Here is a 57,671-nt window from a genome sequence, read left to right on the forward strand (position 1 = left end):
CCAAGGTTATTCGACGCACCGGTAAGAATGGCTCCTTCGCGAAGGAACATTGCCCGCTCAAAAAAGAGCAGAAACAGAACAAAAAAGAATGCGTAATAAAGAAATGGAAGCAGTCTCTGGAAGCTTTTCCCTTGCAACCGCTCTGCTGCTTTGATGCGGTCGCGCGCGAATGACCGGAGATCGCTCTCGTTCAAAAATAATAGCAGCGGAAGCAGCATTCCCATGGTAAGAAGTGCCGCAGAAACAGTAGTCAACCCAAATACCAGGCCGATGATCGCCCCGGCGGTACCGTATATCGCAGAACCTATTACACAGCCCGCCGCAAGCCGCCAGAGTAACGGTTCTTCGTCAGCCAGGCGATAAGTGATCGCCATTCCTCCGGCAGTAATGATAGAGATGAGGAAAAACGAAAGAATCATTGTTCACCAAAAAACTATACCCAATAAAGTTAACCCACTTTTTGTTTTCGCTCCAGATAGGAAGCCGATCGATGGTATGCCGTCTTATCAGATCTCGATAGACCAGGGTGCATCTTTGACCGAAGATGGCTTTGGAAAACGTCTTTAAGCGTAGAAGCAAATTACCGCCCAACCGGGTGGGGACATCCTTTTTAGCATTGGGATAGATTTTAGTTGTGGAACAATCGTCCCTAAGGCCTTTATACATAAATCGTTACAGAAAGGAGAAAATGCTATGAATGGGATCGAGACACTTGTATCGATCATCAAGGTAGAAGGCGAAGTAATGCTGACGACGGAAAGTCGGGTTGGGTAAAGGCGATCCAAGGAATGGTTTTTCCCCCGGACGCTGAGATCACCATTAAATCCGGCTCGAGCGGTTCAGATCAATTGATCAATCGACGCGGCGAAGTTCGCGGCGGCAGGCCATAAAAATTGTTTAGTTTAGACAAATGGCGGGCTTTGGTCCGCCATTTTTGTTTTATTGTGCTGAAAGATATGGCTCTGCTATCATCACGACAGATTGGAATGAATTGAACACCAGATGCAGCACGATGCACGGCAATAGATTACCGGTCCAAACCCTCACCAAAGTCAGCAAAAGACTTAATAATGTGAGCACGCTCATTACAGCATAATCCGGCGTTGCATTCTGACTATATTGAGCTACGTGAACAAGCGAGAATAAAAGCGTTACCGCAACCACCGCGATCACGACGCCAAATGCCCTCTGAAATGCTGAATAAAGTACCCCGCGATATACGACCTCTTCGACAAGCGGAGCCGACAGGATCGCAATAACTGCCACGACGTACTTTATGTACCAAGACGACCTGAGCATTCTATCGAGGTCGTTCTCAACGTCGCCGAAAATTTGCACAGCACCGAGCGCGATAAGGTAGAACAAAACCGAGAGAGCGACAGCATGCCATACCTTGAAACCGCCCCACTCCCAGCCAAGCATCTCGCGAAATGAAAATCGCCGGAACCTAGTCACTACAAGCCAAGCCAGAACAAATGTAAAAATATGTGCCGGGATGACCGAGACAAAAGTTAGCAGGACCGCGATCGGGTCCGTTTTGGAAAACTCCAGGATGGCGTTTGGGTCGTTGAGCGGAACCTTACTCGCGAAAACGTACGGAGCGAGGAAAAGATTCTGAAATACAACGATAAACAGGATGCTGGCAACCCACACGCCAAAGGCAGCCCAGCCACCCCAAGGAGGGTTGTTTGGTGAATAGGCTGCTTCGGTATTTCGGTTAGCAGTAACGGAACTTTCTAGGTTATGTGCGTCTTCCACGTAAAAAGTCTAATCAAACAAAAGCCAGCCGCCAAGTATCGCAGATCCTCTCTTGTAATTGATGAAAAAGGTGGATAAACTGAAAGCCCGTGGAGAGACACGGGGAAAATCCACCAAAAAACGTAGTCGCGATCATACCTGCCCGGTATGCATCTACCCGTTTGCCCGGCAAAATGCTGCTTGAAATTGTGGGCAAACCTTTGATCGTGCATACGGCGGATCGTGCCCGGGAGGCCGGATCGGTTTCGCGCGTGATCGTTGCCACCGACGACGAACGTATTCTTAAAGCGGCTGAGGATGCTGGACACGAAGCGCTTTTGACCCGGGCCGACCATTTATCAGGCAGTGATCGTGTTGCAGAGGTTGCGGAAGCTTTACCCGAATTTTCGGTCATCGTAAACGTACAGGGCGATGAACCGGTGATCTCGCCGGAAACGATCGATCAGGCGGTTCGAGCTTTGATCGACGAACCATCGGCGGAGATGGCGACGACCTTCGAAAAGATCGGTAACATTGAGGAGCTTTTGGATCCAAACATCGTGAAGATCGCGGTCGGGGAAAATGGCAATGCGGTTTACTTCTCACGCTCGCCGATACCGTTTCCACGAGAGACAGCAATGCGGCACGGCGGTGATCTAGTGAATGCCGTGCAGCACGAGCCGGAACTATTAAGATCGTTTCATAAACACACAGGTCTTTACGTTTATCGCCGAGAGTTTCTTTTGAGGTTCACGAAAATGCGGACGACGCGATTGGAAAGATCTGAAATGCTCGAACAACTTCGCGCTTTGGAAAATGGTGCGCGAATAAAAGCCGTTGAATCGATCTCACGGTCGATTGGCGTCGATACGGAAGCTGATCTAAAACTTGTCCGTGCGTTGCTTGAAGCTGAGCAAAAGGCACATGAAATAGTAGCTTAATCAGAAGATACAAGAATATGACCAAGTATATTTTCGTAACGGGCGGTGTGGTTTCCAGCCTTGGTAAAGGTTTGGCGGCGAGTTCGCTGGGTTGCTTGCTAGAGGCACGCGGAATGAGCGTTCAGATGATGAAGCTTGATCCTTACATCAATGTCGATCCGGGTACGATGTCGCCATTTCAGCACGGAGAGGTTTTCGTTACGGATGACGGTGCGGAGACTGACCTCGACCTCGGCCATTACGAACGCTTTACTCACGCCAAACTTTCGCAGGCGAACAACTGGACCAGCGGCCGCATTTACCTTTCCGTGATCGAAAAGGAACGCCGCGGCGATTATCTCGGCAAGACCATCCAAGTAATTCCGCATATTACGGACGAGATCAAGGCGGCAGTTCGCACGGTCGCGGATATGCATAACCCGGATGTTTTGATCGTTGAGATCGGCGGCACGGTCGGCGACATCGAATCCTTACCTTTTATGGAAGCGATACGTCAGATGGGCAACGAAGTTGGCCGTGGAAACGCGATCTTTATACACGTGACGCTCGTGCCGTATATTGCCGCTGCGGGCGAACTGAAAACAAAACCGACGCAGCATAGCGTTCGCGAGCTTCGCGAGATCGGTATCGCTCCGGACATTCTGCTGTGCCGTGCTGACCGGCCGATATCGCCGGATATGCGACGGAAGATCGCCTTGTTTTGTAATGTGCAGGAAAATGCCGTGATCTCCGCTCTGGATGTTCCCACGATCTATGAAGTTCCGCTTGCGTTCCATGAACAAGGGCTTGATGAGCTGATCGTTCAGGACCTTGATCTGAGCGAGAAGTTCCCGAATTCTGATCTGAAACGTTGGCGTGACCTAGTTGCCACGATCAAAGATCCTTCCGCCGGAGCTGTCCGTATTGCTATCGTCGGCAAATATGTAGAATTGGAAGATTCATACAAATCGCTGCGCGAAGCCCTGACCCATGCCGGCGTCGCGAATGATCTGCGGGTGAATGTTACCTGGATCGAATCCGAAAATCTGATGAAGGAAAATTACGAGAGCGACCTTCAGGATTTCGACGCTATACTTGTTCCGGGAGGCTTTGGCAAACGCGGAATTTCCGGAATGCTTCGGGCAATAAAATATGCCAGGCGTTCGGGCACGCCATATTTTGGTATCTGCCTTGGAATGCAGACCGCCTGCATTGAATTTGCCCGCAACGAATGCGGTCTCCGCGATGCGGATTCGACCGAATTTAATGAAAACACTCCATTTCCCGTAATATTCAAGCTACGCGATCTTGTCGGAGTTGATGAACTCGGCGGCACGATGAGGCTCGGCGCGTGGGATTGCGACCTAAAGGAGGGGGCTCTTGCACGTGAAGTATATGTCGGTGCAGAACGCATTAGTGAACGTCACCGGCATCGTTTTGAGTTTAATCCTGAATATCGACAGGTGCTTGAGGGCCAAGGCATGGTTTTCAGCGGCATCTCGCCGGACGGGAAGTTCGTGGAGATAATTGAACTGCCGCGGGATGTCCATCCGTTCTTTATCGCCTGTCAGTTCCATCCTGAATACAGGTCAAAACCTCTTGATCCGCATCCTCTTTTTACATCCTTCATCAAGGCTGCATGGGAGAATCGGCTGAGAAGCGAAAATATTGAACACGACGTTTCAAGCGATAAGCCGTTGGATATATCAGAGCGAATTGAGATCGCGACTGAGAAATAATAAAAAAACAGCCGCTCAATTGAACGGCTGCTAAGGTTTATTCGAAGATGTAGGAAGTTAGGCCAGCGCCTGTACCTACCATTTGCCGGTCTTGCCTGAAGTTTTCACTTCAACTTCCTTCACCAAGCCTTTTCCTTGCTGAGTGCCGGATACGAATCTAAGATCAAAGATCGAATCAGACACGCTTATTCCAATGCTGGGTTCCGGGAAGTAGTAACGTGGATTATTAACTGACACCACATAGAACTCGCCCGATGGAATTCCTTCAAACCTGAAATAACCAAAGGTGTTGGTCATCGTGGTCCAGGATTGGCCATTTTCCGGGTTCACTATCGATACACTAACACGAGCGAGTCCCGTTGAAGCATCATCCTCAACACGGCCACCAATATCAACGGGGGCTGATGAGGGATTCAGCAGAGCTATACCAGTAGGATCGGAGTCCGAAGGCGTTTGATAACCCACCTGAGAGAAACAGTCACTCGTCGTACAATGGACCGAGTAGCCAGCAACCGTTGGCTGGGGGGTATTGTCGGTCGTATCCGTTCTCACTCCGCCGTCCGGCATTCCTGTACCGGTCGCGGTGGCCTGATTTAGGTGTTCACCATAATTGTTCACCACGGTTTTTACTCTGATAGTAATGCGGGCTCCGGGAGGTAGTGCCGCTCCGGGCTGAAGCATATTTGTAACGCCGATCCCGTTATATGAAGGATTTAAGGTTGCAACTGCTCCTCCTTCAAGGGTCATCGTAAGCGGTGATACAAATGTAAGATCCGGAGTTTCCAAAGGATCATTGATCTGGAAATTTACGACCGGAGCCTGCCCAGCATTGATATACTGAATGGTCCATTCAACAGTATCGCCCGGGGAGAGAGTAATAGGCCCGGTATTGGTATGCATCCTAACCGCTTTGTAACCGCGCACCACAGGAATACTCAAAGCACAGGCCGGACGTCTTGCAGGAATGAGTACTGCGTTCAAGATCATCCTCTGAGCGTTCCGACGAACAAGATTCGCATTGGCCGGAGTGGTGTCGCGATAGTAATCGTGCCCACCGAGCGTCATTACGTGTCCACCGCCGCCGGTTGTTGTTGGAATTTTTCCGATGGCTGCAATATCAGTATTCGTCCATCCGGAATTGTTATTGCGGACCGCAGAGGCCGCACCATTCCAATAGTTGCCGAAACCGCCTACAACGCTCCATTCTGAAACGGCACCGCCAACATCGCCCGGAAATGCCCCTACGAACTGATTGAACGGCATTGATGGATTAGGAAATATCTGGTTGGTGGAGTCAGTACCCGTAGGCCTGCTCGGGAATTGGCTGCTGGCTCCAAACAAGTCAAAACCATTGGCTGATAGAAATCTTGGGCTTTGGTTTTGCTCATAATGAGTTATTGATTCGCACTGGATCAGGAAATTCCCTCCGTTCTCAACGAATGATTTGAAAGCGTTATAAAACGGAGCTGAGGTTGCGTGGGCCTGAGTAGCCATCGTGTAGCAACTGTTCGTGCCGATATCGATGTCCTGAACAGGAGCAAAATAACCTTGAAGTTTGGCCTCGTTAAAAAGCACCGTGTGCGGATCTCCGCCCCAACCGCCGTTCACAGGGCCTACCGCAACCAGCGGCTTGTGCGTCAGGGTATAACGAATCGGAGCAGTGATCTGTGCATTCGTCTGATATACGCGGACATCGTCGGCGGTCCCTGAGATCTCATTGTTGAATGTAGTTATTATCGGGTTTGCCAGTGCCGCATATTCTTGTGTAATTATCAACGGACCTCCGGCGAAGTTTCTATCTGCCGGCCCTGTAAGACAATTTTGTCCCGAGATCCGGGTAACATTCGCAGTGAAATCAGTTGCATCTTTCGACGCCTTATTAGCGATAGCCCACTTTAGCGGGATATTGTTGTGAAGTAGACGTACAGCTAAACCGTAAGCCTTCAAGTTAAATGCGGGACCACTGCAGCCTGACCCTGCATTACCCTGCATCTCATTATCCATCGCTATGATCAGCGAGCCGGACGGGATCGTTTCGTTCGAAGATGTTCCGGTTTGGGATAGCGAATCTACCGGGATCAAAAGTAAAACTATCAATAACGACGCGCTCAACAGCGCTCCTATACTCCGTTGGGGGAATCTAGACATAATATTCTCCTACAAGCTCTTTACTCCAATAGCCGGTCAAAATTAGATTCCGGCCCCATTAAAAAATCCGACGAAGTTCGCACAAACGCGAATGTTCGGACAAAGAAAAACTAAAGTGTGAAAACTTTCTACCACAAAACAGTCTTAAAGTAAATACTTAAATTACCCTGTTACATTATTGTTCTCAAACGTGATAGACCACTTAAATTGGTTCCTCACTTTGATGAATTTCGGAAAAACGATTAACGCTCTAGTGCCCAAAAGCTCCTATAACCTAAGCTGCGCGTTCGCATCATTGATCGGCTGTTGAGCCTGCGTTTGAAGCAGATTGCCCACAAAGGGTAAGCCGCCGATCATCACATAGCACGCAATTGCCGACGAGACTAGCAAGGTCCACATCTTTCCACGAAATGACATATAATTACCTCTTTGATACTACGGGCGAAAATACGTACTGGTTGCATTTCCGCTTTTCAAAAATTATCCAACATCGAACTACGTGGCGCAACAAATAGATACAACTAATCCCCAGCAGATTGCAGAACGTTGTGCCTTTCCATTGTCTGGGCGGATCATTGCCATTGATCCGGGAATGAAACGGGTCGGTGTGGCTGTATCTGATGAATCGCAAACAATTGCGCGTCCGATCCGTCGCTTGGAGAGAACTTCCTGGAAAAACCTGCTTGCGGACATCAAGGACATCGTTCGCGAGTTTGATGCCGTGGCACTGGTGATTGGTTTGCCGCTCGCATCCGACGGAACTGAAAGCGAGATGTCTGCGGAGGCTCGTGATATGGCTAGAAAACTTGAACTCTCATTGGAGATCGCAGTTTTCCTGCAAGATGAGCGAGTTACAAGCTATGAAGCAAAAGCGAAGCTCTGGGAAAGAGGCATTTCTCTCCGCGAAACCCGTGATCGGGTTGACAGCGAAGCCGCAGCATTGATCCTCACCGATTTCCTCACGGCTGTTGAACAGGACAGACAGGGATAATGTTCCCCAACTCCTACGGAACCAACCGCAGTTCACTTTTTGCCGCCTTCTTTACACTCTCCGGAGAGAAAGGAAGGACCGCTGGCATCCCGGTCAACCAAGATTCGAATTGATCTTTGTAATAGGGAGAATTGGGAAGCCCACTTTGACCTAATGGGATCACAAGACGTGTGGCGTCCCAGTTCCCGGGCGATGCGATCAATCGCATAGACACTCCTGATCCGACATTTGGTGTCGATCCAGTGCCTGGTGTCGGCGCTGACGGCGTCGCGAATTGACCGCCGACAAGCGGCGCAGCCGCCAGCGGATGCTGGAAACGTGCAGGATTTACTTTCCCGAATGTCCATTGGCCGCGATCGTTTCCGTAAGACCTCGTAAATGCCGCCGCTGCTTCGGTGTCGCATGCCCTCAAAAGTGATGGGTAGTCATCATAACCTGCTGGGAGCCAGCGTTTCACATTTTCACCTATAATCCAATGCAAAAGCCGTTCACGTATGATGTTCGCGGGAACCGGACGATTCGCGGCAGCTATTTTGTTTGAAACGCAGGTTCGGATCTCATTAACAAGCAACGCGGCCTGGGATCCCGGCACCATTCGACCATCCCATTCCCTAAGTATCTTGATGGTATCTTCTGAAGCGGAGCCCAACCCAACGATCTCTTTAGCAAGCATCGAATGGGGAATACTGTAAGAATCCATCTGTGCGGCCGTTGTCGAATCCATCGTAGCCTTGGGATCGGCAGACAACAGATCTTGCAAACGACGAGCACGCCACGGCGGTGCGAAATCTCGAATAAGCTGCGGATACCTATACCCTGTGCCGGCTATCCGCTGATTAGCTGTCACTATAAAACCTGCGGGTGGATTATACAGATTCGGCAATTCATCAAAGGGTATCCATCCGATCCAGTCGCCGTCCGAGGTGGCTCCCTTGTAGGGTAGGCCGCCGTCCCCCTCCTTCCTGATCGGGATCTTTCCGGCTATGTGCCAACCGATATTCCCCTTTACATCGGCGTAAACAAAATTCTGCGTCGGCCCTCCGTAATTGCTGAGTGCTTTCTTGAACTCATTCCAATCCCGAACTCGATTTAGATTATAAAAAGCATCGAACTCTCGATTCTTGGGATCCAATGCCGTCCATTTGAGCGAAAGCACCTGTCCGCCGGTTTCGATTATTACCGGTCCATTTCTTGTTTCCTTTACCTCAAAGCTTTCGGCGACTGTATTCGGGCTTAGAAGATTTTCACGGACGCGGATCTCTTCCCGTCTGATGTTCGGCTCTGCCCACCCGGTCGGTGTCCTGTACTTACCCTCTGAATTGAACTCTTCGTGATACAGATCCTGCACATCGGGACCGACGTTCGTTGCACCCCACGCGATGTGCTCATTATGACCTAGAACAACGCCGGCAACACCGGGCAACGAAACACCCGCAACTCGATTGCCAGGCATCGCAAGTTGAACGATATACCAAATACCCGGAGCCGTCGGTGCAAGATGTGGATCATTGGCAAGGATCGGTTTTCCGTCTGCTGTTCGTTTTCCGGAAATAACCCAGTTGTTGCTTGCCGCAAGATCCTCAGCATAAAGCCCGATCGATCCAAGTGAGCTCTTTCTAACCCGCATCTGCTCGTCAGCAATCGCGAGAAGAGCATTCAATCGATCGGAGCGGTTATCGACGGATGGAGGGTAACCGGTGTTTAAAGAACCCTTTTCGACGTCTTTGCCAAAAAGGATGACGTCATAGCGGCTTATAGGATTTGTCAGGTCGGCAAGTTTTCCAGCATCAAAGCCAATCAGAGATTCCCGGATCAGGTCCGCACGAAAGGTCGTGCTCAATGCATCAGCGAGTATTTTACCAATAACGATAGAGTCTGCTGGCGTCCAATGGCGAGGCTTGACTTGCAATATCTTGAATTCCGGAGGCAAGGTTTCACTCGTAAGCGAATCGATGTAGGCGTTTACTCCGCGAGCATATTGCTCTAACGCTTCGCGAAGCGGCTTGTCCGTTTCTTTCAAAGTTTGCTCAGCAATACTTGAAAAACCGAATCGTCGCCAACGCTTGTCTTCATCCAGCCTGATCCTGCCGAAAAGTTCCGCCGTCTCGCCCCGCGCGACCCGCCGCATCATCTCCATTTGCCAAAGCCGATCGCTTGCCGTAACGTAGCCCTGTGCAAACATCAGGTCGGCCTCGCTCTTTGCTTCAATGTATGGCACCCAGCGTCCGTCACGAATTACCGTTACCGGTTCCTTTAATCCTAAAAGTTTTAATTCACTAACAGATGTCTGGGCACTCGTCGATATGAAAAAAAGACCGACAGACACAATAAAGACCGGCAAGATGAACAGTCGCTTCATGGCTTTGAAGATACAAAAAACTGCCAAAAACTCCAACTGCGGGAATTTGGGGATCGTTTAATGGAAGCTGGAGTCTGATATCTGGTCAATTGCGTGTTGGAGTATCGGTTTGATGACATCAAAGCATTCTGCAACGGCCTTCGGAGAGCCGGGAAAGTTGATAATAAGCGTGTTGCCACAAATTCCTGCGACACCGCGGGAAAGCATCGCCATGGGTGTCCTTTCCATCGAAGCTCTGCGGATAGCCTCAGCAATTCCTGAAGCTTGGCGTTCAATGACCGATAACGTCGCCTCCGGCGTATTGTCACGCGGTGAGAATCCGGTGCCACCGGTCGTTAGAACAAGGTTAACGTCGTCTCGGATCACGAATTCAGTCAGCGTTTGGCGAATGGAATCCAGATCATCCTTAACTATGCGTCGATCAACTATCTCCGCTCCGATTGAGACCAGCAATCCAACGAGAATTGTGCCGGAGACATCGTTATCCAAGTGACGCGTATCGCTTGCGGTCAACACTGCTGACCGTATGATGGTCTTAGATCTGGTCATTGATCAACCTACCGTCGTTTCGATCTTTTCTATAGCACGCTGGCGGTGGCTGTAAAGCACGCTAAGGAAAACACCGAGCACAACAAAAAACATACCGGCTAACGATGAGATATTCTGGACTTCACCAAATATGATCCAGCCGATCGTTACTGCATATATCAGGCCAGTGTAGTTCACTATAGCGACACCGGCAACGGCTTCTTTCTGCAAAGCATTCGTCAAAAATATCTGACCCAATTGAGAGAAAACCCCGATCAGAAAAAGCCATAGCCAGTCCCAGCCAGTCGGCATTTTGAAATCAAAGAATAGCGAAACAAAGCCCACAAGCACCCCTACAAGTTGAAAGTGGAGGACTATTGTCAGCGGGTGTTCCTTTCCTTTTAGGCTGCGGACCAGATTGTAAGCGACCCCCGAACCAAATGCCGAGATAATTCCTATCAGCAAAAAGAACCAGGATATTCTTGGGTCAAAACGTTCTATCAATAACACTCCCGAAAAGGCGATCGCATAGAACAGCCATTGGACAGGACGCACGCCCTCTTTCAAAACGAATATCGCGATTATTGTAGTAAAGATCGGTGAAAGGTATTGGATGGTCATCGCCGAAGCCAGCGGAATATTCTGAACAGTAATAAAGAACAATGCCAGGGCAAGCGTTCCAAATATCCCTCTTAACAGGAGGAATGTTCTATTCGATCCTTTCCAATCCGCACCGGCGTGGTAAAGCCCGATCAGGCAGAATATAGTTGCCAGCAGACAGCGAAAGAACACAACTTCCATCGCCGGAAGATGTGAGACCTGTTTTACAAAAACGTTTGCGAGCGAAAATGACAGCGTAGAGAGAAACATCGCTCTAACGCCTGCGGTAAGGAATGTGCGGTCTGCGTTCAAGATCGTTCGGCATCCTGAGAGCCACAGCCACAATCAACGTCGCAGCCGGGCTTGACCCTGAATTGATGCGATCGGCGCGCTAAACGCACACCAAAATAAAGTAGCGATCCGGCGACGATCAGAGAAACGGCGATGCTCTGCAGATCCATAGGCTATCCAAAACCTAACAGCTTCCCGCCTTGGTATGTTATCAGAGCACCGACGTATGCGAGAGCTGTCATATAAGCGACCATAAACAGCGGCCATTTCCAGGAATTCGTCTCCCGCCGTACGACTGCCATAGTTGACATACACTGCATCGCCAGTACAAAGAATACCATCAGGGTTATCGCCGTCAGAGGGGTAAACGCTGCAGAACCGTCATCACGTTTTGCATTCCGTATAGCGGAAAGCAATGTCTCTGAGCTCTCATCCGCATCCTTCCCAACGCTGTAGATTATGCTCAATGTAGAAACGACCACTTCACGCGCCGCAAAGCTTGCGATCAAGGCCACACCGATCTTCCAATCAAATCCGAGCGGTGCGATAACTGGCTCGATCGCGTGTCCGAGCATTCCAGCATAGCTATTTGCAAGCTGTTGAGATTCTGCGATCCGCCCGGCATTATCCGTGTCAGTTATTGCGGAGGGTTGAGCGGATCTTGGGAAGTATGCCAATGCCCACAGAATTATCGATATGGCAAGGATCACCGTTCCGGCACGTTTAACGAACAACCATGAGCGTTCCAGCATATTCTGGACTACGGTTCGGACGTTCGGCATCCGATAGGGCGGCATTTCCATAATGAAAGGCGGCGGCGGCGCCTTGAGAATAGTTCGCTTGAAGATGAATGCGGCCAATATTGCTACGACAATGCCCAAAAGATACATACCGAGCATTATCACCGCGCCCAGCGATAGGAACCCAAAAACGAGCTGAGAAGAAAAGAACGCTGCGATCATAAGCGTATAGATCGGCAGCCTTGCCGAACAGCTCATAAACGGTGCGATCAATATCGTAGCGAATCTATCACGCGTATTCTCGATCGTCCGCGTTGCCATTATTCCCGGGATCGCACAGGCAAAGCTGCTTATAAGCGGCAGGAAAGCCTTTCCATGAAGCCCGACGCGGCTCATTAATTTGTCCATTAGGAATGCCGCACGCGCCATATATCCGGAATCTTCAAGTATCGAAATGAAAAGAAAAAGCAAAAGTATCTGCGGAAGGAAGACAAGCACACCACCAACGCCGGCAATTATGCCATCTGCCAGGAGGTCGGCTAAAATACCCTCTGGCATCGATGATCTTACTGTATCTGCCAGTGCTCCGAAGCCCTGATCCATCAGGTCCATCGGAACCGCAGCCCACGAAAATATCGTCTGGAAGATCGCCAACAGGACGCCAAGCAAGATGATCAAACCAAAAAAACGATGGGTCAATACGGAAGAATGACATTTTCCTCGTTTCGGGCGGAAGTGATGCTAGGGTATTTCGCTCAAATGATCGTGGTCTTTCATGGTTCGTCGCGGATACCCCGTTGATCAAAGGCTCACCCGGAAGCGGCATTTTTTCGATCGCGATGCGTGATGCAAAAAACGGCGTTATTGTCGGCGGCAATTATCAAGAGCCGGAAAAAAGCGAAAACAACCTTGCCTTTACTTCTGACGGCGGAAGAACCTGGACTGCCGGAAACGGTTTAAACGGTTATCGCTCCGCTATTGCCTATATTGACCCACAAACTCTCATCGCGGTTGGTACAAATGGTACAGACATCTCTGCGGACGGCGGCAAAACGTGGAAACACGTTGGGAACGAGAATCTGAACGCCGTCGCTGTAAAAGGCCGCAACGCAGTTTGGGCTGTCGGCCCCAATGGATTGATCGTAAAGTTTCGTTCTTGACCCACAGCCTGCTCATCTAAAAAACAGGTCTGCTTATCGGTCATCAGATAGTCCTCTGATCTATCAGGTCTGACCATAAATAATCTTTCAGTGTAACGATCGACAGGCCTGCCAAGCTCCACATAAGAAATGCAAGCTATTTTCGTTAATTACTGTTTTTCAATGTCTCTCAGCAATGATCAAAACAAATAAAAATGAAGGAGGGGACACCTCTAATACGTGATATTTATTTTCAGGGTGCTGTAACAGAACTGTCGCTAAAACAACCTCTTATTCCTTTAACCGCGAGTTCAAGGTTCTCCATCGAGCTTGCATAAGATACACGCAGGAAACCGTCTGCTCCGAATCCGGCCCCGTCGGTAACGACTACGTAAGCCTCATTGAGAAGATGATCGGCGACATCTGCAGACGTTCGAAAGTCATCACCGAGCAACTCCCTCACATCAACAAAGGCATAGAATGCCCCTTCCGGCATGGCACATTTGAATCCACGAACTCGATTCAATTCAGGAATGAGCCATTCTTTTCGATCCCTGTATTCGGCGAGCATCTCTCCGACCGAGGTCATCATCTGTTCGCGTTCATTCAAGGCTCTTGCGCAGGCATATTGCACGAATGAGGCCGGATGAGTGGCAGAATGGCTTTGCAGTTTGACCATCTGTTTCGTCCATTCAGCATTTGCGATAGTGAATCCGATACGCCATCCGGTCATAGCAAATGTCTTCGAAAAGCTTCCTGCTATACAAACGTATTCCAGCAATTCCGGAGGCAAGACCGCTGATGTGAAAACCTGAGCTGGAGGATACGCAAAGAAGAGATAGCATTCATCGGTCAACACATAAACATCATTCTCTGCACACGTCTCGACGATCCGCCGCATTTCGTTCGCAGGGATGACACGTCCGGTAGGATTGTTCGGTGAATTTATTATCAGGAGTTTTGTCTTGTCGGTGATCGCATCTTTAACTAGGTCAGCGGTCAGGACGAAATCCGTTTCTTCAGTTTCGATGAATACATTATTTGCAGAGCAAAATGCCCCGATCTCAGGGAATGTGACCCAATAAGGCTTCGGGATCAGGACCTCATCGCCCGGATCAAGTATAGAGCAGGCAGCGTTGAATAATGCCTGCTTGCCGCCGCACGACGCGGCAACTGCCGATGCGGAAAACGATGAACCAAATCTTTCACTGAAAAACCCTGCGACCGCTTCCTGAAACGGCTTCATCCCCGCGCTCGAGGTGTATTTAGTAAGTCCTTTCTGTAAACCCTCGATAGCGAATTGCTTGATGAACTCCGGCGTATCAAAATCAGGTTCACCGACTGTCAGGTCAATTACCTGTTTGCCTGTGTCACGCAGTGCGGCAGCGGTCTGCGCTGCCTTCAGGGTGGACGACGCCTGCATCCGGGCAACGTTCTGGGAAACGGGGAAGCTTTTCATAGTTTATATTTTGTCATACTGGGCGAATGTCTGAAACCCGATGGAATCGGGAGCAGATCAGGTAAATGTTTCGGCAGCTCCACCAGCAAATTAGTAGGTTCTCAACATTTCCTTATAACTCTCAAAAGTCCTTCCGATCTCATCCATCGAATCGCCGCCGAATTTTTCGCGCATCGAATTGGCAAGCACCACGGCGAGCATCGCCTCTCCGATCACGCCTGCCGCTGGGACGGCGGTGATGTCGGAACGTTCGAATGCAGCCAGTGAAGGTTCTTTGGTATTTATATCTACTGACTCAAGGGCCTTTCGCAGAGTCGAGATAGGCTTCATATATCCACGAACTCTTATCTCCTCTCCGTTGGTTATGCCACCTTCCAGTCCTCCCGCACGATTGGTGCGACGAACAAAACCGGGATCGCCAGCATCAATCGCTGGAATTTGCACATCGTCTTTTGTCGGGTTTTCAACCAGAGATCCAAATAGATCTCATCGTGAACTTCAGATCCCGGCTTGGCGGCATTTGTGATACCAGAACCGACCTCGACAGCTTTGACGGCGTGGATCGACATTATAGCTCGAGCGATGCGACCATCCAGCTTCTCTTCCCAACTCGTATGTGAGCCGAGACCGACGGGAACACCCCGCGCTACTACTTCGAAAACCCCGCCAAGCGTATCTCCTTTCGCTTTCGCCGCATCGATCGCTTCGATCATTTTGGCCTCGATCGTAATGTCTGAGCAGCGAAGAGGCGATTCCTCTTTAATGGCAGCTATAGTGTCCCAGCTTGCTTCCAACGGCACATCAGGCACAGATCCGAGCTTTGCCACATGACTTTTGATCTCTACGCCGAACTCAGCAAGAAACTGTTTTGCGATCGCACCTGCAGCGACACGAGCCGCGGTCTCACGGGCAGAAGCACGTTCCAGAATGTCGCGCAGATCACGGGTTTGGAATTTCTGGCCGCCCGCCAGATCAGCGTGCCCGGGCCGTGGTCGGGTAACAACACGCCGCACCTGCGGAGCATCTGCATTTTCAACCACAACAGGATCAGACTCGGTAATTCCGGACTCAGATGGCGACATAATGTCTTGCCAATGAACGAAATCTTTGTTTTCTATCATAAGCGCGATAGGTGATCCAATGGCTCTGCCGTGGCGGACGCCGGAGAGGATCTGAACCGTATCCGATTCTATCTTCATTCGCCCGCCGCGTCCGTAACCCTGCTGTCGGCGCCAAAGTTCCCGATCGATCAAAACAGACTCTATTCGAAGACCAGCGGGCACTCCTTCTACTATTGCAATAAGTGCCGGTCCGTGAGATTCGCCTGCAGTTGTGAACTTAAAATGCATCAAAACGATTTTGCCACATAGGACATCGATAAGTTCAATCTGAAATAGAAGTAAGAAAATAATTAAGGTAGCCTACGCGACCTTCTTTTCTCCTGCCTCTTCGTTCAGTACGATGGGTGAGACACGTTTTCGAAGGACTATCAGTGCGATCGCGGTAAGTATCAGCACTCCGCCGAAGATGGTATGCGGCGGCATCGTTTCACCCAGAAAAATATTCCCGACCAATACTGCGATCAGCGGCGTTACAAGTGAGATCATCATTGCCTTTGTTGATTCTATTCGGGCAAGCAACCAATAATAGAGCCAAAATGCTGCGATCGTCCCGGCTATGGTCAAATATAATACTGAGAAAACAGCGCGTGCAGACCAATTGTGGACCAGCGGACCACCCTCGGCAATAAACACGTAGGTCAATAGGATAGGCAGGCCGCAAAGCATCTGTCCGGTCAACAAACTTGCGGGATGGATGCCTCCGCCTTTCGCCTTGACCAGAATAGAGGCCTGCGCAGCGGCGAATGAGCCTGCGACGATCGCAACTGAACCGGCAAACGCCAAAATACTCTCTACTCGAAGCTGATCGTAAAAGATCACTGCGACGCCGGCTATCCCGATCAGAACCGCCGCGATCTTTTGTTTCGTAATGCGTTCGTTCGGCAGAAAGATCCAAGCGAGCCCGAGGCCAAATACAGTGATCATCGCCTGAAGAACCGCCGCAAGACCCGACGTGATATATTGTTCAGCCCAGAAAACCGTGCTGTAATTCACAGAAAATTGGAGAATGCCGGTCAAAGCGATCAACCGCCATTCGGTTATGGAATTTGGCCACGGCAATCTTTGAAAGTAAATGATGGGCAATAAGATCGCCACAGCGAGGACAAAACGTGCAGATGCAAAGGTTATAGGCGGAAGATCATCAAGCCCGATCTTTATAAATATCCACGTTGTGCCCCAGATAACACAAAGGAGAAGCCAGACAAATACTTTCATATTGGCTTAGTTACCCGCCTCCACAGTTTGGCGGCGAGACTAAATTTCTCTCTAGCTTCGTTCAAAAAAGCTTAATGACGTTTCGCCCTGCTTTAGAATACGCCACCGTCGAAGATGGCCGATCGCGTCCGGCAGAGCATTCTTTGAATGGTGTTCCGCTATCAAGATCCCGCTCTTATTCAAAAGTCGGCTTTCCGGCAGGGCGAACTCCAGAAGTACGACCGTGTAATCAGTCTCATATGGCGGATCATAGAACACTATGTCCCATCCATAACGGTGCTCACGCCCGCAGAAATTTTCGGCGGAAAGTGCGTGAATCTCAGTTTTTTCCTCAGGAATATTGAGTGAGTCAAGGTTCTCTTCCACCAACGCACAGGCTTTGCGCGAGCGGTCAACGAATGTCGCATGCTCAGCACCCCGTGAAACGGCTTCGATGCCGATCGCCCCTGTACCGGCACAGAGATCGAGAAAGCGAGTAGTCTCATTAATTTGCGTAGCAAGGATATTGAAAAGCGTCTCACGCAGCCGATCAGATGTTGGACGTGTCCTTTTATCAGGAGGGCTTTTCAAAATTCTACCGCCATAGGTACCGCCAATTACGCGCATACTTCTATCCTATCCCAGCAAGACGATATTTTGCATCGCTGCGCACGCGTTCGATCAAAGACCGAGTCTCCTTTGAGTTTCGTTCACGAGAGAGCAGTCTTTCGGCTTCGGCCCGGGCGTCGATCAGTATCTCAATATCACGCACAATGTTCGCAAGCTTGAAGATCCGAATTCCAGATTGGCGTGTTCCAAGTATTTCACCTTCGCCGCGTAGCTCGAGGTCCTTTTCTGCTATCTTGAAGCCGTCATTGGTTTCTTCCATTATTCCAAGCCGTTCCTTAGCAATTGCTGTCTTTTTATCGCCGGTCAGCAATACACAGTAACTTTGTTCGGCACCGCGTCCGACCCGCCCACGAAGCTGATGAAGCTGAGAAAGCCCGAAACGCTCGGCGTGTTCGATAACCATTATCGACGCGTTCGGAACATCTACACCGACCTCGATCACAGTTGTGGAGACAAGAACATTGATCTCGCCCGCCGCAAATGCTTTCATTATGTTTTCTTTCTCATCGGCCTTCATGCGGCCGTGAAGCAGTCCGACACGATATCTTGGAAAGACCTTGTCGCGTAATTCTTCATACATCTCCGAGGCAGCCTTCAGATCGAGCTTTTCTGATTCTTCGACAAGTGGATAAACCACGTACGCTTGCCGCCCAAGTTTAAGTTCACGTTCGATGCCTTTGTAAACCCCTTTGCGTTTATCCTCACCTACCACGACTGTTTTTACAGGCGTTCGTCCTGGCGGAAGTTCGTCTATTATCGAAATATCCAGGTCACCATAGACGGTCATCGCTAGCGAACGCGGGATGGGGGTCGCGGTCATAACAAGGACGTCGGGATTTTTCCCAAGGCGTTTCAACGCAGCCCGCTGGAGCACCCCGAAACGATGCTGTTCGTCGATCACTGCTAGTCCGAGCTTATCGAATTCAACGGCGTCCTGGATCATCGCGTGTGTTCCAACAACGACCTGCACCTCACCATCTCTGATCTTTGAGTAAAGTTTACGTTTGGCCGCAGCACGGAGGCTTCCGGTGAGAAGACCTACGGTATAACCTGCTGGCTCAAAAAACTCTTTTGCCCGTTTGAAGTGCCCCTTATCGAAGCACTCAATGGGGTTCGGCCTGCTACGTCCGGTTATGTTCGGATCAACAATCTAGATCTTTACCGAAACCTTGATTCGCTGAAACAGTCGATCGGTTATGTTCCCCAGGAAGACATAATCCATCAAGAACTAAGCGTTTTTCGTACATTGTATTACGTCGCAAAGCTACGGCTTCCTTCTGATGTTTCAAGAAAAGAAATAGTGAGCATCATAGAAGAGGTGCTTGACGTAACGGGCCTTTCTGAACGGCGTAACGTGGCGGTTTCGGACCTTTCCGGTGGGCAGAGAAAGCGTGTTTCTATGGCTGTGGAATTGATCACAAAGCCATCGGTGATCTTTCTTGATGAGCCGACATCAGGTCTAGACCCGGCAACGGAAGATAAGATAATGAAGCTCTTCCGGCAGATCGCCGAGTCGGGCCGGACGGTAATAATGACGACCCATGCGATGGAGAACGTAGGGCTGTTTGACAAGATCGTCGTTCTGATGCGAGGCAAGCTAGTTTTTTTTGGAACGCCGAACGATGCCCTCAAGCACCTTGGTGCGTCAAGCTTTAAGCAACTTTATGACCGCTTAGAAACTCCTGTTTCAGACGGTCGTGTAAAAACAAATAGTGTATCGAGCGAGGTTATCGCCGAAGAATGGAAACAGAGATACTTAAAGACATCGCAGTACTCCGAATTAATAAAGAAACCGCTTAGTGAGATCCGCTCCTTTTCGTCATCGGGACGACGGTCGAGATCGCGCCTTGGGCTGTTTGGTTCTGTTCGCCAATTCTTCGATCTTTCGAGACGCTATTTCGAGGTGTTGCTTAGAGATAAACTGAATTTGGCGATACTGTTTCTGCAAGCACCCATAATTGCGTTGATGACCTTTCTCGTCATCGGCGCCAAGTCTCCCCGTGATTTTGTCTATTTTGTGCTGTCCCTAGTTTCAATATGGTTTGGAACCAGCGTTTCAGCAAGGGAGATCATCAGGGAAAGACCTGTGTATAGGCGGGAGAGAATGTTCAATTTGGGCATTATTCCCTATCTTGCCTCAAAATTTTTTGTGCTTGGTGTGATCGTTTTCATCCAATGCTTGATGTTTTTCGTCCCCTTGAAATTCTTTGACCTGATCGGGGCGATGCTAATGCCTGGAGAATTATTGGGAATTCCCCAGTTCTGGACAATGCTTCTCACCGCAAGTGTTGGGATGGCATTGGGGCTGTTGATCTCCGCTCTTTTCAAGACTCAAGAGATCGCGACAAGTTTGGTGCCGCTGATACTGATCCCTCAAATATTATTTTCAGGATTGGTCGGAGTTCCGCAAGGGATAAACAAGGTTATTGGATTGACGATGCCATCTGCATGGTCATTCGATACGATGAAGCGGTTCTCTACCCTTGAAACGCTCGAACCTGAAGGAGCTATGCCGGGAGATTCGACGAAAGGGCTAGGCCTTTATAAGTTCATTGAGAAAGAGAACGACGAAACGCTGAAAAAGGCTGAACGCGATCTTGCCGATTACAAGCAAATGAGCGGAGGAGCAAGTCCGGTTGACGAACAAGGCAATCCGACGCCGCTGGCTGAACGACTAAAAGTGCCGGAGATCAAGAGGATTCCTGACGACCTCAGCGGCTATGTAACGTTCATGCACCCATGGATGAATGAAGTTTTAAATCAGCTGGTGCTGATGTTAATGTTTTGGATACTGGTGTTTTTCACATTGATCGTGCTGAAGTTGAGGGATGCCAGATAAGATGTGGAGTTTAAATGAGATCTGTGATCAAAAAAATAGCTTTTTTTCTAGTCCTTGCGATTATGTTTACAGCCTTAACCGGTTGCAATACAAGCAACGGCACCAATGCTAATAGTGGCTCTTCGGAGTCTGGTCAGAATGGAAAGCCACAGCCAGACACGTCCGGAAAGCCAAAGCCACCGATGCTGATGTCTTCGATCGCAAATGCCGAACTAAGTCTCATTGACGGGACGACGACCAAGATCGCAGACCGGAAAGGGAATGTCCTAGTGCTGAATCTTTGGGGAATCTGGTGCGTCCCCTGCCGCAAGGAAATGCCACATTTACAGGAGCTTCAGGAAAAGTATCGTGATCAGGGTTTTCAGGTGCTCGGCCTGAACGTTGGCGATGATTGGGGGAAACCCGAAGATCCCGAAAAGATCAAGAAATTCGCATCTGAATTGAAACTCGATTACGAAATGGCCACAATCCCTGAATCGATAACGAAGGATTTCTACAAAATGGCTCAAAGTGAAGCGGTTCCGACAACCGTTGTAGTAGATCGTGAAACTCGAGTTAGGGGCATCTTCGTTGGTGGAAGCGATCGTGTGATAGCTCGGCTCAAGGATCTTGTTTCCAAAGTCATCGCAGGCGATGAATCTGAGGCCGTTTCGAAAGAGGGTGTCGGTGCAGGCAGCGTGAACAACGGCGGCCAGAAAATGGAATTAAAGGAAGTTGGGCCGGAGAATTAAAACAAGTTATTTGAAAGATATAACGCTTAGGAAGTGTCGGGAAGCTTTAAGAAAAGGCTTCCCGATTTTTATTCGAATCTATCAACTCTTTGGACGGAGGCTGGCACCTTTGGTTCGACCAGTATGGTTTTGAATTTTGCAAGTGAAACAAGACCGGGAGCGGCTCCCTTTGGCTTATTAACAAACTTTCTCTGCGTGTAGTTGACAGCCGCCTTCACCTGCTTTCGGCCCTGCGAATAAAATGCAGCAAGTTCCGCAGCTTCGATCAAAGTTCGATCAGATACAGTCTTCTTTCCAGAATCACGGATCACCACGTGCGACCCCGGATAATCTGCCGCATGCATCCATATATCTAGTGAACGGGCAACGCGAAATGTTAGAACGTCATTGTCTCGTGCCTTTTTCCCGACAATGATCTCAAAACCGTCTGATGAGATGAATGTTCGATAAGCATTCTCAAACCTTCCAGACTTTCGTTTTCCGGCGGAACCAATTTTCTTTTTGTGGGGTATTATTGCGGTCGTTTCTGAGCCATATTCTCTAATAGCATTCTCATCCCCTTCTTCAATGATCCGTTCGATCTCCGCCAATTCCGACCCCAGCTCACAGAGTTGGTTTTCCGTTTCTGTGATCTTTTCTATGATCTTTACTGACGCATTTCGGGCCCTGGCATATCGCTTAAAATACTTCTCCGCTGTTTTCGTGAGTGGATCGTCATTCTCAAAAGCAACCGCTAACGTTGGCAGATCTTCACTGAAATGGTCGGTAACTAGGAAATGTCCGTCGCCTTTTATCGCGGTGGAGATGTTTGCGAGGAGGAGATCGCCATATCGCTTCCATTGTTTAGGGTCACCGTGTTCTTCAAGATCAGCATTGAGATTCTTTAACAGCCGCTGTTTCTGTTTGATCTTCGCCCGCAATGCGGTGCGTATTCGGTTAGCCTGTTCTTGAAATTTCCGTTTGGCTGCAAGCTGTTCGTAGAACGAATCTAATTTTTCAGATACTGTCATTGCGACTGACCCGCCTTCGGGGGCGTCTATTATGTTAAGCCCACTCGCCAGCCCATGCGATTTTCGGTCTTCCCCTTTGATTCTTTTTGGCGGTGAGTATACTTCACCGATCGCTTGCCCGGATATCATTACCGGCCGAGCCGAGGTAAGTATCCGATCTTCACTATCCACGACAAAAAGATTTGAAGATGAGCCGGTTAGCTGGATTATGATCCGGCTGGCTGTTCCCAGTGCATCGCCAGATGACTTCTGAACCTCGAATGTGAGGATTCGATCATCAGGCAAAACGCTGATGCGACTGATCTCCGCACTATTCAGCGATCTTGTGAGAGCTGCCGTAAATGGCGTCGGTTCTGATATGTGTTTCTTTAGATCACGGAAACGGCGCTTTATCAGGTGAGTTCGCGGTGATCTGGGATCCACCGAAATAAGCAACCAAATATCTCCCGGAATAGAAAGGTCGAATAGAAATTGGTTTTGAGCGATTGAGAAGATAGAGCCAATACGCCTACCTTCGAGGTAATTCTGCAATTCCGGAAAAACTGCGTTTAATGCCTTTCGGTTCACGACATAGAGTGTAGTTTGCCAAAAAGCAAAAATCCAAAGCCTTGCAACACTGCTTTGGATCTTCGCTGGATAGATGCTTTCGTTTCAGGCCTCTCGAACTAAGAGAGTACCGGATACGATATCGTGAATAGCTCGTCGCTCATTGCTGAAAGGAATCGTAACGAACCCCAGACCACCAAGCGCTATGGAAAGAAGGTAAACTGCTGAATTAACGGCAGCTTGATGAACTGTAGGATAGGCATTTGCCTCGGCATCTATTAGTTCAAGCGAGAAAAGGCGCATACCGAAGGTTTTGCCCCAGAACGCAATTGAAGCCGTTAGATAAAGGAACATAAATATCCCAAGTGCTCCGATGACGGCCAAAACGCCGGATATACTTGCCCACGAACCCCCGCTCATCATAAACGGCGAAAGAATTATGAGAGTCGCGAAAATGCCGATTATAAGATCGAACAATCCCGAACCGAACCGCATCGAAAACGGAGCAAGATCATCAAATTCATCTTCGACATCCTGCTCATCCGCTAAGTCTCGTACTTCAGGATCACCTTCTTTTATGTAGTGCTCTAAATTTTCACGCTCATCAGTGAATAAAGGCTCTTGAAAATCGTCGGCATCGACTATAAGGCCAAGTTTTCGCGGCTCCTTTATAACACTTTCGAGTTTCGGGAGTTTGTTCGTATCATACGCTTTGTTTTCAGATCGTACTTTGGCGATCGCAATTTGATCTGAGCCATATGCAGATCTAGGGACTTGGTCATTTCGAAGAGACTGCGACTTTTTCGGTGTTACAACATCAAAGGGGAATTTCCGCTGTCGGGAAAGGTTTTCTCCGCGTGCTGACCGTTCAGAAGCCTTAGGGAGGAACTGCTGTCTGGAGCGTTCTATCCTCTCCATAGCCGAACGAAGTCGTGGATTGTCTGCTGAACCGTTGTTACCGACGCTCTCGATCTCCAGCTTCAAAGCTTTATGACCATTGGCCGCAGTGGCAGATGCGGGTTGGGCGAGGGTCTGCTTCTGCGATGGGTTCGCATGTCTTGTTACAGCGGAACCGCGCTGGCGAACGGCATTCTGCATCTGTAAACGCCAATCCGGCAATGCTGAATTCTTACTCTGAAACTCAACCAAGGTTGGACTAGTGTGTTTTCGCGAAAGCTCCGACGTCAATGTCTTGTTGCCAGTTACAGCAGCTTCGTTTGAGGTGGTCGCACCGGATAGGAATTCGGGCTGCGGCGGATTTGGTAATGATTTCTTGCGGTTCAGTTCGCCGGAATTGCTGGTGATCTTCGTTTCAAGCTCTTCACGAACAGAATCATTCATCATCGCACCGCATGTCAGACAAATTGATAGCGTGGGTGCGAGTTCGCGTTTACAGACGGGACACGTCATAAGCATTCTCTTTCGGTCAGATCTAGGTTGTTGAAATTTGAGCGCGAAGAAGCAAATCTGCCTGATAATATCAGATTCTACTTTAAGCAGTCAATACTAAAGCGCACACAGCACTAAGTTTAGAAGGTGATCGTGTTTTGGAAAAATATATGACCAGGTCTGTGGAAAATTAATCTTGGTTTTCTGATAAAAACAAAGCTTCGAGTGGCTTTCGCCCTGCAAAACCGGCATCGGTCTCATGCCACCAGCTGAAATGGTCGGGTTCCCCCAATTGCCAGCAAAGCAAGACTATTCGGCCGCCAGCCAACATCGGTGCATCGATCAGGCCTCTGCGTATATTCTTTATCTGAATACCCGACCCGATGATCTCTGAACTAAGCTTTGCAATTTCGAAAAGCGAGGTAACGTAATGTGAGCCTCCCGCCATAATGGCTCGTTACATTGCCAAAAATGTTGTTGCTGCAGGACTTGCAACCAAGTGCACTATTCAGCTTGCGTATGCGATCGGCGTTGCAGAACCGGTTTCCGTTTTGGTTGATACTCACGGCACCGGACGGATAGACGATGAACGGATATCGGACATAATCCGAGAGAATTTTACGCTGACGCCAAAAGCCATCATTGAAACACTTGATCTTCGCAGGCCTATCTATAAACAGACGGCACGCTTTGGACACTTTGGTCGTGCTAATGATGAGTTCTCGTGGGAAAAGACCGATAAAGCAGAGGCATTAAGGACTGCAGCAGAAAAAGGAGTTGCAGCTGCATAGATATACTTCTAAGGCGATCGGTCAGTTCCCTTCTGGCCCCGCCTTTTTCGTATTTATTTAAGGAAAATTACTATGACAACACCGGGCACATCAATGCAATACGATATAAAAGACATCAACCTAGCCTCGCAGGGGAAACAGCGTATCGAGTGGGCCGACAGAGAAATGCCAGTCCTCCGGCTCATTCGTGAGCGGTTCGAACAGGAAAAGCCTCTGGAAGGCGTCAAGCTCGTCGCTTGTGCACACATAACTACCGAGACCGCCAATCTTGCCAGAACGCTTCAGGCAGGCGGGGCCGATGCAACCCTTATTGCGTCTAATCCACTTTCAACACAGGATGACGTTGCTGCTTCTCTCGTGGCAGATTGGGGCATTCCAGTAATGGCGATAAAAGGTGAGTCTACAGAGACTTACGTTCGTCATGTTAAAGCAGCACTTGAAACAAATCCAAATCTTATAATCGATGATGGATCTGATGTTGTCGCGACCATGATCAAGGAAAAGCCGGAGCTTGTCAAGAACTTGATCGGGACAACAGAAGAGACCACCACTGGGATCGTTCGCTTAAAAGCAATGGTCAAGGCGGGCGTGCTGAACTTCCCGTCCATAGCGGTTAACGACGCACAAACCAAGCACTTTTTCGACAATCGTTATGGTACTGGTCAGTCAACGCTCGACGGAGTTATCCGCGCGACCAATATCCTGCTAGCAGGCAAAACGGTCGTTGTTGTGGGCTATGGTTGGTGCGGTAAAGGCGTTGCAATGCGTGCCCGCGGTATGGGGGCTAACGTCGTTGTTACTGAGATCGATCCGATCAAGGCTATCGAGGCTGTTATGGACGGAATGCGAGTTCTTCCAATGAAAGAAGCAGCAAAGATCGGAGACTTCTTTATCACAGTCACCGGAAACCGCCACGTTATTGACAAAGAACATTTTGAGGTAATGAAGGACGGAGCTATCGTTTGCAATTCTGGGCATTTCGATCTTGAACTAAATCTTGATGCTCTCAGAGATATGTCGCAGCCTTCGATAACTCGTCGCCCGTTCGTAGAAGAATATCGTTCAAAAGATGACACGAAGAGCGTGATAGTTCTCGGTGAAGGGCGATTGATAAATCTTGCCGCTGCGGAAGGGCATCCGGCCTCTGTTATGGATATGTCTTTTGCAAATCAGGCACTTTCTGCAGAATATCTAGTTAAGAACAAGGGCAAGTTGCCGGCAGGGGTCCATGTACTCCCGGCCGAGGTTGATCAAGAGATCGCTTCGCTTAAGCTGCGTGCGATGGGTGTTTCCATTGACGAACTGACCCCAGAAATGATCGAATATATGAATAGCTGGGAAACGGGAACCTAAATTCCGATCCACAGCAAGTGACTGCAAAAGGCTCGACGATCGTCGGGCCTTTTTATATCTTTCGGAGCGTTAGGAAATCCTCAGGGAAAAGATGGATCCATTTCTTTTGAATAGTTGTCATCATATGCTTTTCAATCTCTTCCGCGATCGATAGGGTCCTTACCTGTTTAACAAGCTCAAGGACTTCCTCATAGGCAATGCCACGAATGACCTTTGTAACTCGTCCGATCGAGTTAGGATTCATACTGAAGTCAACAGCCCCGAGGCCAATGAGCAAAGGCGTATAAAAGGGCGATCCGGCCATTTCCCCGCAAACTATCACTGGTTTGGCAGCCCGCTTCCCCGCTTCAAGTACCGTTGATATTGCTGCGATAACAGCGGGGTGTAGCGTTCGGAACCAATTTGCTACCCCTTCATTGTCTCGATCCACGGCAAGAAGGTACTGCACCAGATCATTTGTTCCAAGACATAGGAAATCCACGTTCTCTAATATCCTATCGACGATCAATACAGCAGATGGCACTTCGATCATCACGCCAAACGAAGGATTGCCGACACTAACACCGACATTTTTTAATCGATCGCGTTCAGTATCAAAGATCGAGCGTGCATCTAGTATCTCTTGAATACCTGCGACCATGGGCAGGATAACGTCAACAGGGTGATGCGCTGATGCACGCAGAATTGCCCGAAATTGAGCTCTAAGCTGAGTTGTTTCCTCTAGTGCCAATCTTATCCCTCGAAGTCCAAGGGCTGGGTTCTTTTCGCGGAGAGCGATCGCCGTCTCTGCTTGACGAGAGCCTATATCAAATGTGCGAACTTTGATACCATCGGAACCGGCCGCATCTGCAAGGCGTATGAAGGTTTCATATTGTTGACGCTCCGTTGGAAAACCATTAAACCGACTGAAAAGTGATTCTGTACGGAAAAGGCCTATACCCTTTGCTCCTATCGTGCGTGCTCGTCTTGCATTTTTAGCGCTGTCTGCATTCACACGTATAGTTATTTCACGTCCGTCAAGTGTTTTTATCGGACCATTTGTTGATGTAATAGCTGCCGCCCCTCGGGACGGCGTCGATCTTCGACGGCCGACGTAATGTTCAATGGTAGCGTTCGTCGGGTTGATGATCACTTCACCATTGAATCCGTTGATCAGAACGCGCTGTCCGCGTTCAACAAGTCGCAAAAGATTTGCGATCCCGGTAACGGCGGGAATTCCCATTTCACGGGCAAGAATGAAAGTATGTGATGTCCACCCACCATGTTCCGTTATACATGCGGCGATATTCCGGCCAAGGTCTACCAAAGTAGATGGCCTCAATTCCTCTGCCGCGATTATAGAACCGTGCGGCACATGGCGAACGGCTCCCTTCTGCTTAGAGAAGGAAGAAAGAATCAGATCGACCACATCTTCGACATCAAGATACCGTTCCCGGAGGTGCTCATCAGGAAGAGCTCGGATACGCGCGATGTGGTCATCTCCGACAATAGATACAGCCCACTCTGCGTTCACCTTATCGTCACGGATCATTTCACGTATCCGATCTATGAATGAACCGCCCTCAAGAATCGCCAACTGAGCATCAAGTATATTTGCATGCGATGGAAGATCGGAACTCTCTTTTGAGAGTCGCTTAAGTCGAGTAAAAGATCGGGCTATTGCGCGTTCAAGACGATCTATTTCATGGACTATCTTTTCTTTAGGAATAACAGCCCGAAAAAACTGGCGTTTTCCACCGTGAAGAGGTATGAGATTCCCGATGGCAAGCCCTCTTGCAACGGGAAGTCCCGTCAACTTGGTCTCGCCCTCAGGAGAGTTCTGAATTTGGTAACTGCCGTTAAAATCCATCTTGAGGCAGCAAACTTGGGAGAACAAATGCCGAGGATCTAACCCTGCGACGGGAAATACGGCCTTAAAAGACTCGCAAACGCGGAAAGGTTTCTAGTTTGGATCAAGATCTCACCCGGCCCTACGAACTCCGCAACGAGACCTTCACCGCTCATCATACTTCGGAAAAATCCGCTTTTGGCCGCTTTGCGTAGGTTGTAATTCATATGTCCTTCCCATGCAACAAGGTGTCCGGTATCAACGACATATTGCTCTCCGGGTCGCAACACCTTTCGATGGATCGCCCCAAACGAAGAAACTAGAAGAAGCCCGGTCCCGCTCACCTGAAGAACAAATAATCCTTCACCACCAAAAAAGGTCTTGGCTCCGCCGAGTTTGGTATCGACGACAAGGCTTGTGTCTCCGGCAAGATAAGAACTTCCCTGCACCTTAAAAGACTGGTTATTCATCTCGATCCCAACAACGTCTCCGGGGGATCCGGGGGCAAGCGTTACCTCACCGGGGCCGCCCTTCGCAGTGAAAGTAGAAACAAAGGCAGACTCACCACCGACCGCACGTTTAAGAGCCCCAAAAACGCCTCCTTTCATCTCTGAATAAAGCTCGACATTTCCGGACATTGAAACCATCGCTCCGGCTTCGGCAGAGATGGACTGTTCGGGCTCCAAATGAACTATCGCCAAAGCAAAAGATCCGGCATGTTTTATCTCCCATGTGTAACCGCGTCCTTGTCCTTTCCCATCAAGGTCAACATGAAAAGCTCCTCCAGTCGTCGTCTGCGCACTGGAATGGGGCTGTGAAGGCTGTGCAACAGCAGGAGGCTTTTGACCGACGGCTTGCTGAGCAGCTCCGGTTGATGCGGCCAAGGTAAATCCGCAGGAACCGCAAAAGCGTGCGTTTGGTAGTAACGGAGTTGTACATTTTGGGCAATTCATATGATGTTTACCTTGGATCGTTCAATAATGATCTTACTGGCCTGTTCGGCGGTATCGGCAAAATGCAGCATTGAGATGTCGTCCCTTGAGACAACCAGATTCTGATGCCAGCATTCTACAACGTTCTTCCAACAATCGCCGATCAACACAAGCGGACGCCGTTCAAGTACGCCTGTCTGGAGTTTATTCCATACAAGAGATATCTCTGTAACTGTACCCATCCCACCCTTAAAAGCAACAAACCCGACGGAGCGCGTTATAAGATTTTGAAGCCGCTCGTAAAAATGATTTGTCGCTACCTTGTCGGTCAGATATCGGTTGGGTTCCGACCGGAACTGGTTCATAACGATACCGAAAACACGTCCGCCAGCGTCACGAGCTCCCCTGGAGGCAGCTTCCATTATTCCAAGATAACCACCGGTGCATATAGTAAAGCCTGCAGCTGCGAGCCGGCGTCCAAGGTCCATCGCCTCTCGGTATTCAACTGAGTCCTCACTACACTTTGAACCGCCAAATATCGTTACGATCTTTTCTTCAGATTTACTTTCCACTGGGCAATAATTTGCAGCCGCTTATGATAGGTGCGATCAAGGACAATTATATCCGGCAACATAGAAATGACAAACTCATCCTGTTCCGGATGCTTCTTCTGGCGTAAGATTGCCGGCATTATGGATGGCTCTAGTGGTATTCGTGAAAATCAGAATAACCATACCTACGATAAAGAACACTATCAATCCAAGTATTGCCTGGCGGAAAGAACCAGTTGCACCTACTATAACGGCAAAAAGAAGCTGGCCCATCCAAGCAGTTCCCTTTTCCGAGATCTCATAAAGCCCAAAGAATGCTGATTCACGTCCGACCGGTATCATTTGTGAATACAAGGAGCGTGAAAGTGCCTGCACGCTACCGAGAACTAAGCCGATCGCCGCGCCCATGAACATTGCCTGCGTCCGCGTAGCGAGAAACGCGTATGCATAAATTACGATACCTATCCATATCAGTAGTGAAATTATGATAGTCAGTTTTGCGCCGATAAGACGGGCGATACGTTCGAAACCCATTGCACCGACAAATGCAGCTATTTGCGCGATCAGGAATATCGTAAAAAGAAAAGATTGGTCAGCTCCTTCGAGCCGTTCAGATGCAGTGAAAAGTTCGTTCGAGAGGAACGCTGATGACATTAAAATAACGGTTTGGATACCGTCGTTGTAGCAGAGATACCCGACCAAAAATAGAGCAGTTAGCCTTAACCTTTTTAATTCTTTCAAGGTTTCCCATATCTCTGAAAACCCGATCGTCAGGAGCGTTTTCCCTTCAGGGATCTCTCTAACGTCATTCTGCGCCCGAATAAGCCAGAAAGTAATTGCACGGAAGCAAAAACTTCAAATTTGTCCAGCAGCCCGTCCAGCTCATCGACCCGGTAGAAATCATAGGCTCCTCGCTCATTTAAGAACGTGAGGATATCGTTTGGCAGATAATTGAAACCAGTGGTCTGCTTTAGTGCCATTTCCATGATGAAAATCGGCGGCACAAGCTGTTGAAACAGGGATTCAGCACCTTTAAGGAACATTAATTCAGCGCCCTCTATGTCCACCTTGACCAGAGCAACATTTTTGATCTGATTCTCTGCAAGATAGGAATCAAGCGTGATCATCTGGCATTCATATGATTCGCTCGTGGGCTCGCCCTTATCCGACAAAGATGCATGTCCGGTCGGCTGTCCATCGAAAAGATTTATCGTAACGCTATCTTCTCGATCTCCGAGAGCGGCATTTGTGATAAAAATATTATTCGAAAGCTGTGCAAATTCCTTGTTTCTTTTAAGGATCTCGAAGCTGGACGGAACTGGTTCGAACGCATGAACTGAACCATTTTCACCCGCAGCCATTGACATAAGCGTCGTATACCAGCCAAAATTGGCCCCGGCATCGATACAAATATCACCCGGACCGATAAGTTTTTCTAAGATGGTCGAGATCGCGGTCTCGTACTCGCCAAGAAAGTACACGGTTTCCTGCATCCCTGTCGTCAGATCGATAAAAAACCGACGTCCGTCTGGGAGTTGAATGATCTCATCAGTCGGACGATCATTTACCAACGAAAGAGCGGCCCGGAAGATGCGGCCTCGGCCTTTCTTAATGGGTGTTCGCGAAGTGTATGAACGCACAAGACGAAGGAAACGGAATGCAAGCGGGGCTCTGCCGGATGTGTCAGAGTTCTTGATGGCCTCAGATTCACCGGTGATGTGCATACTTCCGGTAGTCACAGTTATCGCTAGTCGGCCTCGGTTGAATTGATGTCGTACTGATTTATCTCGATCCGCAGCTTGTTCACGATCTCAGCTTCAGCCGTATCCCAATCACCCTCGATACTAAGGCCGGCAGCATTATTATGGCCGCCGCCGCCAAATTTTTCAGCAACGCGAGCAACATTTATATCGCCTTTTGAACGCAGGCTAACACGATATTTCCCTTCACCAACTTCACGCATATAGACCGAGGCCACCACTTCGCGCGCGGCAAGCGGAATGTTCACAAAGCCGTTATTGTCACCATCGACTGCGCCTGCAATCCGTCGCATCTCAAGCGTTTGACGCATTGTTGCGATCCGGCCATTGTCGTGCCTCTTTATCGTTGCAACAACCTGTCTCATCAGTTCGACTCGTGACCATGGATAGTTATTGTAAACAGCCTCAGAGATCTCTGCAGGCTTAACACCGGCCTTGACCAATTCGGAAGCAACCTTAAGTGTTCGGTCAGTCGTGTTTGAAAAATGGAAACTACCTGTATCCGTAACAAGCGCCATATATACGCACTCGGCTATCTCCCGGGTGATCTTCCCGCCAATGGCCTTGCAGAGGTTATAGATCATCTCTCCGACGGCCGAAGCGGTGGAATCGATCCAATTAACCGTTCCGAAATGTTCGCTTGTAGAATGGTGGTCAATATTGACCGTGAATTGTTTCTCAAGACCTTCGATGCCCGGTCTCGAAACATCCGAACACTCGATCACGAAGACCGCATCATATTCACGATCGATCGAACGAACATCCCGAATCATTTCGGCACCCGGAAGACTGCGGTAAGACTGAGGTACATCTCCATGAACGATAACTTCAGCCTCTTTTCCTAAAGACCTCAGCAGCCAATACAGTCCGAGAGATGAACCAACACCATCACCATCGGGCTTTATGTGCGTCGTGATTCCGAACTTGTTCTTATTTTCAATTAGCTCAACTACTTGACTTAACACTTTAGAACGGCTCGATCTTTCGATGAGCCTTAACTCTCCATTTTTACTTCCAGTTCCCCATTGTCGCGAAGTCCTGTCAAGAGCTCACTTACACGTGTCGCGTTCTCCTCGGCAGTATCTCGCACGAAATGGAGATGCGGGGCGTACCGTAGCTCAAGGTCCAAAGCCACCTGCTGACGCACGAAGCGAGCCGCATGCCGCAGCGCCTTTAAGGCAACAGCGATCTGATCCTCAGAACCGTCTATCAACACATAAACCTTCGCATCACGGAGGTCGTCGCTTACCGTTACCTCAGTTACGGTAACCGCCTCAAGACGCGGATCGTCAAGCTCATAGCCGACAACCTCGGCGATCTCTTCCTTCAATGCTTCAGCTAAACGCTCGGGCCGGCGCATATTACAACTCAGTGGCGGCGATCTTTTCGATCACGAAGGCCTCAATCTCGTCCTCAACCTTAATATCGTTGAAGTTCACAAGGCTTATACCGCATTCATAGCCCTGCTTGACCTCATTGACATCGTCTTTAAAACGCTTAAGCGTGGCGATATCACCGTCCCAAATAACAACACCATCGCGAATGAGTCGGGCCTTTGCCTGACGCCGGACCGAACCCTCTGTAACGCGACAGCCTGCAATGGTACCGATCCTTGAGACCTTAAATGTCTCTTGAACAAGAGCTTTGCCGAGGATTACCTCTTTCTCAATAGCATCGAGCATTCCGATCATCGCGGCCTTTATCTCTTCTTCAACCTTATAAATGATCGAATGCAGACGAATATCAACCTCTTCCTGCTTCGCGATCTCAGCTACACGAGATTCCGGACGAACGTTAAACCCGATAATGACAACCGCTGTCTGCGCGCTATCTGCCTGAGTGGCAGAGGCGAGCAAGACGTCAGATTCCGCAATAGCTCCTACCCCCGCACGGATAACGCGAACCTTGACCTTTTCGGTCGATAGCTTTTCGAGCGTCGCCCGCAAAACTTCAACCGAGCCCTGCACGTCAGCCTTAAGGATAACGAGGAGTTCTTTGATCTCAGCCTGTCCGAGTGATTCGATACCTCGCTTCGTGGTCTTGAGCATCGCGGCCTGACGTGCGTGCATCTGCCGCTGATGTGCTATCTCCTGGGCCCGATCAACGTCGGCAACTACCTGGAAAGAATCACCCGCTTGAGGAACGCCTTGCAAACCAAGGATCTCGACCGGTGTTGCAGGCAATGCTTCATTAACTTGCTCTCCGCGATCCGAGAACATAGCCCGCACCTTTCCGTAAAACTGTCCCACAATGAACGGATCGCCGACGCGCATCGTGCCCTGCTGAACAAGTGCCGTTGCAACAGCGCCACGCCCTTTGTCCAGCTTTGCTTCAAGTACAACACCCGAAGCGCGTCGTGTCGGGCTGGCCTTCAATTCAAGTATGTCTGCCTGAAGCAGAACGGTTTCAAGCAATGTATCAAGTCCTTGTCGATTCTTTGCTGATACCGGAACCATTTCAACGTCGCCCCCCCAATCGATCGGCTGCAGGCCGAGCCCGGCAAGGCCTTGCTTCACCTTATCTGGATTTGCGTCCGGCTTATCGATCTTGTTTATTGCTACAATTATCGGAACACCAGCGGCCTTTGAGTGCTCTACCGCTTCAATGGTCTGCGGCATAACACCATCGTCCGCCGCAACCACAAGAATGACGATATCAGTTGCCTTTGCACCCCGCGCACGCATCATCGTGAACGCCTCGTGGCCCGGTGTATCGAGGAACACAACACGACGCTGCTCCTCAGGGGCTTCAGGATTCGGGACATAAACGCTATACGCACCAATGTGTTGCGTTATCCCGCCGGCCTCACCTTCAGCCACGTTTGCCGATCGAATGGCATCGAGAAGCGATGTCTTTCCGTGATCAACGTGTCCCATCACCGTAACGACTGGGGCACGAGGAAGCTCAATGTCATCAGCACCGGCTTCGATCAATTCCTCAAATTCCTGTTCGGTAACCATTTCCTCGAACGGAACAAAGCTGACGTCGAAACCGAAGTCCATTCCCATTTCGATGGCCATGTTCTCGCCGATCGGTTGATTGAGCGTAGCAAAGATGCCTTTCTTGATAAGCAATTGAACGATATCGCGAGGTGTGATACCTAAAGCCTCCGCAAACTCCCGGACGGTCGCTCCTTCCGTTAAACGCACGGATTTGAATTCGCCCTCAGCCCTAGGCCCGACCTGATCCATAACACGTTCTTCGATCGTGCGCTGACGCGGCAATTCGATATCACGTTCGGCAAAACGTGCTGTTTTGACATCGCCGGGGCGTGTTTTTCTGCCACCTGACCGACCTGGCCGGCGACGATTGTCCGCAGGCGGCGTATAGTTCATTTGCGGCGTGGCGGTCTCGCCGGGGGTGCCGCGGAATTCACCTCGTCGTCCTGCACGAGTATCACGGACAGGTTCGCTAAGTTTGCCGGTTTTTGTAGGGGCGGCAGTCACGACCCGCTCTCCCGGTTTGACACCTTTCTTCAAAGCATCCGGTGTCAATGTGAGCTTTTTGATCTGAGTCCCACCGGTCTTTACGGTCGGTTTCGGCTCTTCGACAGGAACCTCCTCGGGCTCAGGTTCGATGTCTTTAATTTCCGGGATGACCGCCTCTTCCTCAATGAACTCTTCAGCAGCAGCGACCGCCGTCGCAGTTTCTTCCTCCGCCGGCTTCTTAACTTTTGGACGAAGCACCTTCCTGACAGGAGCGGATTCCTTGACCGTTGCCGGTTCAGGCAGCTCTAACGGCATCTCCTCAGTTTTTGGAGCCTCCAATGGCTTCGATTCTTCAATTTCTAGTTCCGGTGCTGGTGTGGCCTCAACTTCCGGCTCAGGCTCAGGCTCAGGCGTGGCCTTTTTCACTACTTTGGCGCCTTTGATGACCTTGATCGCTCGCTTCGGTGCTGCGTCAGCCTTCGGAAAGTATTTATTGCGCACCTTATCCGCGAGCTCGGCGCTTACCGAGTTCGAAGGAACGCTAACATCTGCGCCTTCACGACGCAGATCTTCCATCACACGCTTTGTATCTTGCTTTAGCTCGCGTGCCAGATCGTAAACCCGAATTTTTTTCCCAATGGGCATATATTCCAACTTTGGCAAAACCCGGCTTTGATCCGACAATTGTGCGGGATCGGCGTTAACCGCCGGGATTTTCGTAATAGATAAGACGGATGCTACTCATTTTTGTCATCCGCCGAAACTTCTGGATCTACCGGTTCGTTTTCAGAAGACTCAGCTTCGTTACCAACAGACCCCTCCAAATTCTCAGCTACTTCATCCGAAACCGTTTCCTGAGCATCTTTCCTGTTTGTCTCACCAGCTACTTGCTGTTCGTCATCGATAGAAGCCTGTTCGGCAGAAAATTCAGTCTCCGCAAATTCATCAGCGACTTCTTCCGACCCGACAGAATGCTCTAAAACGGATTCACCGTCCGGCACGACATCTTCATTAGTTTCTATCTCGGCAAGTCCCGTCTCCGCATTCTTAGCCTCAACGATAGCTGCCGCAGAGGAGATCATCGATTGGGCCTCGTCATAGGTGAGATCGAGATAGTCCACCAGATCATCGAGAGTCGCCGCGGCCAATGACTCGACATCCGTTATGCCTTTTTCAGCAAGTATCTCCGCCTGATTTGAAGTAACCCCTTCTAGGGCCGTGATCGGAACGGCTTCGCCAGAAGCCATCATTCTTCCCATTTGCTGGGCGATCTCTTTCTTAAGAAGGTCTTCGCTTACGATATTTATGTTCCAACCCACGAGCCGTGTTGCAAGCCGGACATTCTGTCCCTTCTTCCCGATGGCAAGACTTAGCTGATCCTCACCGACGATTACATCCATTTCACGATTTTCGATGTCAGTAATGCGAACCTGAGAAACCTTAGCCGGTGAAAGAGCATTTGCCGCGAAGACCGAGGGCTCATCAGACCATTCGATGAGAGAGGATGATATTGATGCTTGTTTAGTCGGCACTACCGACCAAGGCGTCATCCTTGCCTTTCGCGGCACTATTCCACCTGATATTCACAGCCAGGAAAGTATGCTCGACTGGATTAGCGATCTGACCGATGAACCCGTGGCGGCAGCCGGTATGCCTGGCAAAGTGCACGACGGCTTCTGGCAGGCGCTATCGGCTCTGTGGGAACCGCTGGTGCAGGAAGTTAAACAGCAAATGCAAGCAGGTGCAGCCCCCCTACCCCTCTATATCACCGGACACAGCAAAGGCGGGGCGTTGTCTAGTTTGGCGGCTCTGCGGCTCAAGCTGCAGGCAGGCATTGTGCCTACAGCCATCTATACCTATGCCTCACCCCATCCCGGAGATGCCACCTTTGCCAGCCACTATCAACTCGAAATTCCCAATCACATCCGCTATGAGTTTGGCAATGACATTGTGCCTCACATCGTACCGGACTCGACCTTTATCCAGGCCATCGCTCACCTGCCTGAACTCGGACAATTCTTTAAGAGGATGGAAACCTGGAACTATAGTCCGGTGGGCATGCTTCAGTTTATCGAGTGGCATCAGCACATGATTGTAGGAGACTCTCCAGAACTTCATCTAGAACGCTTGGCGCGGCTCGTCGGTGCGATTGTAGAAGGCCAGTTTGAGGCGATTGTGGCAGCGCACTCGGCTAGCTGTGGCGGCGGCTATATGAGCGGTGTCTGCGCATCGGGAGTTTGTGGATAACCATTTTTTGAATGGTAGGGGTGAAACCAAATGTTGAGTAATTTTCCGCTGTTGGATATTGCGATTGGGTTGATCCTGATCTACACCTTCCTGAGTCTATTAACTTCCGAGTTAACCGAATTCATCACGACCATGTTGCGGTGGCGAGCTAATCACCTGCAGCAGGGTATCATGACTCTGTTGGGAGAATCCTCAGCTCTGAGGCGAGATCCAGCTCAGTTCAAGAACACGATTACCGGCAGACTGTATGCTAGTTCTTTGATTAGCTCCATGACTCAGCCCTTCAGACGGCGCAGGCGGGCAGTGGGTCCCTCTTACTTGCCCGCTGAGGTGTTTGCCGATGCCTTGCTCGAAGTGTTGCAGGCCCTACCGGAAGTAGAACAGGATCAGGCTCAACTCCAACAGGGTGTGAATCAATCCGTAAATGACCTGACTCGACTCATAGCGAAGGTCGAGCACTCAGATCAACTTCCTGCTCGCTTAAAAAAGAACCTCACTCTTTTGGCGAAGCGCACCCAAGCACAGATCCAGTCAAGCCAACAGCAGATGGAGCAGTTCCGGCATGAGATCGCCCTGTGGTATGACCATTCGATGGACCGGCTCTCTGGCACCTATCGGCGCAATGTCAAAGTCTTTACGGTCCTGATTGGTTTCCTCCTGGCAGTTCTGATTAACGCGGATTCGCTGTATATGCTCAGACGCATCAGTGAGAATACAGCCACGCGCACGGTGATTATTCAAAATGCGATTCAAATCGAAGGATGCGAGAATGACCTCAGTTCATCCCAGTGTATGGAGAAAATGGCCGACCTGCTGGATACGACTACCATTCCGATTGGCTGGCACCCGGTGAATTTCCAACAGCAGTTTCCCCAGCTCAATCCGATGTATAGCCTGAAGGCAGGACTCGGGTGGTTACTGACCGGCATTGCCATTTCGATGGGGTCTCGTTTTTGGTTCCAGATTCTCGACCAGCTCATTCATGTGCGAGAAACAGGAGAAAAACCGGATAGTGTCGAGGAGCAGCATTCGTCTTAAACAACTCTTAAATCAATCAGTATAATCACGAATCAGGGAGATTCTAGCCATTCTGATCCAAATCCGTCTCAATTCTGGAGCGATCTGTGGAGAACCTTCCCCTGTTGGACATTGTGATTGGGCTATCCCTGATTTACACCAGCCTAAGTCTGCTGGCCTCTGAACTGACAGAATACACTATTACGACCCTGAAATGGAAGCAGAAGTATTTCAGACGCTGCCTGATGATCCTGCTGGGCGAATCATCCCTCATCGGCGATCCAGAACAGTTCAAAGACACAATCACAAGTAGAATCTTGCTCACTCCACGCATTATTTCGGTTATGCAATCAGTCCGTTATCGCAACCGAGCCATGATGCTATCCGATGTGCCTCCTTTACTATTTTCAGAAACATTATTAGAGGTTTTACAAAACCTCTCTCAATCCAGTTCAAGCAGAATTCAACAGTACACAATAGACCATTCCAACACTCAGCTACAGTCAATTCAAACGATTGTGGAAGAGTCTTCTACTCTATCCCCATCCCTGCGGGCTAATCTAACAAGGCTGATTCGTCAGGTAGAAACCTGGGAACCCAATCCCCAACGGCAAATGGCTCGCTTGAAACACGAGATTGCCCGCTGGTATGGTCACGCGATGGCAGAGATGTCGCCCATCTACAAGCACCATTACAAGTTAGTTGTCTTTTTCGTTAGTTTAGGACTGACGATTGCCATGAATGTGGATTCGCTGTATATCATTCGACGCATTAGCGAGAACACAGCCATGCGAGCCATCACAACACAAAACGCTACCCAGATTCAGGGCTGTAAAGCTAGCCTCAATTCACCGCAATGTACAGAGCGACTATCAGGTTTGATGGAAAGCACCACGATTCCGGTGGGATGGCAGGATTCGAATCGCCGCAAACAGTTTGCTCGACTCGATGGAGTAATCTTCTTGCGAACTATTGGCAGCTGGTCTCTTACCAGTATTGCGATCGCGATGGGATCTCGCTTTTGGTTGCAGTTGTTGCGGCGGCTGGGTACATTTTTAGGTAAAGATAGCCAACCTCGACGGTGAACGATTGCTTTAAAAACATGTTGAGAATCAGGATACAAATCAGCAAGGCGATTGACCAATCATGGCAAAAGGTTTTGATCAAACAGCAGTTTCATGCTTGAACCATCAGCGTTTATCATTCTCGGTTAGCCGCGTAGCTCAAGCAAACATACAGCGTTCACAAAGTGGTTGTAAACAGGAGGTGGGGGCGCTGCCCCCACGCAGGGGTTCCACCCCTGCACCCCGTTCAGACCCGTTCAGATCCTACAAAGGATTACTGTATCTTCCTGAGTTAAATGTTGCAGCAGGGGAACGACGTCACTTTTGGCGGATCAGAACATTCAGGCGCGTTGAGCAAGAGTGACTGTATCATTAGTCTGTTTGATTTGCTCAACTGCTCCCAATGCTTTCAAGCTAGTTTTCTGTGCCTTGGTTAAACCGATCGTTCCCGTAATGTTCATGCCTTCGTAGGGTCGATCTGCTCTGAGAATATTCAAACACTGGCCGGTGCTGGCCTGCCAGATTCGGATCGTATCATCGTCTCCCGCACTCGCCAGTAGATGTCCTGCGGGTTGCCACGCCACAGTCCAGAGTGAATGAGTATGACCCTCCAGTCGTTGCACACATTTCCCGGTATGAACATCCCAGATCTGAACCGCTGGATCGCCCCCACCGCAGGCTAGCTGCTGCCCATCCGGACTCCAGGCCACAGAAAAAATGCGCATCGAGCTGGTTTGAAGCACACGCAGACAGTCGCCGGTTTGCGCATCCCATAGCCGAGTGGTACCATCTTCACTACCGGTTGCCAGCATTTTGCCATCCGGACTCCAAGCCACCGACCAGATCCAACCATGATGGCCCTGTAATGAGATGAGACGTTCACCTGCCAAACGGCGCAATCCATGCCGCCACTCGCCACGAGTCTACCATCGGGACTAGGCGCAATTGCCGTCACCCAAGCATCACTCTGGAAGCGCTGCAAACATTGTCCAGTATTACCATCCCAGACCCGAATGGATTGATCATTACTGCCGCTGATGATCGTTTGACCATCTGGACTCCAGGCCACTGACCAAACCCAGTTGGTGTGTCCAACCAGCGTTTTCAGGTATTGTCCTGTATGAGGATGCCACAGTTGAATCGTCTGGTCATCACCACTGCTGACAATCCGCTCACCGTCAGGACTCCAGGCTATTGACCAGATGCAGTTGCCAGACCCGCGTAGCTTTTTCAAACATTCGCCAGTGCTGGTGTTCCATAACCGAATGATGCGATCATCTGAGCCAGCCGCCAGGGTTTGATTATCGGCATGCCAAGCCAGTGCCCGGATACAAGCACTGTATCCCTGGAGGATGCTTAAGCAATCTCCTGTCTGAGCATCCCAAAGCCGTGTGGTGTGATCAAAACTGCCGCTAGCAATCAGCGGTTCTACCGGACTCCAAGCCAATGACCAAACGGTATTTTGATGTCCTTGCAAGATGCGCAGGCACCGGCCTGTCTGACCACCCCAGAGCCGCACCGTGCTGTCATCGCTGCTGCTAGCCAGGGTGCAACCGTCCGGACTCCAGGCCACTCGCAAAACCGCATTGATGTGGCCCTGCAATGTTTGCAGGCATTGCCCTGTGTGGGGTTCCCAGATCCGAATCGTATGATCGGCACTGGCGCTAGCCAACAGCAGCGGATGGTTGGATTGGGGATAATCGCCCCTGTCATTCCACGCCAAATCCCAAATGCCATGACCATGACCCGATAATGTTTGCCCACAGGTGCCAGTCTGGGCATGCCAAAACTTGATCGCACCATCATCACCACCCGTCACTACCCACTGTCCATCCGGACTCCAGACAACTGCTTTGTTACCATGATCTTGCGTGCTCAAAATCTGGATGCATTCCCCTGTATCCACATCCCATAGCCGCAGGGCAGCTTCAGCGCCAACACTTGCCAGCATCTGACCATTGGGACTCCAGGCCACCGACCAGACAACGCTTGGTCCCTGGATGGCCTGCAAGCATTCGCCGGTATAGGCATCCCAGATCCGAATCATGCCATCGTTACCAGCCGTTGCGAAAGTTTCTCCATCCGGGCTCCAGACCAAAGTCCATATCGTGTTAGAGTGCCCCTGCCAGGATAAAAGCAAGTGATTATCGACCACTCGCCGCAGAAAGATATCACCACTGTTGTTCCCGCTCCCTAGTAGGGTCCCATCCGGGCTGAAGGCCAACGCGAACGAGGCTTTGACAACTTGGGTAAACGAGGAGGTTTCAAACTGGCTGTCTTGAAAATTGACGAATTGCAGCCACTGGCCCTGTAACTGAGCGTGGCGAAGGCTGAGCTGCGAAAAGTCATAGCCCGTCAAATCAATTTGCAGATGGCAGCAAAGGTTGATTAAATTACCCGCTGCATAGACTGGTGACACAGACCGGCTCTGCAACAGCCTGAGGATTTTCTGCAACCGCACTTCAATTTGCTCTGAGGTTGCCAATTGGGACTGTAACTGAGTGGCAACGCCCGACAAAATCAACCGCTTCTGTGTTTCTCTAATATATTCCTTGACGTTCGCCTTGATCAGACCATAACTGTCAAACAAATTGATGTTTTGACCAACTATCTCATTGCCGACTTTTTCTACTAATGTGCTGGTGATATATTCCATCACAATAGGTTGTTGGGTGTAGTAGCCCTGACGGCGTTCGATCAAATTCCGCCAACTTAGGGATTCCAGAGCCTCTAGCAATTTTACTCGCGGCACTGAAGCAACAATATCTTCAGCCAGTTCGGCAATAGTTGTCCACTCCCGGTTGATGGCCAACCAGTACATGATGCTTTGTTCTAGGGGCGACAGCCGCTTAAACTGGTGCTCTAACAGCCGCCGGATGCCGTTGAACAAAATCACGTCTTGCTTGAGAAATTTTTCAATATCGCCCTCGAACATATCGTGAATTGAGCTAGTCACGATTTTCAACGCGAGCGGGTTATAGCCATACTGTTGGGCTAACTCTTGCTTTTGGATGATTGCAGGAGCGGCGATGGCGTTTAGCTCTGTTTCGGTGGTCACCAATGCCCTGCGCCTGCGCCACTTCAAACCAACGTTGAGTTAGGAGGCAACCATGAAGCGAGCATTTTTCATCGCTAGCTTGGCTGGATTGGGAACTTTGCTGGGAGATATACCAGGTGTTATATCGAGAGATATGTCCCGCACCATTGCCGCACCCGAGCATTCAACCCACATCGAAAATCAAATGAACGGCCACAGTACAGGGCAATTTCAACGCATACAGCAGCCTTTAGCGAATAGAGTGGCAATAACGCTGGGAGGACTGGGACTGATTGGGTTAGAACTCTGGTGGTTTCTGTTCAGTCAACCAACATCACAACGGGCCACGACCACTGCTGGCATTCAAGAAGTCACGATTACAGTAGATGGCGGCTATGAACCGAGCGAAGTCGTGGTCCAAGTCGGACAGCCCGTGCGGCTGAAGTTCAATCGTCAGGATCCGAGTAGTTGCCTTGAGGAAATCCGTTTGCCTGACTTTCAAATTGCTCAAGCTCTGCCACTGCATCAGGTCACAGCAATTGAATTTACTCCTACCCAGCCTGGTACCTATACCTTCACCTGTGGTATGAACATGTTTCGCGGTACGATCAAAGTATCACCCACAGCCCTGTTACAACCATCAGTGAATCCTGCGAGTACCGCAAGTAAGGCTTCAGCCTGAGTCGATGGGCTTAGGATTGTCATTAGTCATTAGTCATTAGTGAAAACATTGACCAATACAGCGTTTTTCACTCATGTGAGGTACAGGGGGCGTGGGGGCGAAGCCCCCACGCAGGGGCAGTGCCCCTGCACCCCGTTTTTCGTACTTCACTAGCCTGAAAAAGGCTGTAACTGAGACCAGTGATCATCACAGTTACATCAGGTTGAATAGCCTACCATTATTTCATCCTGGTTTCATCTTTTTGGACGATACTGCAAGCAACAGAAAATTTAGCTAGAAACGGTAAAGATGATGATGCGCTTGAAACAAACACCTATGTGGATTACTGCTAGTGCTGCAATGCTTTTGTCATTTGGATTTGTGGCTTGTAATGCCGCTGAAACAGCAAATGAAACAGCAGATGGAGAGTCTAATTCTTCTCAAACAGCTCAACATTCAATGCCCGGAATGGATCACGGCAGTATGAATATGAGTATGGATCTGGGGCCGAAGGATGAGACCTTTGATCTGCGATTTATTGATGCGATGATCCCCCACCACGAAGGAGCGGTGAACATGGCGCAGGAGGCACTACAAAAGTCAAAACGCCCGGAGATTCAGGAGCTTGCCAAGACAATCATTGCTGCTCAAGATCAGGAAATCAACCAAATGCGGCAATGGCGCAAGGCTTGGTATCCTACAATGGATGACACACCAATGATGTATGATACGGGCATGGGTCATATGATGCCGATGAGTGATGAGATGCGCACCAGCATGATGATGGCAGGCGATCTGGGAACCGCGGACGATCAGTTTGACCTGCGATTTATTGACGCAATGATTCCCCACCACCAAGGGGCAATTGACATGGCAAATCAGGCTGTAGAGAAGAGCGAACGGCCAGAGATCCAAAAACTAGCACAAGACATTATCAGCAGTCAGCAGTCAGAAATTGATCAGATGCAGCAGTGGAAACAACAGTGGTACAGCCAGTGATTGCACTTTTCTGCAACCGGGTTGGCAGAATTCGGTAAGTAAGATCGTGCTTTTGTGTCAGTGCCTTAGCCGCTAAAGGGCATCCAGAAGCCAACGATTGCCTGTATGGTTAGATTACAACAGTAAGTTGCCGAGGCGACAAACCGTAAAGCGCTCAATCCGGTAGGGTTGAGTTCAGTATCTAGTTCAGTAAGCAGGTTCTAACGTTGGCGTTCTCTCACCTCATTGCCCCAATCTACCGCTTTGTGTCCCGTCTGGATGCACAGCCAGCTTGGCAATGGTGGGAGGATAGGCGAGCGTTGCGCCTCAAGCGCCAAGCTGAACAAATCCGAGATGATCTATTGCAAGAGTTGTTTACCATGCGACGAAGTTTGGAGTTAGCAGTACCAGATCAGTTCTCTCAAGCCTATCCTGGCTGGTTAGATCAAGTCGAGAAACTGCAACGATCGCTAGAACAGCTAGATCACCAGATCTCATCTCCCTACATTGAAGAAAGTTTGCCGTTGGCGCTTCAGTATTTGCTCAAACAGTGGGAAAACCGCTACCCCGAGGTCAGGATGACGATAGATTTACCCAGTCAGTGGCCGCCGCCGTCAGCACACAATCGGCTTGTTATCACCGTTCTGGATGAACTGCTGCAACTGGTTTTACCCCCCCATGCCGTGTCGTTTCAAGTCAAGCTGGCTTGCCATCAGACTGCCGCTGAGCTGATGATTCAGGTGAATTACCCTAATTCAGCGACCTCGTCTGAGGTGTGCCACTTAGTAGAACTGACCTATTTGGAACGGGTATTTCAGATGCTATTGTCGGGGCAATCTGACCGTTGGCTACAGCGAGAGGTGATAATCTGGCATTTTGGCTGGCAGTTGCCCTAAAGTTTCTACTCAGGAGTAACGATTGCAGCGTCAAGTTGATTGTGAGGTATAGAGTGGAGGGTTATGATAAAGCAAACATCCGGACAAACAACTCAGAAGTTCTTAGTGATTGATGATCATGAACTTGTCCTGAACGCGACCGTCAACGCGCTGCAGCAAGCCTATCCAGCCGCAGAGATCTCAACCGCTCAAAATGCATACGATGCTGGGCAACTTGTAGCCATGCTGCATCCCGATCTGGTACTGATGGATCTATCAATGCCGAAAACAGCTATTGATCTGGAGGGTGGTCGTCCGGAGGTTGGCATTCAGCTTTTGCGCAGCTTATTAGAAAGTTATCCTACCCTGAATATTGTGGTTCAAAGCGCCTACGCTAAAGCCTTAGTCCGCCTGAAGCCAATGATCAATGCCCATGAAGCGGGGTTCACGATTGCCGATAAAAGCCTGCCGCTGAAGGACATGCTGACGAAAGTAGATTGGGCTTTGCAAGGCTTAGTTTGTACCCCTAAGGAAATGCGGACTGGCCTAGAGCTGAAACCGGAGTGGCTAGAAGTCCTGAAGTTAGCCTGTGAACAGGGTTTGCAGGACAAAGCGATTGCTGAAAAGATGAACGTTTCGGAGCGGACAGTGCGCCACTATTGGACTCAGGTACAGGATGCATTGGGAGTTTATCCAGAAACAGGTAAGAATATTCGCATCCAAACAGAAAAACGAGCGCGAGAAGAAGGGTTAATCGATTAATGAAGGCTAATGAACCGGCTTCTTAGAAATTTGAGAACAAGAAATTTGAGAAAAACGCTGCGTCAGGAGTGGAACGTTTGGCGAGTGGGAGCGTTACCCGGCTTGGCAATTATTGCCCTGATTACGGTAGGACGGCTAGCTGGAACGTTGCAATATCTAGAGCTGATAGCCCTCGACTACATGCTGCGTTTTCGTCCGGCTGAACCTACTGACGAACGAATTTTAATTGTTGGAATAAATGAAGCCGATATTCGCCAAGCCCAGACTTACCCAATTCCCGATGCTCAGCTAGCTGCCCTCATCCGCCAAGTGCAACAATATCAACCGGCAGCAATTGGATTAGATATTTTTCGTGATCTGCCGGTGGAACCGGGTCATGCTGAATTTGTGCAGGTATTGCGATCTTCCAACCTGATTGCGATTGAAAAAGTTTTACCAGATACCAGCGGTTTGACGATTAATCCACCGGCCTATCTATCAGCCGAGCAAATCGGATTTGTGGATACAGTGCTAGATTTTGATGGTTATGTGCGGCGCAATTTACTTGGCACACCCAATTTACAAGGAGAATACAAGTTTTCGCTCACGTTTCGCTTAGCGGAAAAGTACCTGTCACAACGAGGCATTCCCCTTAGCAATGGCAAACGCGATCCTAGGGCCATGCGGTTTGGTGAAATAGAACTAACCCGCTTCACCGCTAATACTGGGGGATATGTCGGTGCTGATGCCAATGCGAATCAAGTGTTGATCAACTTTCGGAGTGGCTACCAACCGTTTCGCACCGTATCGATGGCACAAATTTTGGCGGGCACTGTAGACGCAAATTGGATTCGCGATCGGGTGGTGCTAATTGGCGTCATGTCGCTCAGCGAAAAGGATATTGTCAACTCACGAGCCTTGATAGGCCGTAACCCGAATTTGGTTCATGGGGTGGAAATTCAAGCCCATGCGCTGAGCCAGATCCTGAGTGGGGTTCTGGATGGACGCCCCTTGCTGCAAGTATGGCCGGAAGGTTGGGAGTATGCCTGGATTGTGCTCTGGGGAATATTGGGCATCAGTTTAGGGCGGTGGCTTCGCGCACCTTTTCTGACTCTGCTAGGCTTAGGCGTCAGCGGTGTAGTCTTGATTGGGCTTTGCTATGGTTTGCTGCTGCTGGGCTGGTGGGTTCCAGTGGCTCCGGCTCTGCTGGTGCTGCTGGCAAATGGGGCCGGACTCACGGCAGCCCTATTTTACCGTCACGAACAGAACCTAAAAGCCAGAATTCAGGAACGTCAGCTTGTGATTGACCAAACCTTCACCGCAATTCATAACGGCCCGCTGCAAACCTTGGCAATTCTGTTGCGCACTGTGCAAGATCAGGAGCCATCCCAGCAATTCCTCTATGGAGAACTGCAAAAACTGAATCAAGAACTGCGCACAGTCTGCGAATCAGTTCAACAAGAGGCATTCAGCCAGGAGAATCGGTTTCGGATCAGTCAGGAGACAACCCTGGACCTCGACAGTCCGCTGCGCGAAATTCTCTATGCGGTCTATAGCGATACGGTGAGGCGTGATTTACCAAACTTTAAAACGCTGCGCCTGAAGCTACCCACATTTGATCAGATGGATGACCCACATCTGACGATTGATCAAAAGAAAGGGTTGTGTCGATTTTTGCAGGAAGCCCTCTGTAATGTCGGTAAACATGCACAAGGAGTCACCAGACTAGAGGTAATCTGCAAACAAGAGAACGGCAAAAACATGATTCGGGTGATTGATAATGGCACAGCAATCGATTACACGTCTATGTTAGAAAATCCAGCCCTAACGGCTAGAGGCCGAGGCACAGAACAGGCAGAGTCCTTGGCGCGACAATTGGGTGGACGGTTTCAACGGCGGTCAAACTCACCTCACGGTGTGATTTGTGAGCTAATTTGGCCAGTTGCCAAACCACGATTCTGGCGGCTTTAGATCGATTAGAATGCTGCTTATAATGAGTGTAATTCTGGAGTAGGAGTTAGGAGTTAGGAGTCAGAATAAGCACTTGCCCGACCAATCGCTTACAAGCTAGGTTCAGTTTAACGTTCAGGTTCTCTACCATTAGGCACTTTGATGATTGATCTCTATTATTGGACAACACCCAACGGCCACAAAATCACCTTGTTTCTCGAAGAAGTAGGGCTGCCCTACACGATTGTACCGATCAACATCGGCAAAGGTGACCAATTTCAACCAGAGTTTCTCAAAATTGCACCCAACAATCGGATCCCAGCAATTGTCGATCGTGCCCCTGCCGATGGTGGCGAACCGATCTCTGTGTTTGAGTCAGGGGCAATTCTACTCTACTTGGCTGATAAGGTTGGTCAATTAATTCCCAAGGAGGGGCGTGGACGAGCCGAGGTGCTGCAATGGCTGTTCTGGCAGATGGGCGGATTGGGACCAATGGCTGGGCAAAATCATCACTTTAGCCACTATGCTCCTGAGAAAATACCCTATGCTATCAACCGCTATGTCAACGAAACCGGACGGCTCTATGCCGTGTTGGATAAACGCTTAGGCTTATGGAAACGGTCGATATTCTAGGCGTCTTTGCCCACCCGGACGATCTTGAGCTTACCGTTGGCGGCACGATGCTGAAAATGAAGTCGCTCGGTTACAGCACCGGTGCTTTGGACGTAACACGCGGTGAAATGGGAACACGGGGAACGGTTGAGCGCCGATCGAAAGAAGCAGAGGATGCTTCAAAGATATTAAAGCTAGATTTGCGCGAGAACCTCAGGCTCGCGGATGGGCGCGTTTTTGTTGACGATGTCTCGCGAACGGCGATGGTTCGTGTGTTTCGCCGACTTAAACCTAAATTGATCCTGACGCACCAGCTGGACGATCCGCATCCGGATCATGACCACATCGCTCGGCTTGTCCGCGAATCCGCTCGGCTTGCGAGCATGAAGAACTATGATCCCGAGACCGGCGATGAAAAGATCGTCGTGCCCCGCGTTGCACACAATATCTTCTCACGTCACGTTCTGCCTTCGTTCGTTGTTGATATTTCGCCTTTTCTCGCAGAGAAAATGGCTGCGATACGCGCTCATTCGTCTCAGTTCTACGACCCGAACTCAACGGAACCTGAAACGCGTTTGACTGATAAGAGATTTCTTAACGAACTAGAGAATCGTTCAAGATATTTTGGATCGCTTATTGGCGTAGAAGCCGGTGAACCATTTTTTGTTCGTGAAGCACTGAATATCGAAGATCCGCTCGAGCTGCTTTCGCGCCCGATGAACTTGTATTCTTAGATGAGCGAGTTATTGCCCGAACAAATTGAACTGGAGAAGAAACTTCGCTTACTCGAGCGGCTAAAGGACCGTCTCGCTGATCGTGAAGAAGAGATCGCAGACCTTCAGGAGCAGCTTGAGCGATTCGAGGCTCGTTATACGATGGAGGTTGGGCGGCTTTATGCCGAGCAAGATGAGCTTGATGCTCAGATCGCCGAAGAAGAGCTGAAGCTTGTTCCCGACGACGAAGAAATAAAGAAACGGGTCGAAGAGCTCCGCCGACTTGCCGAAGAATCCGCCGCACGGCTAAAGGCCGCAGAAGAAGCCGAGCAGGAAAAATGGGAACCGACGCCAGAGGCCCGCAAGGCCTATCACGACCTTGCACGCATGATCCACCCTGACCTCGCGATCGACGACATTGAAAAAGAACGCCGTCACGGATTGATGGCTGAGCTCAATGAAGCATATACTTCCGGCGACCAATTGAAACTGAACAAGTTGGCGGCGAACCTGCGTATCGGCCCGGAGGCTGTTCCCGGCGATACGATCGGTGATCAGCTCGTCCGGGCTGTTCGCCGCTTATATCAGGTAAAGCGGCGATTTCAGGAACTGTACCTTGAAAAGGAAAACATTATCTCTTCAGAATTGTTCGAACTCTTTCAAAAGTGTGAGGCTGAGTCAGCCGAAGGCCGCGACCTGTTGAAGCACATGGCTGAACGTGCGAAAACGCACATAAAAAAGACCGAGCGTCGATTGATAAACCTTCGAAATGTTACCGCCGCGCAGGAGGAACACGTCAAGACCACGTATGGATTGGACATCGAAGAATTCAGGAAATAGACGCTCGTTCATTGCTCAGTATGATAGCTGTGCTAACCTAATATCCCGTCGATGAAGTTTCTCGTCAGCCAGGTAAGTTATTTCCTAAGCCAAACGCAAAGCCGGCAGAACATCTCTGCGTTGCTCAAGTATCTGGTTTTTCTCGGCAGCGTCATCGTTCTTTACTCGGTGCTATTTCACCTTTTGATGGTGGTCGCCGAAGGGCGATATTACAGTTGGCTTACCGGCTTCTACTGGACGCTGACCGTGATGACAACGTTAGGTTTCGGCGACATCACGTTCGAAAGCGATATAGGCCGTGCCTTTAGCATTCTCGTTCTTCTATCGGGCGTTGTTCTTCTTCTGATAATGCTTCCCTTCGCGTTCATCAGATATTTCTACGCGCCATGGCTTGAAGCACAAATACACGTTCAGTGTCCACGCGAGGTGCCACCTGACGTCACCGGACACGTGCTCATCTGCAACTACGATACGATCGCTCCAAGCTTGATAAAGCGACTGAATCAGAACGACATTCCGTATTACGTGATTGAGGAGGACGCCGCCGAAGGCGCACGATTGAACCAATCCGGTATCTCTGCGGTTACGGGGAAGATCGACGCACGTTCAACATACGAGCGCCTGAGAGCAAGACACGCGCTTCTAGTTTTTGCGAATCTTGAAGACACGATTAACACCAACATCACGCTAACAGTTCGTGAGGCGGCTCCTAACGTGCCCATTGCCGCCATCGTGTCGGATCCGGACTCTATCGACATCCTTGAACTAAGCGGAGCTAACCACGTTCTGCCGCTTAAGCAAAGGCTCGGCGAATATTTGGCTAATCGCATCAGCGTCGGTGAGGAGCGTGCACACGTCATCGGAAGTTTTGGTAATTGGCTCGTCGTCGAATTCACCGTTCACAACACTTCGCTCAAAGGCAAGAAGATCCGTGAAACAGAGATCCGGGAGCGGACTGGGATGAATATCATCGGCATCTGGCAGCGCGGACGCCTTGTGCCTGCTGAGCCCGATCACACTTTAGGTAACTTTGATGTACCTCTAGCAGTCGGAACGGAAGACCAGGTTCGTGAACTGGAGCGTTTTCTTGAACATGACGAACCTCTCTCCGATTCGGTCCTCATACTTGGTGGCGGAAAAGTAGGGCGAGCTGCGGCGGTCGCGCTCAAGAAAAAGGGACTTACAGTGTTTATGGTCGAGCAGGAACCCGGCCGCTGCGATGTGATCTGTGATTCGCTTGACCGTCTTACTGTAGGCGATGCCGCAGATCGCGAAACGCTGATGCGCGGCGGTCTAATGGAATCCTCGCTCGTACTACTGACTACGAATGATGACGCAGTAAATATCTATCTTTCTATTTATTGCCGAAAACTGAAGCCGGATGTGCGGATCATCAGTCGTATAACCTACGATCGAAATATCGAAGCCATCCATCGTGCCGGAGCTGATTTCGTGTTGAGTTACGCTCCGCTTGGAGCCGAATCCGTGATGGCACTTGTACAAGGACGACAGCCGATAATAATGGGCGAAGGCGTGGAGTTCTTTGTCGCCACGGTGCCTCCTTCATTAGCCGGTCGAACATTGTTAGAGAGCGGGATCGGAAGTAAGACCGGCCTGATCGTACTTGCTATTGAGGTTGGCTCAGAGACCATCGAAAACCCTTCACCTGACACGAAACTTCCGGCCTACGCCCGGCTTGACCTACTCGGGACGGCCGAACAGATGCAGGCATTTCGTGAACTTTTCGGCGCCGGCAAAGACCTAAACGGAGCTTCCCGCCGCATAACCTGATGACCAAGCCCACTGGAAGTTGTATCCGCCTAGCCATCCGGTAACGTCAATAACCTCACCGATAAAATACAGTCCCGGAACTTTTATCGCCTCCATTGTCTTCGAAGAAAGTTCGTCTGTAGAAACACCGCCGAGCGTAACTTCCGCTTTGTGCCAACCTTCTGTTTCCCGGAACCCTACACTCCATTTATGCATCATATTAGCGATAATGTCGATATCGATTCGGCTTAGCTGGTCTAAGGACTTATTACGTAGCTTTGGTAAAACAAACAGCTCGACAAATCGTTCAGGAAGCATTGAGCCCAGAAACGTCGATAGCATCTTTTTGCTTGAACGCATTATCTTCAACTCTGCCTCGATCGAACGATCTGGAATGAGATCGATCATCACTTCGTTTTCCTGCGTCCAATAGTTCGACGCCTGAAGTATCGCCGGACCTGATAAACCTCTGTGAGTAAAAAGAATATTCTCACGGAAACTGTTGCCGCCTGCGGTAACCTCGGCATCAATGGTCACACCGGCCAATTTTGAGAATACCTGTTTCCTGTTAAACACCAGTGCCACGAGTGAAGGCCGCGTGGATTCGATCCGCAGGCCGAACTGTTTCGCGATCCGGTATCCAAGATCTGTTGCGCCGATCTTTGGAAACGAAAGTCCACCGGTCGCAATGACAAGCGACTCGCATTCGAATTCGCCAAGGTTCGTCTGAAGCCGGAAGCTCTTATCTTTCTCCACATGCTCGACAGAGCAATTGGTCTTGATCGACACACCCGCGTTCCTGCATTCCGTCAAGAGCATCTCAACGAAGGGCCGCGATGAATCGCGACAAAATAGCTGGCCAAGTTTTTTTTCGTAGAACTCAATGCGGTGACGTTTTACTAGCTCGATGATGTCATCCGGGGTGTACCTGGCGAGTGCGGATCTGCAGAAATGTGGATTCTTTGAGACGAAATTCTCGGCTGTGGTATTTGTGTTGGTAAAATTGCACCTTCCGCCACCGGAGATCAGGATCTTTCGGCCGACCTGATCATTGTGTTCGATCACCAAGGTCCGGCGTCCGCGCCTGCCTGCAGTTATCGCGCACAAAAGCCCCGCCGCACCGCCGCCGATGATCGCTACGTCAAATCTCACTTAGCTAAGGTATCGCTCGTTAATGATCCGTAAATGATGCCGTACATGACCAGCCATTATGAAGGCAAGAGCTCGAACAGTAACTTCAGCTCCGCTGGCCGTTCCGCGGAGGTCCCAGTCCTCGTCGCTTAATGAGGCGATCAGCGCAAGATTCGATCTTCTTTGTGTAATGAATTCGTCAAGCAGATCGGCGATCGAACGCACATTAGATCGCCCGTTCGTTACAAACACGTCTTGGTCAAATCCGGCAAGCGGCGTCGGATCGCCATGCGAGAACCGATGAAGACGATAGCCAAAGACCCGTTCGCCGTCGATAAGGTGTCCGAGCAGTTGCTTTACGGTCCATTTCCCGTTTTGGTACGCATAATTACCACGTTCTTCCGGAATGTTGCCAAATACGGACGAGAGCTCGTCCGCTTGCTCTCGCAGTACGGAAAGCACATCGGCCTCGGGCACGGAATCAATATACCCTGTATAAAATTCGGCGTATTCACTTTTCTCAGGTCTTCTCATAATGCGGTATATTATCAGAACCCAAGAACAGAATCTCTTATCGACGCAGAGGAGGAAATAATGAAACGTTTCGCACTATTTTTTGCAGCGGCTGTTGTCCTGGTTCTCGCTTATTCAGGCGACAGCACTCAAGCCGGCAAGATCGCCTTTTTCGACCGTTATAATACGGCTGACACAAAGGGAGAGACCGGCGTCTATGAATTCGACCGGGCACACACCTTTATCGGCTTTCACGTCAACCACCTGGGACTGATCGAGGTTCCGGGCTATTTCCGCGATTTTTCAGGAACGATCAATTACAATGCCGAGGACATAACAAAGTCATCGGTAAAATTCACCGCTAAGATCGCTAGTGTTGACACCGGTGTCGAAGGTCGTGACGCTCACTTAAGAAGAGCGGATTTCTTCGACGCTGAGAAATACCCTGAAATGACATTCGTTAGCAAGAAGGTAGAAAAACGCGGCAGTAGCATTTATCTTACCGGCGATCTGACGATGCGCGGTATTACCAAAGAGGTCTCATTCCCGTTCAAGATCAAAGGCTTTCTTCCGGGAAATGAACGCCAGGGCATGCGAATGGGGGCCACGGCAAGCACGCAGATAGATCGTTTCGATTTCGGCGTCGATTATGGAAAGAACGCTCCTGCCGGCAGACCTGGAATTGCAAACATTGTAAAGGTCGATCTTAGGATCGAAGCACTAAAGCAGAAACCTGCCGATAACACAGCGGAATGAACTCAAGCCTCGTGATGCGGCTGTCTATACCTGGCGGCCGCTTCCTCAAATGAAATATCCAAAAGCGGAAAATTTTCCCATTCCCGATGATGTTCGGCAAGATCTGCATCGCCGGGTCAAGATGGTCGAGGAACGACTCTGTCTTTCGGTCGAGCGGAATGCGGTTGACCGCGACCGTCACCATTTCGGCTCCGGAGGCCTTATGCGCGGCCTTCATCTCATCGTACGAGCGATATTTCCCCGTGCCGATTATCAGCCGCGAGCCGAATTCTTTTCCTGCAAGCAAAAAACTGTCTGACATTTATAAAGAGATTCTCACCGAAAGCAGAAAAGAACGCAAAGCTAACCTCCGCCGACAAAATGAACAACCTCGATCTTGTCTGATTCGCCCACCCTAGTCTGCTCCCAGTCCCTGCGGCTGATCACCTCTTTATTCAACTCAACGGCAACGCGTTGCTTTGGCAATGAAAAAAGATCGAGCAGCCGGTCTATCGTTACCTCGGACTCGATCTCTTTTTTTTCTCCGTTCAAAACTATCGTGATCATCCTTAATAAAGGATTCTCTCTTATTCACGAAAGTTTGCAAAGCTCTACGAAAAAGCCCGTTTCAGCCATGTACGATCGGCCGTCTTAATTCGACCTCTTCGCCATCACTCATGGCTCGGACAAGAAATGCGGCCCTGCCCGATTTGAACTTAGGAAACTGCAGCGTAACGTGCGCAAGGCCATTCTTGTCTGTTGAGGAATGAAATATCAAAGGACGAAAAGCCGAACCGATTATCTTGACCATTACCTCTGCACCCGGAACGATCTTCCGTCCGCTTCCCCGGCTGACCAGCATTGTTATTGTCTTTGTTTGGCCGCCTTTAAGGTCTGGATCGCCAAGTAGGTCTATTGAAAGCCTATTGTTCGTCGGCCGATCTTTGCCAGCCAGGTCGCTGACGATCGCCACAGCCTCTTGCGGTATCAAAGATGGTTCATCAATTACACTGATCACGTCCACTAGCGGACCATGCGTAGGTTCCGGCAATGGTTCAGAATCAAGGTCAGGTTTCGGAATCGAATATTCGGCATCTCCATCTGAGATTTGTTCAGAATGGGCTTCCTCAGAATTTTGGTCGTTTGGGTTCTCTCTTGCTTGTTTTTTGTTTTTAGGCTTCTTGCCTCGATCAGAGACTATTTCTTGCGTTTCTTGCTTGCTGGAAAGTTTCTTGAGGTCCTCTATTCGTCCGGCTTGGATCGCCGCACAGATCAGCCGATGTTGTTTCTGAAGTCTTTCCGAGAGAGCTGTCTCATCAAAGCCATTGGCCAACAGGTCGTCATAGGGCGATCGCTTGCTTGCGAGTATCGTTCCTCGGTCATAAACCAACGAAAGAATGATCGGCCGCGACAGCCCTTTGTCTTCGGTCTGCACGTGGTATGTAACACCGTTAAATTCGATGTCTGTATTGAATCCTGTGATCACGGTTTGCGGTCGGTTTTTGAGAGTTGGGAGTCGAATTCCGGTTTATCCGGCCAGATGAAAAAGTAACATAATATCAGTAGTTTGGTCAATGAAAAGATACTTATAGGATGGCCAAATATGAGCACCTCTTTACAAATGAAACTGCCAGAAAGTGAAAATTACAAAACGACCCCTAGCTTGACACCCATTATTGCTTAACTTACGATTTAGTTTGTGCCGAAACTTCAATTTCCGTGTTAGGTAGAGCAATTTTACCGCCTACTCGCCCGTTCGGCGCACATCAACTTTTGAGGTCAAAATGAACGACTTTAGTTTGATGGATTATGCCCCAATTGGCATTATGTTTCTGGTTGCCGTGGGATTTGCTGTAAGCCAGATCCTTGTTACTCAGCTTATCGGTCCGCGTAAACGGACGGCAACAAAACTTATGCCCTACGAGTGTGGCAAGGATCCGGTTGGCGGCGCACGTGACAGGTTTTCGATTAAATTTTACGTAGTTGCCGTGACATTTCTTCTTTTTGACCTCGAGATCTTGTTCATGGTTCCCTTTGCCGTCGCGTTCAAACGCCTATTGGGCCTCGAACAGGTGGCAGGGATACCTTACGGTACCATCGCATTCGTGGGTATCATGGCATTTCTTGTTACGGTCGTTGTGGGATTGATCTACGACTGGAAAAAGGGTGCATTCGAATGGAGCACACAGGCACGCGCCTCAGCAAAGGCTCAGGCCATCGCTCTAAGAAAAGGCAAAAAACACGAGCACCTTGACCACGGCAACTTCCGTCAGGCCGCTTAAGTCTATACCTGCAACTTGTTATTGAATCTTTATGGGCTTGGAAAATACAGTATTCGACTCGCTTCCAGATGTTGTTACCGTAAAACTTGACGCGGTTGTGAACTGGGCCCGGAAGTCTAGTCTCTGGCCGGCAACCTTTGGTTTAGCGTGTTGTGCGATTGAAATGATGAATACTGTTTCCGCGCGTAACGACCTTTCACGCTTTGGAGCAGAAACTTTTCGAGCTTCTCCGAGGCAGGCAGACGTGATGATCGTTTCCGGTAGGGTCTCGCGAAAAATGGCTCCGGTGTTAAGAAGGATTTACGACCAAATGCCTGAGCCTAAATGGGTTATCTCAATGGGGGCATGTGCCACTTCGGGCGGCGTATTTGACAACTATGCGATCGTTCAAGGCGTGGACAAAGTAGTCCCCGTAGATATTTATGTCCCTGGATGTCCGCCACGCCCTGAAATGTTGGTTCATGCGATCACGATGCTCCAGGAAAAGATAATGAAGGAATCCGTCAAGGATCGCAGAGACACTTTCGAAGAAGAATCGCGTGATGCTCAGGTGCCCGGAACCCTTCCGGTCACCGAAGGAACAGCTCTAGAACGCGAAACAGAGATCGAGGTCGCTCAAAAGCAAACGACGCGCCCCTACACGGTCCCGTCGAGGCACGAACGCAGAAGAACCTCGTAACTTGTAGTTAGAAGTTTCAAATATGACTGAAAAGCTCCACGGCTTCGTAGAGAAGTTAAGGGAAAAGAACGCGGATTGGGTAAGAGACGTCATCGATCGTCTATCTGAGGTAACTATTATCGTACCCGGTGATTCGATGGTCGAGATCTGCGAATTTCTTCGCGACTCATGTGATTTTGATATGCTTGCCGATCTTTGCGGATGTGATCGCGGCCCGGAAGAAGACCCAAGATTTGAGGTCAATTATCATCTATTCTCGACAGTTCATTTTCAGCGTTTGAGACTTAAAGCATTGATTGCAGAAGACGATGCAAGAATACGTTCAGTAACCTCCGTCTGGAAGACCGCAGACTGGCATGAACGTGAAACCTACGACCTGTTAGGTATCCGGTTCGAAGGACATCCAGATCTAAGGCGGATCTTACTGCCATCTGATTTTGATGGCCACGCATTACGAAAGGATTATCCGCTGAGAGGCTATGAGCCTTACAGCATGAATTAGTTTATGGAAACAGCGGTTCAAGATATCCCGGCTGATATAGATGTTGTCGATGAGGCACTAGAGACGCAAATGACGCTCTCAATGGGCCCTCAGCATCCGTCAACTCACGGAGTGCTGAGGCTTGATCTGCGACTTGACGGAGAGTTGGTAGTAAAGGCCATTCCAGATATTGGATATCTGCACACCGGAATGGAAAAGCTCTTTGAATACAAGAAATACCAGCAGGGTATTGTCATCACAGACCGGATGGATTATTTGAATCCTCTCGGAAACAATCTCGCATACGTAATGGCAGCCGAGAAACTGCTCGGAATTGAAATACCAGAGCGTGCCCAGGTCATTCGTGTTCTAATGTGCGAGCTGCAGCGGATCGCATCCCATATGGTCTGGTTCGGAACGTCATGCCTTGACATGGGAGCAATGACCCCGTTTTGGTTTACTTTCAAGGAACGCGAAAAGATCCTAAATATAATCGAATCAGCCTCCGGCGGACGTATGACGCCAAGCTATTTTAGGATAGGCGGCTTGATGATGGACCTTCCCGCTGGATTCGAGAATCGAGTCCGTCAA

The 57,671-nt window shown here is 49.7% G+C and carries 56 protein-coding genes and 3 pseudogenes (2 of these 59 cut by a window edge); 25 read left to right on the plus strand and 34 right to left on the minus strand.

Annotated elements, in window-relative coordinates:
* Both JVX88_RS09270 and JVX88_RS09275 read right to left on the minus strand, forming a co-directional pair.
* Positions 1-419, minus strand: the start of a protein-coding gene (locus JVX88_RS09270) for a hypothetical protein (RefSeq protein ID WP_211627048.1). The gene continues 1,639 nt to the left of window position 1, outside the view; only the first 419 of its 2,058 coding nucleotides appear in the window; it begins with the start codon at positions 417-419; the stop codon falls past the left edge of the window.
* Between the two features lie 520 nt (positions 420-939).
* Positions 940-1,758: a CPBP family intramembrane glutamic endopeptidase gene (locus JVX88_RS09275; RefSeq protein WP_211627049.1), complete on the minus strand. Its 819-nt coding sequence runs from the start codon at positions 1,756-1,758 to the stop codon at positions 940-942.
* Positions 1,759-1,847: 89 nt separating this feature from the next.
* Here JVX88_RS09275 and kdsB point away from each other — a divergent pair, with 89 nt between their 5' ends.
* A complete protein-coding gene (gene kdsB / locus JVX88_RS09280; RefSeq protein ID WP_211627050.1) occupies positions 1,848-2,678 on the plus strand; it encodes a 3-deoxy-manno-octulosonate cytidylyltransferase in 831 nt (276 codons plus the stop codon).
* A gap of 17 nt (positions 2,679-2,695) precedes the next feature.
* The gene (locus JVX88_RS09285; RefSeq protein ID WP_211627051.1) at positions 2,696-4,396 is read left to right on the plus strand and encodes a CTP synthase; all 1,701 of its coding nucleotides are present in this window, start codon (positions 2,696-2,698) and stop codon (positions 4,394-4,396) included.
* Between the two features lie 75 nt (positions 4,397-4,471).
* On the opposite strand, the gene JVX88_RS09290 is transcribed toward JVX88_RS09285, so the two are convergent.
* Together JVX88_RS09290 and JVX88_RS09295 are read right to left on the minus strand one after the other, a co-directional pair.
* Positions 4,472-6,544, minus strand: a complete 2,073-nt coding sequence (locus tag JVX88_RS09290; RefSeq protein WP_211627052.1) for a carboxypeptidase regulatory-like domain-containing protein — start codon at positions 6,542-6,544, stop codon at positions 4,472-4,474.
* Between the two features lie 267 nt (positions 6,545-6,811).
* On the minus strand, positions 6,812-6,961 hold the full coding sequence (locus JVX88_RS09295; protein WP_211627053.1) for a hypothetical protein: 150 nt from the start codon (positions 6,959-6,961) through the stop codon (positions 6,812-6,814).
* A gap of 82 nt (positions 6,962-7,043) precedes the next feature.
* On the opposite strand from JVX88_RS09295, the gene ruvX reads away from it, so the two are divergent.
* Entirely contained in the window at positions 7,044-7,535 is a 492-nt protein-coding gene (gene ruvX / locus JVX88_RS09300; protein ID WP_211627054.1) for a Holliday junction resolvase RuvX, read from the plus strand.
* Between the two features lie 13 nt (positions 7,536-7,548).
* Here ruvX and JVX88_RS09305 read toward each other — a convergent pair whose 3' ends face one another.
* Genes JVX88_RS09305 through feoB form a run of 5 tightly spaced genes read right to left on the minus strand, consistent with a single transcriptional unit; the run spans position 7,549 to position 12,752 of the window.
* Positions 7,549-9,894 (minus strand): penicillin acylase family protein, encoded by a 2,346-nt coding sequence (locus tag JVX88_RS09305; protein WP_211627055.1) that lies wholly within the window; start codon positions 9,892-9,894, stop codon positions 7,549-7,551.
* A 57-nt stretch (positions 9,895-9,951) separates the two neighbouring features.
* A complete protein-coding gene (locus tag JVX88_RS09310; protein WP_211627056.1) occupies positions 9,952-10,443 on the minus strand; it encodes a molybdenum cofactor biosynthesis protein B in 492 nt (163 codons plus the stop codon).
* Between the two features lie 3 nt (positions 10,444-10,446).
* On the minus strand, positions 10,447-11,334 hold the full coding sequence (locus JVX88_RS09315) for a DMT family transporter (RefSeq protein WP_211627057.1): 888 nt from the start codon (positions 11,332-11,334) through the stop codon (positions 10,447-10,449).
* Positions 11,331-11,483, minus strand: a complete 153-nt coding sequence (locus tag JVX88_RS09320; RefSeq protein ID WP_211627058.1) for a hypothetical protein — start codon at positions 11,481-11,483, stop codon at positions 11,331-11,333. Before JVX88_RS09320 ends, JVX88_RS09315 begins: the two co-directional genes overlap by 4 nt.
* A gap of 3 nt (positions 11,484-11,486) precedes the next feature.
* Positions 11,487-12,752 (minus strand): ferrous iron transport protein B, encoded by a 1,266-nt coding sequence (feoB, locus tag JVX88_RS09325; RefSeq protein WP_211627059.1) that lies wholly within the window; start codon positions 12,750-12,752, stop codon positions 11,487-11,489.
* A 98-nt stretch (positions 12,753-12,850) separates the two neighbouring features.
* Between feoB and JVX88_RS09330 the strand changes: the two genes are divergently transcribed.
* Entirely contained in the window at positions 12,851-13,213 is a 363-nt protein-coding gene (locus tag JVX88_RS09330) for a WD40/YVTN/BNR-like repeat-containing protein (protein WP_211627060.1), read from the plus strand.
* A 232-nt stretch (positions 13,214-13,445) separates the two neighbouring features.
* Here JVX88_RS09330 and JVX88_RS09335 read toward each other — a convergent pair whose 3' ends face one another.
* The 6 genes from JVX88_RS09335 to JVX88_RS09355 form a co-directional block, all read right to left on the minus strand.
* Complete coding sequence (locus JVX88_RS09335) at positions 13,446-14,651, minus strand: pyridoxal phosphate-dependent aminotransferase (protein WP_211627061.1); 1,206 nt, start codon at positions 14,649-14,651, stop codon at positions 13,446-13,448.
* A 90-nt stretch (positions 14,652-14,741) separates the two neighbouring features.
* Complete coding sequence (locus JVX88_RS42980) at positions 14,742-15,095, minus strand: chorismate synthase (RefSeq protein WP_263975482.1); 354 nt, start codon at positions 15,093-15,095, stop codon at positions 14,742-14,744.
* Entirely contained in the window at positions 15,014-16,000 is a 987-nt protein-coding gene (gene aroC / locus JVX88_RS09340; RefSeq protein ID WP_263975483.1) for a chorismate synthase, read from the minus strand. Before aroC ends, JVX88_RS42980 begins: the two co-directional genes overlap by 82 nt.
* A 72-nt stretch (positions 16,001-16,072) precedes the next feature.
* Positions 16,073-16,987 (minus strand): DMT family transporter, encoded by a 915-nt coding sequence (locus JVX88_RS09345; RefSeq protein ID WP_211627062.1) that lies wholly within the window; start codon positions 16,985-16,987, stop codon positions 16,073-16,075.
* A 51-nt stretch (positions 16,988-17,038) separates the two neighbouring features.
* Positions 17,039-17,593, minus strand: coding sequence for a 16S rRNA (guanine(966)-N(2))-methyltransferase RsmD (rsmD, locus tag JVX88_RS09350; RefSeq protein WP_211627063.1), 555 nt, complete (start codon positions 17,591-17,593; stop codon positions 17,039-17,041).
* 4 nt (positions 17,594-17,597) lie between these two features.
* Entirely contained in the window at positions 17,598-18,746 is a 1,149-nt protein-coding gene (locus tag JVX88_RS09355; protein WP_315875337.1) for an ATP-dependent DNA helicase RecG, read from the minus strand.
* On the opposite strand from JVX88_RS09355, the gene JVX88_RS09360 reads away from it, so the two are divergent.
* Entirely contained in the window at positions 18,681-20,435 is a 1,755-nt protein-coding gene (locus tag JVX88_RS09360; protein ID WP_211627065.1) for an ATP-binding cassette domain-containing protein, read from the plus strand. The two genes, JVX88_RS09355 and JVX88_RS09360, sit on opposite strands and share 66 nt — an antisense overlap.
* 62 nt (positions 20,436-20,497) lie before the next feature.
* Positions 20,498-21,166, plus strand: a complete 669-nt coding sequence (locus tag JVX88_RS09365) for a TlpA disulfide reductase family protein (protein ID WP_211627066.1) — start codon at positions 20,498-20,500, stop codon at positions 21,164-21,166.
* 68 nt (positions 21,167-21,234) lie between these two features.
* Here the strand turns inward: JVX88_RS09365 and JVX88_RS09370 are convergent, their stop codons facing one another.
* The 3 genes from JVX88_RS09370 to JVX88_RS09380 form a co-directional block, all read right to left on the minus strand.
* Positions 21,235-22,743 (minus strand): NFACT RNA binding domain-containing protein, encoded by a 1,509-nt coding sequence (locus JVX88_RS09370; RefSeq protein WP_211627067.1) that lies wholly within the window; start codon positions 22,741-22,743, stop codon positions 21,235-21,237.
* A gap of 84 nt (positions 22,744-22,827) precedes the next feature.
* Positions 22,828-24,066: an RDD family protein gene (locus JVX88_RS09375; protein WP_211627068.1), complete on the minus strand. Its 1,239-nt coding sequence runs from the start codon at positions 24,064-24,066 to the stop codon at positions 22,828-22,830.
* Between the two features lie 235 nt (positions 24,067-24,301).
* Entirely contained in the window at positions 24,302-24,559 is a 258-nt protein-coding gene (locus tag JVX88_RS09380) for a DUF2203 domain-containing protein (protein ID WP_211627069.1), read from the minus strand.
* Between JVX88_RS09380 and JVX88_RS09385 the strand changes: the two are divergent.
* Together JVX88_RS09385 and ahcY are read left to right on the plus strand one after the other, a co-directional pair.
* Positions 24,555-24,902 (plus strand): annotated as a pseudogene (locus JVX88_RS09385) (methionine adenosyltransferase domain-containing protein); the annotation flags it as partial. The gene JVX88_RS09380 and the pseudogene JVX88_RS09385 sit on opposite strands and share 5 nt — an antisense overlap.
* 72 nt (positions 24,903-24,974) lie before the next feature.
* Positions 24,975-26,255 carry an adenosylhomocysteinase gene (ahcY, locus tag JVX88_RS09390; RefSeq protein WP_211627071.1) on the plus strand — a complete coding sequence of 427 codons (1,281 nt, stop codon included), beginning with the start codon at positions 24,975-24,977 and terminating at the stop codon, positions 26,253-26,255.
* Positions 26,256-26,307: 52 nt separating this feature from the next.
* Here ahcY and ptsP read toward each other — a convergent pair whose 3' ends face one another.
* From ptsP to JVX88_RS09435, 9 genes are all read right to left on the minus strand, one after another.
* A complete protein-coding gene (ptsP, locus tag JVX88_RS09395; RefSeq protein ID WP_211627072.1) occupies positions 26,308-28,050 on the minus strand; it encodes a phosphoenolpyruvate--protein phosphotransferase in 1,743 nt (580 codons plus the stop codon).
* Positions 28,051-28,142: 92 nt separating this feature from the next.
* A complete protein-coding gene (locus JVX88_RS09400) occupies positions 28,143-29,036 on the minus strand; it encodes a TIGR00266 family protein (protein WP_211627073.1) in 894 nt (297 codons plus the stop codon).
* Positions 29,033-29,587, minus strand: coding sequence for an LOG family protein (locus JVX88_RS09405; protein ID WP_211627074.1), 555 nt, complete (start codon positions 29,585-29,587; stop codon positions 29,033-29,035). The genes JVX88_RS09400 and JVX88_RS09405 overlap by 4 nt, the downstream gene beginning before the upstream one ends.
* 75 nt (positions 29,588-29,662) lie before the next feature.
* Positions 29,663-30,403: an MFS transporter gene (locus JVX88_RS09410; protein ID WP_211628641.1), complete on the minus strand. Its 741-nt coding sequence runs from the start codon at positions 30,401-30,403 to the stop codon at positions 29,663-29,665.
* Positions 30,337-31,305, minus strand: a complete 969-nt coding sequence (locus tag JVX88_RS09415; RefSeq protein ID WP_211627075.1) for an FkbM family methyltransferase — start codon at positions 31,303-31,305, stop codon at positions 30,337-30,339. The genes JVX88_RS09410 and JVX88_RS09415 overlap by 67 nt, the downstream gene beginning before the upstream one ends.
* 8 nt (positions 31,306-31,313) lie before the next feature.
* The gene (locus JVX88_RS09420) at positions 31,314-32,291 is read right to left on the minus strand and encodes a DHH family phosphoesterase (RefSeq protein WP_211627076.1); all 978 of its coding nucleotides are present in this window, start codon (positions 32,289-32,291) and stop codon (positions 31,314-31,316) included.
* 29 nt (positions 32,292-32,320) lie between these two features.
* Positions 32,321-32,686, minus strand: a complete 366-nt coding sequence (gene rbfA / locus JVX88_RS09425; RefSeq protein WP_211627077.1) for a 30S ribosome-binding factor RbfA — start codon at positions 32,684-32,686, stop codon at positions 32,321-32,323.
* Between the two features lies 1 nt (position 32,687).
* Entirely contained in the window at positions 32,688-35,417 is a 2,730-nt protein-coding gene (gene infB, locus JVX88_RS09430) for a translation initiation factor IF-2 (RefSeq protein ID WP_211627078.1), read from the minus strand.
* Between the two features lie 74 nt (positions 35,418-35,491).
* The gene (locus JVX88_RS09435) at positions 35,492-36,286 is read right to left on the minus strand and encodes a hypothetical protein (RefSeq protein WP_211627079.1); all 795 of its coding nucleotides are present in this window, start codon (positions 36,284-36,286) and stop codon (positions 35,492-35,494) included.
* Between JVX88_RS09435 and JVX88_RS09440 the strand changes: the two genes are divergently transcribed.
* The 3 genes from JVX88_RS09440 to JVX88_RS09450 all read left to right on the plus strand — a co-directional run bounded on the left by JVX88_RS09440 (position 36,249) and on the right by JVX88_RS09450 (position 39,103).
* A complete protein-coding gene (locus tag JVX88_RS09440) occupies positions 36,249-37,001 on the plus strand; it encodes a lipase family protein (protein ID WP_211627080.1) in 753 nt (250 codons plus the stop codon). The two genes, JVX88_RS09435 and JVX88_RS09440, sit on opposite strands and share 38 nt — an antisense overlap.
* A 30-nt stretch (positions 37,002-37,031) precedes the next feature.
* Entirely contained in the window at positions 37,032-38,039 is a 1,008-nt protein-coding gene (locus tag JVX88_RS09445) for a hypothetical protein (protein WP_211627081.1), read from the plus strand.
* A gap of 86 nt (positions 38,040-38,125) precedes the next feature.
* Complete coding sequence (locus JVX88_RS09450) at positions 38,126-39,103, plus strand: hypothetical protein (protein ID WP_211627082.1); 978 nt, start codon at positions 38,126-38,128, stop codon at positions 39,101-39,103.
* 320 nt (positions 39,104-39,423) lie between these two features.
* Here the strand turns inward: JVX88_RS09450 and JVX88_RS09455 are convergent, their stop codons facing one another.
* Together JVX88_RS09455 and JVX88_RS09460 are read right to left on the minus strand one after the other, a co-directional pair.
* Positions 39,424-39,981, minus strand: a complete 558-nt coding sequence (locus JVX88_RS09455) for a WD40 repeat domain-containing protein (protein WP_225931368.1) — start codon at positions 39,979-39,981, stop codon at positions 39,424-39,426.
* 2 nt (positions 39,982-39,983) lie between these two features.
* Positions 39,984-42,017, minus strand: a pseudogene (locus tag JVX88_RS09460) (WD40 repeat domain-containing protein); the annotation flags it as partial.
* Between the two features lie 175 nt (positions 42,018-42,192).
* Here JVX88_RS09460 and JVX88_RS09465 point away from each other — a divergent pair.
* From JVX88_RS09465 to JVX88_RS09505, 9 genes and pseudogenes are all read left to right on the plus strand, one after another.
* Entirely contained in the window at positions 42,193-42,801 is a 609-nt protein-coding gene (locus JVX88_RS09465; RefSeq protein ID WP_211627084.1) for a cupredoxin domain-containing protein, read from the plus strand.
* Between the two features lie 315 nt (positions 42,802-43,116).
* Complete coding sequence (locus JVX88_RS09470; protein ID WP_225931369.1) at positions 43,117-43,779, plus strand: DUF305 domain-containing protein; 663 nt, start codon at positions 43,117-43,119, stop codon at positions 43,777-43,779.
* Positions 43,780-43,985: 206 nt separating this feature from the next.
* Positions 43,986-44,654: a hypothetical protein gene (locus JVX88_RS09475; RefSeq protein WP_211627085.1), complete on the plus strand. Its 669-nt coding sequence runs from the start codon at positions 43,986-43,988 to the stop codon at positions 44,652-44,654.
* A 63-nt stretch (positions 44,655-44,717) separates the two neighbouring features.
* Positions 44,718-45,395, plus strand: a complete 678-nt coding sequence (locus tag JVX88_RS09480) for a response regulator transcription factor (protein WP_211627086.1) — start codon at positions 44,718-44,720, stop codon at positions 45,393-45,395.
* Between the two features lie 45 nt (positions 45,396-45,440).
* Positions 45,441-47,345, plus strand: a complete 1,905-nt coding sequence (locus JVX88_RS09485) for a CHASE2 domain-containing protein (RefSeq protein ID WP_211627087.1) — start codon at positions 45,441-45,443, stop codon at positions 47,343-47,345.
* Positions 47,346-47,486: 141 nt separating this feature from the next.
* Positions 47,487-47,930, plus strand: a pseudogene (locus JVX88_RS09490) (glutathione S-transferase N-terminal domain-containing protein); the annotation flags it as partial.
* A 5-nt stretch (positions 47,931-47,935) separates the two neighbouring features.
* Positions 47,936-48,670: a bacillithiol biosynthesis deacetylase BshB1 gene (gene bshB1 / locus JVX88_RS09495; RefSeq protein ID WP_211627088.1), complete on the plus strand. Its 735-nt coding sequence runs from the start codon at positions 47,936-47,938 to the stop codon at positions 48,668-48,670.
* Entirely contained in the window at positions 48,671-49,489 is an 819-nt protein-coding gene (locus JVX88_RS09500) for a J domain-containing protein (RefSeq protein WP_211627089.1), read from the plus strand.
* A gap of 51 nt (positions 49,490-49,540) precedes the next feature.
* A complete protein-coding gene (locus tag JVX88_RS09505; protein ID WP_211627090.1) occupies positions 49,541-51,280 on the plus strand; it encodes a potassium channel family protein in 1,740 nt (579 codons plus the stop codon).
* Here the strand turns inward: JVX88_RS09505 and JVX88_RS09510 are convergent.
* Positions 51,251-52,411 (minus strand): NAD(P)/FAD-dependent oxidoreductase, encoded by a 1,161-nt coding sequence (locus JVX88_RS09510; RefSeq protein WP_211627091.1) that lies wholly within the window; start codon positions 52,409-52,411, stop codon positions 51,251-51,253. The two genes, JVX88_RS09505 and JVX88_RS09510, sit on opposite strands and share 30 nt — an antisense overlap.
* Positions 52,412-52,924, minus strand: coding sequence for a DinB family protein (locus JVX88_RS09515; protein WP_211627092.1), 513 nt, complete (start codon positions 52,922-52,924; stop codon positions 52,412-52,414).
* A 60-nt stretch (positions 52,925-52,984) separates the two neighbouring features.
* On the opposite strand from JVX88_RS09515, the gene JVX88_RS09520 reads away from it, so the two are divergent.
* Positions 52,985-53,659, plus strand: a complete 675-nt coding sequence (locus JVX88_RS09520) for a YceI family protein (RefSeq protein WP_211627093.1) — start codon at positions 52,985-52,987, stop codon at positions 53,657-53,659.
* Here the strand turns inward: JVX88_RS09520 and JVX88_RS09525 are convergent.
* The 3 genes from JVX88_RS09525 to JVX88_RS09535 form a co-directional block, all read right to left on the minus strand.
* Positions 53,610-53,960 carry a hypothetical protein gene (locus tag JVX88_RS09525; protein WP_211627094.1) on the minus strand — a complete coding sequence of 117 codons (351 nt, stop codon included), beginning with the start codon at positions 53,958-53,960 and terminating at the stop codon, positions 53,610-53,612. The genes JVX88_RS09520 and JVX88_RS09525 overlap by 50 nt on opposite strands.
* A 41-nt stretch (positions 53,961-54,001) precedes the next feature.
* Positions 54,002-54,205, minus strand: a complete 204-nt coding sequence (thiS, locus tag JVX88_RS09530; protein ID WP_211627095.1) for a sulfur carrier protein ThiS — start codon at positions 54,203-54,205, stop codon at positions 54,002-54,004.
* Positions 54,206-54,266: 61 nt separating this feature from the next.
* Positions 54,267-55,124, minus strand: a complete 858-nt coding sequence (locus JVX88_RS09535; protein WP_211627096.1) for a hypothetical protein — start codon at positions 55,122-55,124, stop codon at positions 54,267-54,269.
* Positions 55,125-55,422: 298 nt separating this feature from the next.
* On the opposite strand from JVX88_RS09535, the gene JVX88_RS09540 reads away from it, so the two are divergent.
* The 4 genes in view from JVX88_RS09540 to nuoD are tightly spaced (at most 31 nt apart) and all read left to right on the plus strand, a layout consistent with a single transcriptional unit that may run on beyond the window.
* Positions 55,423-55,920, plus strand: coding sequence for an NADH-quinone oxidoreductase subunit A (locus tag JVX88_RS09540; protein ID WP_211627097.1), 498 nt, complete (start codon positions 55,423-55,425; stop codon positions 55,918-55,920).
* Between the two features lie 31 nt (positions 55,921-55,951).
* A complete protein-coding gene (locus JVX88_RS09545; RefSeq protein WP_211627098.1) occupies positions 55,952-56,599 on the plus strand; it encodes an NADH-quinone oxidoreductase subunit B in 648 nt (215 codons plus the stop codon).
* A gap of 22 nt (positions 56,600-56,621) precedes the next feature.
* On the plus strand, positions 56,622-57,101 hold the full coding sequence (locus JVX88_RS09550) for an NADH-quinone oxidoreductase subunit C (protein WP_211627099.1): 480 nt from the start codon (positions 56,622-56,624) through the stop codon (positions 57,099-57,101).
* 3 nt (positions 57,102-57,104) lie between these two features.
* A protein-coding gene (gene nuoD / locus JVX88_RS09555) for an NADH dehydrogenase (quinone) subunit D (RefSeq protein WP_211627100.1) crosses the window boundary here: on the plus strand, positions 57,105-57,671 show its start. 654 nt of this gene lie beyond the right edge of the window; 567 of the gene's 1,221 nt are visible here — the first part of the coding sequence; the start codon lies at positions 57,105-57,107; its stop codon lies beyond the right edge, outside the window.

Source organism: Leptolyngbya sp. 7M (assembly GCF_018128485.1).

Coding starts and splice junctions, on each gene's coding strand:
- JVX88_RS09285 (WP_211627051.1), top strand. CDS start 2,696: ATGACCAAGTATATTTTCGTAACGGGCGGTGTGGTTTCCAGCCTTGGT.
- JVX88_RS09290 (WP_211627052.1), bottom strand. CDS start 6,544: ATGTCTAGATTCCCCCAACGGAGTATAGGAGCGCTGTTGAGCGCGTCG.
- JVX88_RS09295 (WP_211627053.1), bottom strand. CDS start 6,961: ATGTCATTTCGTGGAAAGATGTGGACCTTGCTAGTCTCGTCGGCAATT.
- JVX88_RS09305 (WP_211627055.1), bottom strand. CDS start 9,894: ATGAAGCGACTGTTCATCTTGCCGGTCTTTATTGTGTCTGTCGGTCTT.
- JVX88_RS09310 (WP_211627056.1), bottom strand. CDS start 10,443: ATGACCAGATCTAAGACCATCATACGGTCAGCAGTGTTGACCGCAAGC.
- JVX88_RS09320 (WP_211627058.1), bottom strand. CDS start 11,483: ATGGATCTGCAGAGCATCGCCGTTTCTCTGATCGTCGCCGGATCGCTA.
- JVX88_RS09335 (WP_211627061.1), bottom strand. CDS start 14,651: ATGAAAAGCTTCCCCGTTTCCCAGAACGTTGCCCGGATGCAGGCGTCG.
- aroC (WP_263975483.1), bottom strand. CDS start 16,000: ATGCATTTTAAGTTCACAACTGCAGGCGAATCTCACGGACCGGCACTT.
- JVX88_RS09345 (WP_211627062.1), bottom strand. CDS start 16,987: ATGAAAGTATTTGTCTGGCTTCTCCTTTGTGTTATCTGGGGCACAACG.
- rsmD (WP_211627063.1), bottom strand. CDS start 17,593: ATGCGCGTAATTGGCGGTACCTATGGCGGTAGAATTTTGAAAAGCCCT.
- JVX88_RS09365 (WP_211627066.1), top strand. CDS start 20,498: ATGTTTACAGCCTTAACCGGTTGCAATACAAGCAACGGCACCAATGCT.
- JVX88_RS09375 (WP_211627068.1), bottom strand. CDS start 24,066: ATGATGAATGATTCTGTTCGTGAAGAGCTTGAAACGAAGATCACCAGC.
- JVX88_RS09380 (WP_211627069.1), bottom strand. CDS start 24,559: ATGGCGGGAGGCTCACATTACGTTACCTCGCTTTTCGAAATTGCAAAG.
- ahcY (WP_211627071.1), top strand. CDS start 24,975: ATGACAACACCGGGCACATCAATGCAATACGATATAAAAGACATCAAC.
- JVX88_RS09400 (WP_211627073.1), bottom strand. CDS start 29,036: ATGAATTGCCCAAAATGTACAACTCCGTTACTACCAAACGCACGCTTT.
- rbfA (WP_211627077.1), bottom strand. CDS start 32,686: ATGCGCCGGCCCGAGCGTTTAGCTGAAGCATTGAAGGAAGAGATCGCC.
- JVX88_RS09440 (WP_211627080.1), top strand. CDS start 36,249: ATGAGAGAGGATGATATTGATGCTTGTTTAGTCGGCACTACCGACCAA.
- JVX88_RS09445 (WP_211627081.1), top strand. CDS start 37,032: ATGTTGAGTAATTTTCCGCTGTTGGATATTGCGATTGGGTTGATCCTG.
- JVX88_RS09465 (WP_211627084.1), top strand. CDS start 42,193: ATGAAGCGAGCATTTTTCATCGCTAGCTTGGCTGGATTGGGAACTTTG.
- JVX88_RS09470 (WP_225931369.1), top strand. CDS start 43,117: ATGTGGATTACTGCTAGTGCTGCAATGCTTTTGTCATTTGGATTTGTG.
- JVX88_RS09480 (WP_211627086.1), top strand. CDS start 44,718: ATGATAAAGCAAACATCCGGACAAACAACTCAGAAGTTCTTAGTGATT.
- bshB1 (WP_211627088.1), top strand. CDS start 47,936: ATGGAAACGGTCGATATTCTAGGCGTCTTTGCCCACCCGGACGATCTT.
- JVX88_RS09500 (WP_211627089.1), top strand. CDS start 48,671: ATGAGCGAGTTATTGCCCGAACAAATTGAACTGGAGAAGAAACTTCGC.
- JVX88_RS09505 (WP_211627090.1), top strand. CDS start 49,541: ATGAAGTTTCTCGTCAGCCAGGTAAGTTATTTCCTAAGCCAAACGCAA.
- JVX88_RS09515 (WP_211627092.1), bottom strand. CDS start 52,924: ATGAGAAGACCTGAGAAAAGTGAATACGCCGAATTTTATACAGGGTAT.
- JVX88_RS09520 (WP_211627093.1), top strand. CDS start 52,985: ATGAAACGTTTCGCACTATTTTTTGCAGCGGCTGTTGTCCTGGTTCTC.
- JVX88_RS09525 (WP_211627094.1), bottom strand. CDS start 53,960: ATGTCAGACAGTTTTTTGCTTGCAGGAAAAGAATTCGGCTCGCGGCTG.
- thiS (WP_211627095.1), bottom strand. CDS start 54,205: ATGATCACGATAGTTTTGAACGGAGAAAAAAAAGAGATCGAGTCCGAG.
- JVX88_RS09540 (WP_211627097.1), top strand. CDS start 55,423: ATGAACGACTTTAGTTTGATGGATTATGCCCCAATTGGCATTATGTTT.
- JVX88_RS09545 (WP_211627098.1), top strand. CDS start 55,952: ATGGGCTTGGAAAATACAGTATTCGACTCGCTTCCAGATGTTGTTACC.
- JVX88_RS09550 (WP_211627099.1), top strand. CDS start 56,622: ATGACTGAAAAGCTCCACGGCTTCGTAGAGAAGTTAAGGGAAAAGAAC.